This is a genomic window from Tranquillimonas rosea (assembly GCF_900111315.1).
Classification (GTDB): domain Bacteria; phylum Pseudomonadota; class Alphaproteobacteria; order Rhodobacterales; family Rhodobacteraceae; genus Tranquillimonas; species Tranquillimonas rosea.
Genome location: NZ_FOGU01000015.1, coordinates 1 through 57,671 on the forward strand (window position 1 = coordinate 1; position 57,671 = coordinate 57,671).

The 57,671-nt window shown below is 71.6% G+C and carries 34 protein-coding genes (1 of these 34 running past the window's edge); 13 read left to right on the forward strand and 21 right to left on the reverse strand.

Annotation, left to right across the window (positions count from 1 at the left end; translation table 11 throughout):
* From BMZ25_RS18260 to BMZ25_RS18280, 5 genes are all read right to left on the reverse strand, one after another.
* On the reverse strand, positions 1 to 2,144 hold a 2,144-nt coding region (locus BMZ25_RS18260), incomplete at its 3' end, for a calcium-binding protein (protein ID WP_092696094.1).
* Positions 2,145 to 2,394: 250 nt separating this feature from the next.
* On the reverse strand, positions 2,395 to 3,780 hold the full coding sequence (locus tag BMZ25_RS18265; protein WP_092696095.1) for an HlyD family type I secretion periplasmic adaptor subunit: 1,386 nt from the start codon (positions 3,778 to 3,780) through the stop codon (positions 2,395 to 2,397).
* On the reverse strand, positions 3,777 to 5,528 hold the full coding sequence (locus BMZ25_RS18270; protein ID WP_092696096.1) for a type I secretion system permease/ATPase: 1,752 nt from the start codon (positions 5,526 to 5,528) through the stop codon (positions 3,777 to 3,779). Before BMZ25_RS18270 ends, BMZ25_RS18265 begins: the two co-directional genes overlap by 4 nt.
* Positions 5,529 to 5,587: 59 nt before the next feature.
* Positions 5,588 to 6,118: a hypothetical protein gene (locus tag BMZ25_RS18275; RefSeq protein WP_143071560.1), complete on the reverse strand. Its 531-nt coding sequence runs from the start codon at positions 6,116 to 6,118 to the stop codon at positions 5,588 to 5,590.
* Positions 6,115 to 7,140, reverse strand: a complete 1,026-nt coding sequence (locus BMZ25_RS18280) for a helix-turn-helix transcriptional regulator (RefSeq protein ID WP_092696098.1) — start codon at positions 7,138 to 7,140, stop codon at positions 6,115 to 6,117. Before BMZ25_RS18280 ends, BMZ25_RS18275 begins: the two co-directional genes overlap by 4 nt.
* 501 nt (positions 7,141 to 7,641) lie before the next feature.
* Between BMZ25_RS18280 and BMZ25_RS20555 the strand changes: the two genes are divergently transcribed.
* Entirely contained in the window at positions 7,642 to 8,307 is a 666-nt protein-coding gene (locus BMZ25_RS20555; protein ID WP_143071561.1) for a helix-turn-helix transcriptional regulator, read from the forward strand.
* Positions 8,308 to 8,317: 10 nt separating this feature from the next.
* On the opposite strand, the gene BMZ25_RS18290 is transcribed toward BMZ25_RS20555, so the two are convergent.
* Both BMZ25_RS18290 and BMZ25_RS18295 read right to left on the reverse strand, forming a co-directional pair.
* Positions 8,318 to 8,971, reverse strand: a complete 654-nt coding sequence (locus tag BMZ25_RS18290) for an ABC transporter ATP-binding protein (protein ID WP_092696099.1) — start codon at positions 8,969 to 8,971, stop codon at positions 8,318 to 8,320.
* A 15-nt stretch (positions 8,972 to 8,986) separates the two neighbouring features.
* Positions 8,987 to 10,435, reverse strand: a complete 1,449-nt coding sequence (locus tag BMZ25_RS18295; protein WP_092696100.1) for a KpsE/RkpR family capsule polysaccharide export protein — start codon at positions 10,433 to 10,435, stop codon at positions 8,987 to 8,989.
* Positions 10,436 to 10,524: 89 nt separating this feature from the next.
* On the opposite strand from BMZ25_RS18295, the gene BMZ25_RS18300 reads away from it, so the two are divergent.
* The gene (locus BMZ25_RS18300) at positions 10,525 to 11,340 is read left to right on the forward strand and encodes an ABC transporter permease (protein WP_235859936.1); all 816 of its coding nucleotides are present in this window, start codon (positions 10,525 to 10,527) and stop codon (positions 11,338 to 11,340) included.
* Here the strand turns inward: BMZ25_RS18300 and BMZ25_RS18305 are convergent.
* The gene (locus BMZ25_RS18305; protein ID WP_092696102.1) at positions 11,330 to 12,331 is read right to left on the reverse strand and encodes a glycosyltransferase; all 1,002 of its coding nucleotides are present in this window, start codon (positions 12,329 to 12,331) and stop codon (positions 11,330 to 11,332) included. The genes BMZ25_RS18300 and BMZ25_RS18305 overlap by 11 nt on opposite strands.
* Before the next feature lie 403 nt (positions 12,332 to 12,734).
* Between BMZ25_RS18305 and rfbD the strand changes: the two genes are divergently transcribed.
* Positions 12,735 to 13,586: a dTDP-4-dehydrorhamnose reductase gene (rfbD, locus tag BMZ25_RS18310; RefSeq protein WP_092696103.1), complete on the forward strand. Its 852-nt coding sequence runs from the start codon at positions 12,735 to 12,737 to the stop codon at positions 13,584 to 13,586.
* A gap of 152 nt (positions 13,587 to 13,738) precedes the next feature.
* Here rfbD and BMZ25_RS18315 read toward each other — a convergent pair whose 3' ends face one another.
* Both BMZ25_RS18315 and BMZ25_RS18320 read right to left on the reverse strand, forming a co-directional pair.
* Complete coding sequence (locus BMZ25_RS18315; protein WP_092696104.1) at positions 13,739 to 14,758, reverse strand: ParB N-terminal domain-containing protein; 1,020 nt, start codon at positions 14,756 to 14,758, stop codon at positions 13,739 to 13,741.
* A 141-nt stretch (positions 14,759 to 14,899) separates the two neighbouring features.
* A complete protein-coding gene (locus tag BMZ25_RS18320) occupies positions 14,900 to 16,294 on the reverse strand; it encodes an AAA family ATPase (protein ID WP_177190529.1) in 1,395 nt (464 codons plus the stop codon).
* A gap of 396 nt (positions 16,295 to 16,690) precedes the next feature.
* Between BMZ25_RS18320 and BMZ25_RS18325 the strand changes: the two genes are divergently transcribed.
* On the forward strand, positions 16,691 to 17,701 hold the full coding sequence (locus tag BMZ25_RS18325; RefSeq protein ID WP_235859937.1) for a replication initiator protein A: 1,011 nt from the start codon (positions 16,691 to 16,693) through the stop codon (positions 17,699 to 17,701).
* On the opposite strand, the gene BMZ25_RS18330 is transcribed toward BMZ25_RS18325, so the two are convergent.
* Positions 17,698 to 18,738 (reverse strand): DUF2793 domain-containing protein, encoded by a 1,041-nt coding sequence (locus BMZ25_RS18330; protein WP_177190530.1) that lies wholly within the window; start codon positions 18,736 to 18,738, stop codon positions 17,698 to 17,700. The two genes, BMZ25_RS18325 and BMZ25_RS18330, sit on opposite strands and share 4 nt — an antisense overlap.
* 307 nt (positions 18,739 to 19,045) lie before the next feature.
* Here BMZ25_RS18330 and BMZ25_RS21320 point away from each other — a divergent pair, with 307 nt between their 5' ends.
* Together BMZ25_RS21320 and BMZ25_RS21325 are read left to right on the forward strand one after the other, a co-directional pair.
* Positions 19,046 to 20,773: a M10 family metallopeptidase gene (locus BMZ25_RS21320; RefSeq protein WP_092696107.1), complete on the forward strand. Its 1,728-nt coding sequence runs from the start codon at positions 19,046 to 19,048 to the stop codon at positions 20,771 to 20,773.
* Positions 20,774 to 20,880: 107 nt separating this feature from the next.
* A complete protein-coding gene (locus BMZ25_RS21325; protein WP_092696108.1) occupies positions 20,881 to 22,740 on the forward strand; it encodes a calcium-binding protein in 1,860 nt (619 codons plus the stop codon).
* 51 nt (positions 22,741 to 22,791) lie between these two features.
* On the opposite strand, the gene BMZ25_RS18345 is transcribed toward BMZ25_RS21325, so the two are convergent.
* Together BMZ25_RS18345 and BMZ25_RS21330 are read right to left on the reverse strand one after the other, a co-directional pair.
* The gene (locus BMZ25_RS18345; RefSeq protein WP_092696109.1) at positions 22,792 to 24,051 is read right to left on the reverse strand and encodes a calcium-binding protein; all 1,260 of its coding nucleotides are present in this window, start codon (positions 24,049 to 24,051) and stop codon (positions 22,792 to 22,794) included.
* 135 nt (positions 24,052 to 24,186) lie between these two features.
* Positions 24,187 to 26,667: a calcium-binding protein gene (locus tag BMZ25_RS21330; RefSeq protein WP_092696110.1), complete on the reverse strand. Its 2,481-nt coding sequence runs from the start codon at positions 26,665 to 26,667 to the stop codon at positions 24,187 to 24,189.
* A 203-nt stretch (positions 26,668 to 26,870) separates the two neighbouring features.
* Between BMZ25_RS21330 and BMZ25_RS18355 the strand changes: the two genes are divergently transcribed.
* From BMZ25_RS18355 to BMZ25_RS18375, 5 genes are all read left to right on the forward strand, one after another.
* The gene (locus BMZ25_RS18355) at positions 26,871 to 28,004 is read left to right on the forward strand and encodes a UDP-galactopyranose/dTDP-fucopyranose mutase family protein (protein ID WP_328586873.1); all 1,134 of its coding nucleotides are present in this window, start codon (positions 26,871 to 26,873) and stop codon (positions 28,002 to 28,004) included.
* A gap of 145 nt (positions 28,005 to 28,149) precedes the next feature.
* Positions 28,150 to 29,586 (forward strand): DUF6212 domain-containing protein, encoded by a 1,437-nt coding sequence (locus tag BMZ25_RS18360; RefSeq protein WP_092696111.1) that lies wholly within the window; start codon positions 28,150 to 28,152, stop codon positions 29,584 to 29,586.
* Between the two features lies 1 nt (position 29,587).
* Positions 29,588 to 32,221 carry a glycosyltransferase gene (locus tag BMZ25_RS18365; protein WP_092696112.1) on the forward strand — a complete coding sequence of 878 codons (2,634 nt, stop codon included), beginning with the start codon at positions 29,588 to 29,590 and terminating at the stop codon, positions 32,219 to 32,221.
* A 66-nt stretch (positions 32,222 to 32,287) separates the two neighbouring features.
* Positions 32,288 to 33,286 (forward strand): hypothetical protein, encoded by a 999-nt coding sequence (locus BMZ25_RS18370; RefSeq protein WP_092696113.1) that lies wholly within the window; start codon positions 32,288 to 32,290, stop codon positions 33,284 to 33,286.
* A 58-nt stretch (positions 33,287 to 33,344) separates the two neighbouring features.
* The gene (locus BMZ25_RS18375; protein WP_092696114.1) at positions 33,345 to 34,241 is read left to right on the forward strand and encodes a sulfotransferase; all 897 of its coding nucleotides are present in this window, start codon (positions 33,345 to 33,347) and stop codon (positions 34,239 to 34,241) included.
* Positions 34,242 to 34,244: 3 nt separating this feature from the next.
* Here the strand turns inward: BMZ25_RS18375 and BMZ25_RS18380 are convergent, their stop codons facing one another.
* Both BMZ25_RS18380 and BMZ25_RS18385 read right to left on the reverse strand, forming a co-directional pair.
* Entirely contained in the window at positions 34,245 to 34,901 is a 657-nt protein-coding gene (locus BMZ25_RS18380) for a sulfotransferase family 2 domain-containing protein (RefSeq protein ID WP_092696115.1), read from the reverse strand.
* An 18-nt stretch (positions 34,902 to 34,919) separates the two neighbouring features.
* Positions 34,920 to 35,642 (reverse strand): sulfotransferase, encoded by a 723-nt coding sequence (locus BMZ25_RS18385; RefSeq protein ID WP_092696116.1) that lies wholly within the window; start codon positions 35,640 to 35,642, stop codon positions 34,920 to 34,922.
* Positions 35,643 to 35,749: 107 nt separating this feature from the next.
* Between BMZ25_RS18385 and BMZ25_RS18390 the strand changes: the two genes are divergently transcribed.
* Together BMZ25_RS18390 and BMZ25_RS18395 are read left to right on the forward strand one after the other, a co-directional pair.
* Complete coding sequence (locus BMZ25_RS18390) at positions 35,750 to 37,636, forward strand: glycosyltransferase (protein WP_092696117.1); 1,887 nt, start codon at positions 35,750 to 35,752, stop codon at positions 37,634 to 37,636.
* A gap of 44 nt (positions 37,637 to 37,680) precedes the next feature.
* Entirely contained in the window at positions 37,681 to 41,763 is a 4,083-nt protein-coding gene (locus BMZ25_RS18395; RefSeq protein ID WP_092696118.1) for a glycosyltransferase family 2 protein, read from the forward strand.
* Here BMZ25_RS18395 and BMZ25_RS18400 read toward each other — a convergent pair.
* The 6 genes from BMZ25_RS18400 to BMZ25_RS18425 form a co-directional block, all read right to left on the reverse strand.
* Positions 41,673 to 43,229: a glycosyltransferase gene (locus tag BMZ25_RS18400; RefSeq protein ID WP_092696119.1), complete on the reverse strand. Its 1,557-nt coding sequence runs from the start codon at positions 43,227 to 43,229 to the stop codon at positions 41,673 to 41,675. The genes BMZ25_RS18395 and BMZ25_RS18400 overlap by 91 nt on opposite strands.
* Positions 43,230 to 43,258: 29 nt before the next feature.
* The gene (locus BMZ25_RS18405; protein ID WP_092696120.1) at positions 43,259 to 44,011 is read right to left on the reverse strand and encodes a sulfotransferase family protein; all 753 of its coding nucleotides are present in this window, start codon (positions 44,009 to 44,011) and stop codon (positions 43,259 to 43,261) included.
* A gap of 287 nt (positions 44,012 to 44,298) precedes the next feature.
* On the reverse strand, positions 44,299 to 44,895 hold the full coding sequence (locus BMZ25_RS18410; protein WP_092696121.1) for a hypothetical protein: 597 nt from the start codon (positions 44,893 to 44,895) through the stop codon (positions 44,299 to 44,301).
* Between the two features lie 22 nt (positions 44,896 to 44,917).
* A complete protein-coding gene (locus tag BMZ25_RS18415; protein ID WP_092696122.1) occupies positions 44,918 to 46,222 on the reverse strand; it encodes an HlyD family type I secretion periplasmic adaptor subunit in 1,305 nt (434 codons plus the stop codon).
* Positions 46,212 to 47,939, reverse strand: coding sequence for a type I secretion system permease/ATPase (locus BMZ25_RS18420; RefSeq protein ID WP_218142572.1), 1,728 nt, complete (start codon positions 47,937 to 47,939; stop codon positions 46,212 to 46,214). Before BMZ25_RS18420 ends, BMZ25_RS18415 begins: the two co-directional genes overlap by 11 nt.
* Before the next feature lie 66 nt (positions 47,940 to 48,005).
* Positions 48,006 to 57,671: the 3' portion of a carbohydrate-binding protein gene (locus BMZ25_RS18425; protein WP_092696124.1), read on the reverse strand. 4,653 nt of this gene lie beyond the right edge of the window; 9,666 of the gene's 14,319 nt are visible here — the last part of the coding sequence; its start codon lies off the right edge, out of view; its stop codon occupies positions 48,006 to 48,008.

Genomic DNA, 57,671 nt, shown 5'->3' on the forward strand with positions numbered 1-57,671 from the left:
CCGTCGACCGTCACCCGGAAGCCCAGCACGTCCTGGTCCTGGTTGAAGTCGAAGTCGCGGATCACGTCGCTGCCATCCGTCGAGCTGAACGAGAACCCGCCCTGCCCGTCCGAGCTCAGCGTCAGGTCGTAGAAGAACACGTCCTTGCCGACACCGCCGGTCAGGTCGTCGTTCCCCTCGCCGCCGAGGATGTAGTCGTCCCCCGCCTGGCCATCGAGCGTGTCGTCGCCGGTCCCGCCGGACAGGAAGTCGTCTCCCTTGCCGCCGTAGACCCGGTCATCGCCGAACTCGCCGAACAGGATGTCGTTCCCGACATTGCCGTCGATCTTGTCGTTCTGCGTCCCGCCGAACGCGACGTCATCGCCGGACCCGCCGTCGATCTTGTCCCAGCCCTGCTGGCCGAAGATCGTGTCGTTGCCGCCGTTGCCGAACAGCCAGTCGCCGCTGTCCGACTGGGCAGCGCCGCCCACGTCGGGACCGTCGTCGCAATCGTACGGGGTCTCCAGCTCGGGCAGCGGGCTGTAATCCTCGCACTCGCCATCCATGTTCAGGTCGAGGTCGAACCCGTCGCCGCCGAAGATCAGGTCATCCCCGCCTTCGCCCTTCACCACGTCGGTATTGCCGTTGCCCTGGAGCGTGTCGTCGTCGGCACCACCGAAGATCTTGTCGCGCTGGTTGCCGCCTTCGGCCCAGTCCTCGCCGGTCCCGCCCTTGAGCTTGTCGTACCCGTCGTTGCCTTTCAGCACGTCGTCGCCGCTGCCGCCATAGGCGGCATCGTTGCCGGTCCCGCCATAGATGACGTCGTCATCGGCGCCGCCGGCAAGCTTGTCGTTGCCGCTGTCGCCGACAAGGAAATCGTCGCCGTTGTTGCCGCGGACGACGTCGTTGCCCGACCCGCCGGAGGCGAAGTCATCGCCCCACTGACCGGCGATCGTGTCCGCGGCGCCTTCGCCGAAGATCGTGTCGTGGCCGCCGCCACCGGTCAGAAGGTCGCAATTGTCCTCGCCGGTGTCACCCTCGCCGCCCGGCGCCTCGGGGCAGACCTCGCCGTGCTTGGTCGATTGCGGGCCGAACGAAATCGGGTCGCACGCCCAGTCCTCGTCGCAATCGTAGCCGTCGAGACCCTCGATGTTGCCGTTGTCGCCGAAGATGATGTCATGGCCCGCGGCGCCGTCGACGATGTCCGCCTCGCCGCCGCCGCGCATCACGTCGCGGCCCGCGTCGCCGTTCATCGTGTCCTTGTCGCCGCCGCCGCTCATCGTGTCCCAGCCACGGCCGCCGAACATCAGGTCGCGGTCGTCGCCGCCGAACATGGTGTCGTGGCCGCCCTGACCGTCCATCTCGTCGTTGCCGGACCCGCCGTACATGCAGTCGTCACCGTCCTTGGTGGTGTCGGTGCCGTAGTTCAGGTTCGGGCCGAGACCGCCGCGCACGTCGCCGTACATCTCGTCGTCGTCCGCGCCGCCCAGCATCAGGTCGTCGCCCAGGCCGCCCGCCATCTTGTCGGCGCCGCTCTGGCCGCCCATGCGGTCGTTGCCGGTCCCGCCGTACATCAGGTCCTTGCCGGTCCCGCCCCACATGCAGTCGTCGCCGCCTTCGCCGTCCATGCAGTCGTTGCCGGCGCCGCCGTCCATGTAGTCGTTGCCGTCACGCGGGTTGTCGACGTCGATCGTCGCGTCGTCGCCCGACATGATGTCGTTGCCGTCGCCGCCCCACATCGCATCGTCGTCGAAGCCGCCGATCATGCTGTCGTTGCCGTACTCGCCCCACAGGCAGTCGTCGCCGGTCTCGCCGTTGAGGTAGTCGTCGTCGCTCGAGAGCGGCGGATAGGGCAGGTAATTGTAATCCCCGTCGTAGCCGTAGAGGTAATCGTCGCCGGACCCGCCGTAGAGGCTGTCCTCGCCCTCGAGGCCCCAGAGCTTGTCCTGGCCGCCCTCGCCGTTCATGTAGTTGCCGTTCTCGTTGCCGAAGAACGTGTCGTTGCCCTTGCCGGTCTCGACGTGATCGGCATCGACGTCCGAGGTCAGCGAACCGATGTCGTCATCGTTTTTGAGCTGCAGGACGCTGGGATAGGGATCCGGGAACGGCTGGTTGGGATCGCATTCGCCCCAGGTATCGTAGGGAACGGGATTCTTACCGGACATCTCTCAATCTCCTTGGCACAGACGGGTCCCCGGACCTTTCCCGGACCGGCCACCGTCAGGTTTTACGAAAAGCGACCGGGGAAACCGGTCTTCAAATAATGGACAATGCTGTCATCCACGCGGCCATTAGAGACCGCTTCCCGTCCCCGCGCTGCCCCCATACGGGGATACAAATAGGGATCCGGGCGGCCCCGGAACGCCACGGCCCCCGCCCGGGCGGGCGGGGGCCGGCACACCCGCGCAAGGGGTGTCAGTTGTTGCTTTCCTTCATCGCCGTCGACATCCCGCCCAGGACCGGGCTCAGGATGTAATCGGCGACGGTCTGCTCGCCGGTGGCGATCATCACCTGCGCCGGCATGCCCGGCTGCACCTCGACATCCGGCACGGCCTCCAGCGCCGCCTCGGGGACCCGCACCTTGACCAGGAAATACCCCCGGCCCGTCGCCTCGTCGACGAGGCTGTCGGCCGAGACATGCACCACCTCGCCCTCGACGGGGGGCGTGGTGCGGAAGTTGTAGGCGGTCAGCCGCACCCGCGACGCGGCGCCCTCGGCGACCTGGTCGACATCCTCGGGGCGGACCTGCGCCTCGACCACGTAGCGCGCGCCGTCGGGCACGATGCGCAGGATCTCCTCGCCGTCCTGGATCACCTCGCCCGGCGCGGTGAAGCGCAGGCCCAGCACCTTGCCGGTGCGCGGCGCGCGCACCAGCAGGCGCTCCTTGACGTCCTCGTTGGCGACGATGCGCTGGCGGATCTCGAAGATCCGCTCCTTCACCGCCTGGCGCTCCTCGGTGATCTGCCGGGCGCGGTCGCGGCGCACCTGCAGGATGCGTTCCTCGGTCTCAGAGATCCGCTGGCGCACCGACTGCACCTGGCTGTCGAGGATGTTGAGATCCCCCAGCAGGGACACCTCGGCCTCGCGCCGCGACAGGTAGCGCGTCTTGGTCACCAGCCCCTTGTCGTGCAGCACCTTCAGGTCGCCCAGCTCGTCCTGCACCAGGCCCAGCTGCTCGGTCAGCGCCGCCTGCCGCGCCGCCAGGCCGACCAGCTGCTCGTTCAGCTCCTCGACCCGCTTGCGCAGGATCTCCACCTGGCCGCGCCACATCTCGCGGTTGGTCTCGAACAGCTCCCGCTGGGCCTGCACCATGCCCCCGAAGGACGCGTCGCGGGCCGTCAGCGCCACCAGCTCGTCCGACAGCGTCATCCCGGCGGCGTCGCGGAACTCGGCCGCGAGCCGTTCGTCGTTGGCCAGCGCGTTCACCAGCTGGCTCAGCAGGATGTTGTCCTGCGCCCCGGTCATCGTGCCGTCGAGCACGGCCAGCACCTGGCCCTCGGTGACGCGCTCGCCCTCGGTGACGCGGACCTCGCGCAAGAGGCCGCCCTCGAGATGCTGCACCACCGGCAGGTCGCCCTCGACCCGGAAGTTGCCCGTGGCCACCACCGCGCTGTGCAGCGGCGCGCGGGCCGCCCAGGTGCCGAGCCCGCCCCAGAACCCGGCGATCATCAGCACCAGAAGGAAGATCAGCCCGCGGATCCGGGTGGGCGGCCGGGCGCCGCCGGGGGTATGGGGCGGCAGCGCGTCGCGCAGGGTCAGGTCGCCCGCGGCGCGGGCCGTCGGCAGGGTGTCGGTGCTCATTGGGCCACTCCTTCGGCAAGCTGCGCCTCGACCGCGGGCCGGCGGCGCAGGATCTCGATCTTGGCGTCGCGCGGCCCCTCGGAGACCTGCGCGCCCATCGGCCGGACCTCGGCCCCCAGCACCGCGGTGGCGCGGCCGAAGCGGACCATCCGCCCGGCCTCCATCACCGCGGCGTGGCTGACCGATTTCAGCACGCTCATCCGGTGGGTCACGACGATCACCACCGCCCCGCGGGCGGTCGCCCCGGCGATCGCCGCCGACAGCGCCTCCTCGCCCGCGGGGTCGAGATTGGCATTGGGCTCGTCCAGGACGATCAGGCGCTTGTCGCCGAAGAACGCCCGCGCCAGGCCGATGCGCTGACGCTGACCGGCCGACAGGAACCGTCCCTGGGGCCCGACATCGGCGTTGTAGCCGCCGGGCAGGGACAGGATCAGCTCGTGCACCTGGGCGCGCTTGGCGGCCTCGACGATGGCCGAGGGCCGGGCGTCGGGATCCATCAGCGCGATGTTCTCGGCCACCGAGCCACGGAACAACTCGACCTGCTGCGGCAGAAAGCCGGTATAGCGGCCGATCTGCTCGGGCGGCCAGTCGGTCAGGGCCGCGTCGTCGATCCGCACGTAGCCGCGGGTCAGCGGCTGCAGCCCGACCAGCGCCCGCGCGAGCGTGGTCTTGCCCGCCCCCGAGGGGCCGATCAGGCCCAGCGAGTCGCCGGGCTCGAGCTGGAAGCTCACGTCGAAGATCAGCGGCTCCTGCCGGGCGGGGGTGACCACCGCGGCGGTCTCGACCGACAGCCGGCCCTGCGGCTCGGGCATCTCCATCAGCGCGCGCTCCTCGCCCGCCTCCGACATGAGCGCGTTCAGCCGCTGCAGCGCGAGCCGGGCCTGCAGCAAAAGCCGCCAGCCCGAGATCGACTGTTCCACCGGCGCGGCGGCGCGGCCCAGCAGGATCGAGGCGGCGATCATCATCCCCGGCCCCATCTGCCCCTGGAGCACCAGGATCACCCCGGTGCCCATGATCGCGATCTGCAGGAACATCCGCACCATCTTGGCCAGCGACGTCATCGAGGCGATGCGGTCGTTGGCGCGGGTGCCGAAGCGCATCGCGGCGAAGGATTCGCTCTCCCACCGGCCCACCAGGGTCGGCGTGCGGCCCATGGCGCGGACGATGTCGGCGTTGCGCAGGATCTCGTCGGCGGTGGCGTTCGAATCCCGCGCCGCCGACGAGGCCGCCTTGGCGGGGTCGCGGCCGGTGAGCTCGCTGATCACCCCCAGCGTGAACAGGATCACGATGCCCACCGTCGCCACCGCGCCGAGCAGCGGGTGGAAGAGGTAGATCAGCGCCACGAACAGGATCGACCAGGGCGCGTCGAGCAGCGCGGTGAAGACCGGCGAGACGACGAAGCCGCGGACCTCGTGCAGGTCGCGCACCGGCTGGGTGTCCTGCACGCCGCCGGTTCCGCGCACCACCGCGCCCAGGATCTGCGGCCCGAGCCCGGCCTCGAGCCGGTTGCCCAGCCGCGAGATCAGCCGCTGGCGCAGGGCGTCGAACAGCATGAAGAAGACCAGCGCGATGCCCGCGCCGACGGTGAGCGCCACGAGCGTGGCGATGCTGCCCGAGGACAGCACGCGCGAGAACAGCTGCAGCATGTAGAGCGGGGCGGTCAGCACCAGCAGGTTAAGACACAGGCTGGTGACGAAGATGGCGACGATCAGGCCGCGCTGGCCGTCGAAGACACGCGGGGAACGCATGGCAGATCTCCTTGCGGAAAGGCGAAGGGCGGTGCGGCGGCCCGGGGGCCGCCGCGCTGTCAGAAACCGATGAGCGCGCGCGCCTCGGCGGCGCCGAGGGCGATCCGCTCGGGCATCGCGCTGCCGAGCGCCACCCCGAGGGCGAGCGCGGCCAGCACCGTCAGCGCGGCGCCCAGGCGGCGGCGGGCCGGGCGGCGCTCGGCGGCGAGCGCCTCGGCCACCGCGTCGCGGACCATCGGGCCGAGCTCGATGCGCACCGCGCCCTCCAGCCCGTTCACCGCGCCCTCCATCGCCTCGAGCCGCGCCGCGGCCGCGGCCTCGCGGGCCTCCAGCGTCTCGCCCATCCGGGCCGGCAGGCGGTCGAACATCTCGCCCACGCGCTTGTGCAGCTCGACGATGTCGCCCTGCCGCGCGAAGCCCGACAGGCCCTTGCCCAGCGATCCGCGCAGCGCGGTCAGGTCGGCCTCGCTCAGCCGGCGCTCGCCCGCGGCCACGGCCCCCTCCTCGGGGTGCGCCGCCGTGTCGATCCCGGTCTCGTCCTCGTCCGTCTGGGAGGGGACAGCGGTTTCCTGTGCCATTGCGATAGTCATAGCGAACGCTCCATGGATGCCTGCCAGGTCAGCAGCTGCGCCATCTCGGCCCGGCAGCTGACATTCATCTTGGACAGGACGCGCTTGGCGTAGGTGTTGAAGGTCTCGACCTTGAGGCCGGCGATCTCGGCGGCCGTGCGGTTGGAATGGCCCGCCCGCATCAGCGCGGCGACCCGCGCCTCGGTCGGGGTCAGACCCATCCGCCGGGCCAGGAGCTCGATCCGCTTCTGCTCGGGCGGCATCGGCAGCATCGCCAGCACCAGCGGCGCCGTCGCGCCGTCGGGCGCGTAGAGCGACAGCGACAGCGGGACATGCGCCGTCTTCCCGGCGCCGCGCAGGATCAGGACGAACTCGGTCTTGGCGGGGTCGGACGCGCCGGCGGTCTCGGCCAGGGCGGCGCGCAGGGCGCGGGTCTCGGGCTCGCGCGCGGCGCAGATGCCCTGGGGCCCGGCGCGCAGCAGCGTGCCCTCGGCCAGAAGCTCGCGCGCCGCGGTGTTGGCCTTGAGCACATGCCCCGCCGCATCCAGCACCAGCACCGCGGCGTTCACCCGGCGGCTGATCATCCACAGCATCGCGTCGTCGGAGAGATCCGACAGCGCGCCGCCCACCTGGGCGACGATCATCCGCCGCAGGCCGCTCCAGACGGTGCGCAGCAACTCGGCCGCCGCGGTCGCGGCGGCGTCGGTGTGCAGGGCGACGTGATCCTCGATCCCGCTGTCGAAGCGGCAGCGCAGGATCACCCAGCGGGCCGCGGGACCGCCGGCGGGATCCACCGCCAGCCCCATCAGCGCGCCGGGATCGCCGGCGATCTGCGCCACCTCGACCAGCCGGCCGGGCTCCCCCGCCGGGGCCGCGGCGCGGGCCGTCGGCGCCCCGGTGGCACAGGAGGTGACCGTCAGGCCGCCCCCCGCGACATCGAGGCACGCCACGGACATCCTCGAGAGACTCCCGAGGATGTCGTGCAGCGCGTCCGAGCGAACCATCTCGCTCGTATTGAAAAGGCTTCTCTCAATGATACTCATGAATCCCCCCCCGGAAACTCATTTCGAAAGATAGAAAGGTGATTAAATGACTTTCCGACCCATCCGAGTTTAAATGCTATCGGCTGAAATTCGCCGCTCCGATCTATAGCACGAATCGGCGGAAAATAAGCTGCGCGAAAGGACTAAGTATCCGGATTGAGCTTTGCGCCCGAGGGAGTAGATCGAATTGTCAGCGGCGCGGAGACTGGCAATGCGGATACAAGTATTTGCCGGCGTGGCCTCTTGGCGAATCGTATTACAACCATGGCGTGCAGGCGGGTGCAATTCCACCCAAAGGCGAAGACGTCCGGGGGGACATTCCGTATCGCGATATGTGACGCAATAAGATTTCAAGTATTTTCAGTTATTTAAAGAAATATGGTGATTTAATGGCAGAGATGTGCAACTTTACGCCCTAAGGGGAAGGGTCTGGGGCGGAGCCCCCGTACTCTCGATATTGGAATAATTTTTTTACTGTAAATCCTTTGAAAGGGTTTACCGATGGGTCTTTATATTGTCTCCCGGCAATCGCTCTCCCGGGAATTGATCGTCTCGTTCCTGACCTCCGAGGGATTTCAGCCCGACGGGGTCGTGGAATCGCTCCACAACCTCCCGCCAGAGGAAACGGAACCGACGATCCTCCTCCATGTCGGCGCCGGGGACTGTCCCGAGAGCGGGCAATTGGCGGCCTTCCGCGGCCGCTGTCCCGAGGCGCGGATCGTGCTTCTGGCGACCGAGCAGATCTGCGGCGCGCTCGAACAGGCGGTGCTCTCGAACGTCGAGGCGGTGGTCTCGGACCGCACCTCGATGCGGACCCTGGCGGGAATCCTGACGGTGGTGCACCAGGGCTTCCGGGTGGCGCCGCCGCTGGCCCCCGCGGGGGCCGAGCCCCCGGCCTCGCTGGCCGCCCTGCGCCCTGCGGCGGAGCCCGCCGCACCGACCCGTCCCGCGGCGACCGACCTCGCCGCGCGGGGCATCCGCCTGTCCGAGCGCGAGCTCTGCGTCATCAAGAAGCTGCGCGACGGGGTGTCGAACAAGGACATCGCCAAGGACCTGCAGATCGTCGAGAGCACGGTGAAGGTTCACCTGCGCGCCTGCTATCGGAAGATCGGCGTGCGCAACCGCACCCAGGCGGCGATCTGGGCGGCGCAGAACCTGCCGGGGTAATCCGCCCGGCTCAGGCCATCAGCTCCTTGTGGTAGGAAATCGCGGCGTCGAGGTCGTCGAAATAGTGCAGCTTGCCGGCCTCCAGCACGATGCCGGCGTCGCAGAATTCCTTCACCTGGCCCATGTCGTGGGTCACCAGGATCGCGCCCGACCGCTTCATCCGCTCGCGGAACACCGCGCGGCTCTTGCGCTTGAACGCCGCGTCGCCCACCGCCGTCACCTCGTCCACCAGGTAGGTGTCGAAGCGGATTCCCATCGACGCGCCGAAGGTCAGCCGCGAGCGCATCCCCGAGGAATAGGTGTTCACCGGCATGTGGAAATGGCGCCCCAGCTCGGCGAAATGCTCCACGAAGGTCACCAGCTCGTCGGTGTCCACGCCGTAGATCCGGGCGATGAAGCGGACGTTCTGCGCCCCGGTCAGATCGCGGTGGAACGACCCCGAGAACCCCACCGGCCACGAGATCGTGCCGCCATGCACCACCCGCCCCCGCGAGGGGCGCATGGTGCCGGCGATGATCTGCAGAAGCGTCGACTTGCCCGCCCCGTTGCGCCCCAGAAGCGCCAGCGACTCGCCGGTGGGCAGGGTCGCCGTGAGATCGTCGATGACGGTCTTGTAGCGCCCCTTCAGCCAGAAGCCCTTGCTGAGATGATCGAACCGGATCACGGCCTGCGCCCTGCCCTATTGCCGGTCCCGGATGCTGTAATAGACCAGCGCGAGGATCGCCCAGCCCATCGCCAGGAACAGCGCCGCCAGCCCCGTCAGCATGAAGCGGCGGGGATATTCCGCGGTCTCGGCCAGCGTCGGGCGGATGAAGGTGGCGAGATACAGCGTCTGCCGTGCCGCCCGCTCGCGCGCGGCGTCCAGCGCGGCCAGCGCCGCGCGATAGGATTCCTCGGCGAACTCGCGGTCCACCGTCAGCCCCTCGTATTCCTCGATCAGCGTCGGGTAGTCGGTGCCGATGCCGGCGACCTCGTCCTGGGCGAAGGACTGGCGCTCCGAGGCCAGCCGCCCGCGGATCACCTCGATCCGGCGGCGCGCCTGCGCCACCCGCGGGTCCGAGCTGTTGGTGTCCTCGCGCAGCAGGTCGAGCTCGATCAGCGCCGAGGCCAGCTGTTCCTGCAGGTTGTTGACCACCCCCATCTGGCCCTGGATCTCGGCCTCGGGGTCGACGATCTGGGTGCGCGAGCGGAACGCGGTCAGCGCCTGCCGCGCCTCGCGCAGGCGGGTCTCGGCCTCGGCGAGGTCCTCCTCGGCGTAGCGTAGGGAATCCTCGCGCTCCTCGGCGTTCAGCGCGTTCACCTTGCTCTGGCTCTCGGCGACGATGGCCTGGGCGATGCGCTGCGCGGTATCGGCGGAAAAGGCCAGCACCCGCAGCTCGATCAGCCCGGTGGACTGATCGTACGAGATCCGCACCATGCGCTGCCAGTACCACAGCAGCTCCTCGATGCTGGCCGAGGGCCAGAGCGAGAAGATCGGGTCGTTCGGCCAGGGGCCGGAATAGGCCTCGATCAGGTTCACGTCCTCGTTCACCGCGGTGATGATGTCCTGGCTCTGGATGAACTCGTAGAGGATGTCGGGGTTGGACTGCCCGCCGCCGCCGCCGGTGAACTGCGACAGCCCGCCCAGAAGCTCGCTGGCCGTGCCGCCCTCTTCCTGGCGCACGGTGAAGCCGGTGCGCGAGGCGTACTGGTCGACGCTGACGCCCCAGAGATAGATCGACACCAGCGCCAGCGGCAGCAGCACCGCCAGCACGAAGCTGGTCACCAGGCCCCAGTGGCGCTTCTGCATCCGCGCCGGAGAGGCCACGGGCGCGACCTCGACCACCTCGGCCGCCGGCGCGGCCTGCTGCTGCTGCGGACCCTTCTTGGGCCCGCCCTTGTTCGGGCCCTGGCCCTTGTTCGGACCCTGCCCGCCCTGCGGACCGCCCTTGGCCGGACCCTGGCCCTTCGCCGCGCCGCCCTGGCCGCCGGCGCCCGCCTTGCGCGGCAGCGGCGTCACCTGGCCGCCGCCCTGCTCCGCCGGCGTGCCGGAGTCGGGCGACGAAGTGCCGTCCTCTCCGGGCGGCGCGTCGGGCGCCGTCTCGTCGTCCTTGGGCGGCGCCTTGCGCGCCTTGTCGTCGTTCTGCATCACGGCCGCCGTTCGTCGAACCCGTTTGAAGTCGTCGGGGGCTTTCTACATACTCGGGCGCGCAACGTCACACCATGACGGATTTTCCCGTGACGACATCCACCGATCCCCAGTCTCCCGTGCCGGAGGCGCAGACCCCGCGCCGCACGGGCGCGATGCGGACCATCGCCGCGCTGATCCTGCGCGAGATGTCCACCCGCTACGGCCGCACGCCGGGCGGCTATGCCTGGGCCCTTCTGGAGCCGCTGGGGATGATCGTCATCCTGTCGTTCGGCTTCTCGCTCCTGCTGCGCTCGCCGTCGCTCGGGACCAGCTTCCTTCTGTTCTACGCCACCGGTTTCCTGCCGTTCAACCTCTACCAGGGGGTGTCGCTCAACACCTCGCGGGCGCTGACCTATTCGCGCCCCCTGCTCGCCTACCCGGCGGTGACCTGGATCGACGCGGTGCTGGCGCGCTTCCTGCTGACCGTGCTGACGGCGGTCACCGTGGCCGCGGTGCTGATGGTGGGGATCCTCAGCATCATCGACGCGCGGGTGGTGATCCAGCTCGGGCCGATCCTGGGCGCGATGGGCCTGGGCGCGGTGTTCGGGCTGGGCGTGGGCGTGCTGAACTGCCTGCTGACGGGGCTGTTCCCGACCTGGGCGATCGTCTGGTCGATCATCACCCGGCCGCTCTTCATCGTCTCCGGTGTGATCTACATCTACGAGGACCTTCCCCGCGCGGCGCAGAACGTGATCTGGTACAACCCGCTGATCCACATCACCGCGATGATGCGCAGCGGCTTCTACCCGATGTACGAACCCGACTGGGTGAGCCCCGAATTCGTGGTCTTCTCGGCGCTGATCCCGATGGCGGCGGGGCTGCTTCTGCTGCGGCGGCATTACAAGGACATCCTCAACGCCTGACCTCGGCCAGCGCCACGACTTCGTCATGGGACAGGTCCAGCCGCCGGGTCACCGCATCGCGGACCGCGCGGCGCATCAGCCGCAGGTAGACCGGCCGGTCGGCGCCGTAGCGTGCCGCCGCCAGCCGCCATTTCGGCCAGAGCACCAAGAGCAGCGGCCAGAACAGCGGCCCCGCGGCGCGGCGGTACATCAGCAGGCCGTTGCGGTAGGTGTAATAGACCTTCCACAGGGGCCGGAACGCCCGGCGGTAGTCGCTCTGGAAGGTCGAGCAATCGTGCTCGAACCGGATCCGCGGATCGAACAGGATGGAGAAGCCGCGCTTTCGCAGCCCCAGCGTATAGATCACGTCGTCGCCGTAGAGGAACAGCCGTCCGTCGGGATAGCCCGCCGCGCGGATCATCCCGGCGGGCAGGAACAGCCCGACGAAGGAGGTCAGGTCGATCGGCCGGGGCGCGGCGCCGTCATAGGCGCCGTAGGGAATGTGGTAGCCGTCGCGCCCGCGTCCCATCGCGGTGCGCAGGAACACCCGGAGCGACCAGAACGGGTTCACCGAGGGGCGGTTCATCTCGCAGATCCGGCCGTCGGGGAAATAGACCGCGGCGGCCAGCGCGGCGGCGGCGCCGCCGGCCTCTCCGGCGATGGCGTGGAATGTGGCGAACGCGTCCCCTGCGGGGCGGGCGTCGTCGTCCATCACCACCACCCAGTCGGGGGCGCAGCGTTCCATCGCCAGCCGCAGGCCGGTCTCGAACCCCCCTGCCCCGCCGATATTCGCCTCGCTGCGATGCACGACCAGCCGGCCGGATTCCTGCGCGGCGAGCCAGTCGGGCGTGGCGTCGGTCGAGGCGCAATCCACCACGACCACCGCCGCCAGCTGGTCGTCCGGCGTCTCCAGGAGGCAGGCCAGGGTCCGCTTGAGCTGGTCCAGCCGGTTGTGGGTCACCACCACCGCCACCAGGCGCCCCGCGCCCGCCGTCCGAGCCTTGTCCGTCATGGTCCGACCCCTGTCCCGTCGCGGCTGCTGTGCCCCGCCCCGGCCCCGGTGTCAAACGGCGGCGCGGTGTTTCGCGCGCGAAACATCAGGAGTCGCTAATGTTTCGCGCGCGAAACATCCCCCTCTCTGGACAAGCCCGCCCCCGGCGGGATTTGCTGGCCGCCGGGATGACGGGCGACACCGGGCCGCGGAAGAGGCCTGCGGACCGGGACCGAGGGCGTGCCGCCCCCCGCGCCCCCGCGCCACGGCGACGCCCGTGGCGGATCCGTGGCGAACCCGGCCGGCCTCCCGGCGTTTCGCTGCGGGAGGGCCCCGAGCGCGCGCTGCGCCGGCATCACGACACCGAGCCCCGGTGGCGGGCCCTGCAGGACCGCCGGGGCGTGGGACAACGATTGGGAACGGTATGAAAAGCCTGGTTTTAGGCCATGACGGACAGCTCGCCACCGCGCTGCGGCGGCTGGGAGGCGACACGGTGATCGCGCTGGACCGGGGCGCGGCGGATCTCTCGGACCCCGAGGCCTGCGCCGCTCTGGTGCGCGACACCCGCGCCGACGCGGTGATCAACGCCGCCGCCTGGACCGACGTGGACGGCGCCGAGGCCGACGAGGCGGCGGCGCGGGTCGTCAACGCCGAGGCGCCCGCGGCGATGGCGCGGGCGGCGGCCGAACGCGACCTGCCGTTCCTGCAGGTCTCGACCGAGTACGTCTTCGACGGATCCGGCACCGCGCCCTGGCGGCCCGACGACACGCCCGCGCCGCTCAACGCCTATGGCCGCACCAAGCTGGCGGGCGAGGAGGGCGTGCGCGCCGCCGGCGGCCGGCACGGGATCCTGCGCACCTCGTGGGTGATCTCGGGGACCGGGCGCAACTTCCTCACCACGATGCTGCACATGGGCGCGACCCATGCGGGGCTGCGGGTGGTCGACGACCAGGTCGGCGGGCCGACCCCGGCGGGCGGGCTGGCCACGGCGCTGCTGACCCTGGCGCGGGCGCTGGCGGACGGGCACGACAGCGGCACCTGGCACTATGCCGGGACGCCGGATGTCAGCTGGGCGCAGCTCGCGCACGCGATCTTCGGCGTCTCGGGGCAGGGGGTGCGGGTGCAGCCCATCCCGACCGAAGAACAGCCCCGGCCCGCGCCGCGACCGCTGAACTCGCGGCTCGATTGCGGCACGCTGGAGCGCGACCTGGGGATCGCGCGCCCCGACTGGCAGGCGGCGCTGCCCGATCTCGTCCGCGGCGGGGACGGGGCATGAGGGGCATCAGGACGGGCCTCGTGCCGGCGACGTGTTTCGCGCGCGAAACATTAGCGACTTCTGATGTTTCGCGCGCGAAACACCGCCTTCAGGCATGCCATAGAGACTGTGTAAGACCCTGACAGGCCCGTTTCAGGGCCTGTTGCGAGGGATCAGCGCCGCTGCACGTCGTCCTTCAGCCAGCGTTCGAGCCGCAGGCGGAACGCCCGGTCCACCCGGTCGCCCTCGATCGAGACGCTGCCGTCGGCATGGGACAGAAGCGCGATCCCCGGCGCCGGCTCGGACCGGGTGGGGGCGGGGCGGCGCGGCTTGGGCGGCGACACCGCGGCGGCCAGCCGGGCCTGTTCCTCGTCGGGGCTGGCGGCGGGCTGGGCGGTGAGTTCGGACCGCACCGCGGGGCCGAAGCCCGGCTCGTCCTCGATCGCCTTGGCCAGTTTCAGGCCCGCCCGCTCGCCCATCGCCTCGGGAAAGCACAGCACCCCGTCGAGCGCATGGACGATCGACAGGAACGAGCCGATCTTCGAGCGGCGCGACCGCGAGGCGGCGGCGAAGAGATCGCGCAGGGCCGTGGCCTCGTCGGGGAAGACGCCGTGCTCCACCGCCTTCACCACGATCCGGGCCCGCTCGTAGTAGCTCAGCCCGACGCGGATCTCGTTCTCCTCGACCATGGCGAGATAGGCGTCGGCGGCCTGGTCGGGACGGCGCAGCAGGGCCAGCACCGTACCGAACCGCGCCTCGCCGGTCTCGTCGCGGAGCCGGCGCAGGGCCGTCAGGCGGCGCCAGCCCGAGATCAGGCCATAGCGCCCGCTGTCCAGCCGCGTGACCTCGATCGGGGTCTGCTGGCCGCGGGCGCGGAGCGAGTCCATCAGCGCCGCCATCTCGTCCTCGTCCGAGGCGAGCCGGTCGCGCACCAGGTAGCCCGCGTCGATCTCGTCGAGGGGCAGGGGCAGGACCATGCGGCCCTCTTCGCGCGCCGCGCGCAGGGCCTCGGCCATCTCGTCGGCGGCCGAGGCGGCGGCGGCCTCGCCGGCGACATCGGCGATCGGCGCGGCCCGGCGGGGGCCCTGGCCCAGAACGCCGGCGGCCATGCCGGGGGCGCGGGCGGCCGCGTCCGGCCCCTCCTGCGGGGCCCGCGTGGCGGGGGTGGGGGACAGACGCTTACGCTTGGCCATCGGCGGCACTCCTCGGCAGGGCAGGGCGCAAGGCTCTCATGCCCGGATTGTCACGGGGTGACACCACCGCGCGGTGGTCCCCGGCGCGTTTCGCGCGCGAAACATTAGCGACTCCTGATGTTTCGCGCGCGAAACACCCGCTCATTCCGCCGCCTCCCGCGCGGCCAGCTCGTCGCGGCGCCAGGCACCGATCAGAAGCCGTTTCACCGCGGCATAGGTGGCGTCGAAGGTCTCGCGCCCGCGGACATAGGTCTCGCGGTTGAAGTCGCGGTAATCGGCCTCGTAGATGCCCTGCACCTGCTCGCCCGCCTGGCCGATCAGCGCGGTATAGCCCTGGCGGTGGGGCGAGAGGGTGCGGCCCAGATAGGCCTGCATCAGCGAGGCCATCTCGGATTGCTGGGCGCCGTCGTAGCGGGTCACCACCGCGCGCACCGCGTCCCATTCGAAGGCCAGCTCTTCGCGGCCCAGGGCGCGGGCGGCCATGTTCTCGCCCTCCTCGATCGAGGAGAAGGTGGTGTGCAGCATGTCGAAGAACCGCCCCGTGGAGTCGAATTCCAGGAACGACGCGCCCAGGGGCACCAGCAGGATGTCCGCGGCCGCCAGCCCGTTGATCGTCAGGTAGCCCAGGGCGGGGGGCGTATCGAGCAGCACCACGTCGTAGGCGTCGAGCGCGCCGCTTTCCTGCAGCATCTCGCCGAGGGCGTCCCACAGCTTCCAGCCGCGGGCCTGCATCCGCCAGACGGGGATCTGGAACTCGGCCCAGTAGAGGTTCAGCTGCGCGCCGATCAGGTCGATGTTGGGCCAGTGGGTCTTCTGGATCAGCGTGTCGACGCCGGTCTCCAGCGCCTCGCCCAGGGTGTCGTCCAGCGGGATCGGCGCCTCGCCCCGGTCGGCGCGGCGCTGGTTCTCGGACCGCAGGTAGGTGGCGTAGTGCCGCGCCAGGAGGGGGAACACCGTCTGCCATTCGTCCGCGACGCTGCCGCCGAAGATCGAGGTCATCGAGCCCTGGCTGTCGAGATCGACCACCAGCACCCGGTAGCCGTCGAGCGCCGCCGACATCGCCAGGTGCGCCGCGGTCGAGGTCTTGCCCACGCCGCCCTTGAAGTTCGCCACCGCCACCATCTTGGCCGGCAGCCCCTTGGGACGGTAGGGCAGGTATTCCTTCGCCTTCGATCCCTCGGCGCCGAAATGAGAGCGCAGGCGCAGCACCTCGTCGAGGGTGAACCACTTGGCACCGCCCTCGGTCTCGGACCGGCCCTGAGGCAGGGAGGGATTGGCCTTGAGCACCCGGCGGAAATGGGCCTGGGCGACGGGGATCAGGTAGCGGGTGATCTCCCAGGTCGAGAACATCCTGAGCCGCCGGGCGCCGCCCTGCTCCTCGAGCCCCCGGCCCGAGAGGTCGGCGCGGCCGTCGGCGCAGGCGCGGGCGATGGCGCCGAACCCCTCGGTCGAGGTTTCGGGGCCCAGGTCGCGCAGCGCGGAATCGGGGTCGATGTTGAAATAGGGGGGCGGGGTATTGCCCTGGTCCGATCGCATCTGTCCTGCCTCATGTGCGCCGTTTTTGCCAGTATACGCGCAAACGGCGCACATGGAAGAAAAGACCTCACATATTTTGGATTTCCCCAGTATATCAGGGGGTTGCCACCAAGCGCCCACGGGTCGGGGCAGGGGACCCAAATCGGCGGCCCAGTTATTTTATGGTTAGATAGTACGTTACGGGGCCGGGGCCGATCCGCCAAGGCCCCGTGAAACAAGGGGTTTCGGTGGATCGCGCGGGGCGTCTCCGACTCCGAACCCCCGATCGTGTGATTCCGAACCCCCGCCCCTCCGACTCCGATCCGCCGAAGCCCGGCTGGACGCGGGCCCCCTCGGGCCGTACTCTGGGTGTCACTGAAACCCCGAAGCAAAAACGGGGGCACGAGCAGGGCGCGGATGACAGGACAGGATCACGGCAGCGGCGGGCTGATGCCGCGGCGTCACCCGACGCCGGACTTCTTCGTCTGCGATCTCTTCGACGCGGCGCCGAAGGACGACCTGGGGACGATGGAGCATCCGATCTTCTCGCTCTCGACCCGGCCCGACCGGCGCATCCTGTCCTATGCCCACAACGGCACCAGCGTCGAGGTCACGCCCTCGGTCCGGGGGCGGGCGACGATCCACGACAAGGACATCCTGATCTACTGCGTGAGCCAGCTGATGGCCGCGCTGAACGCCGGGCGCGAGGTGTCGCGCACCCTGCGGCTGACCGCCCACGACCTGCTGGTCGCCACCAACCGCGACACCAGCGGCGACGCCTACCAGCGCCTGCGCGAGGCGTTCGAGCGTCTCGCCGGCACCCGGATCACCACCAACATCGCCACCGGCGGGATCGAGACCACCCAGGGCTTCGGCCTGATCGAGAGCTGGGAGATCGTCCGCCGCTCGAAGGGCGGGCGGATGATCTCGGTCGCGGTGACGCTGTCGGACTGGCTCTACCGCGCGGTGCTGGCGAAATCGGTGCTGACCCTGTCGCGCGACTATTTCCGCCTGCGCAAGCCGCTGGAGCGGCGGATCTACGAGCTGGCGCGCAAGCATTGCGGCCGCCAGCGTGAATGGCGCGTCTCGGTCGAGGTGCTGCACAAGAAGTCGGGTTCGACCGCGCCGCGGCGGGTGTTCCGCGCCGCGCTGCGCCGGATGATCGCCGAGGCGCGGCTGCCCGACTACCACCTCGCCGAGGAAGAGGGCGACATCCTCCGCGTCAGCCGCGCCGGTCTGGCCGAGCGCGACAGCGGGCCGCTCTTGTCGGCGGACGCGCTGGAGGCGGGCCGGGCGATGGCGCCGGGCTGGGACATCCACGCACTCGCCGCCGAATGGCAGAGCTGGTGGGAAGAGACCGGCCGCCCCCGGCTGAACGCCCCCGACCGCGCCTTCCTGGGCTGGCTCCGGGGACGGCTGGGCCGCTAGGCCACCTTCCACAGCGCCAGGTGCGTCCGCCCCGCGTCGTAGCGCAGCAGCGTGGTGCCGGGGCCGGTCCGCAGCCCCACCGCGTCGCCGGGGGCCAGCGCCAGGAGCGCCGTCAGCGCCACCGGCGCCGCGCCCCGCAGCTCGACCGCGTGGGATGTCGCGGCGCCGTTCACCGACAGCGCGAGCGCCGCCTCGGTGGCGGCGTCCGCCACGCCCGAGACCGCGGCGGCATAGAGCCCCCCCGCCGGCACGGTCAGCGCCCCGCCCGCAAGCGGCATCGCCCCCGCGTCGCGCGCCGTCAGGGGCAGGGGGATGTCCGGCGCGGCGATGTCGGTCCAGCCGCCGGCGCCGCGGGCCGAGGCGGCGGTGTCGTGGGACAGGTGCAGCGCCCCGGTCGCGGCCTCGACCCGCAGCGCCTCGCGCCAGGCGGTGCCGTCGGCGCTGACCTTGAGGGTGAGGTCGTCGTGCCCCGGCAGACCGATCTCGGCCCGCCCCGCCCAGCCGGACTGGAACAGCAGGCTTGCCGTCTCGGCCGGGGCGGCCTTGTTCACGATCAGCCGGTGGCCCGCGCCGTCATGGCTGAGCCGGGTGGCCTGGGCCGCCACGGCGAGGCGGGTGGCGGAATCCGCCCCCGCGTTCAGCCCCAGCGTGCCCGCGGCGGCGAGGTCCTCGGTCACCGCCGGACGCCAGGCGCCGTCGCGGTGCACCACCAGCCGGCCCGCCGCCCGGTCCCAGCCCAGCCAGCCCTCGCCGGGATCGGCGAAGACCCAGCCGCCGCCGGCGGCCAGCGCCAGCCGCCCGCCCTGTCCCGCCCAGGCGGCGCCGGGCGCGGGGCCCAGCCCGTGGACCGTGCCCTCGGGCGCGGCGGCGGGCGGGGTTTCGGCGCCGGTCGTCTCGAGCACCAGCTGCACCAGCCCGTCGAGCCGCGCCAGCGCCTCGTTGTGGGTGACGTGCTTCTGCGCCTGGGCGGGGCGCAGGCGGGGCAGGGCGAGACGGCGGGTGGCGTCGGGGCTGTCGAGAAGGGGGGCGGCGGGCATCGGCACTCTCCATCGGGGAACGGCCCGCTCTATAGGCGCGGGGTGGTTAACCGCCGGCTGGAGCACCGCGCGGCGGCAACGCCCCGCCCATGCGCGGATCCGCCCGTTGCCCCCGGCGCCGCTGCCGTGCTCTGCAACCCCCGCGAAAGTCGCGGCGGGCCGGATGCGCGGCTGAAGATGCCCATGTTTCGCCGCTTCTTTACCAAAACTTCGCCCGCCCGATCCACGAGACAGCAGCCGAACCCCCCTTGTGCAGACGCGCGCCGCCTCTCCCCCGCGGTGCGAGGAGACTTCAGCGGAGACGGTCATGAGTGCCTCTTACGAGACGATTGCGGACTATATCACCACGGGCAACTGGGAGGACCAGAACGCCCAGCCCCACAGCTTCGACACCTCGGGCAGCAACGTGCTGACGGTGGATGTCTCGGGGCTCGATGCCGGCGCGCAGGCGCTCGCGCGGCGCGCGCTCGACGCGTGGGAGACGGTGGCCGACATCCGCTTCAGCGAGTCCGGCGACGCCCAGATCACCTTCACCGACACCGAGACCGGCGCGATCACCTACAGCTCGTGGACCGTGCCGGGCGGCGACGTGGCCTTCGCCGAGGTCAACGTGCCGGGCTCGTGGGTCGACCGCTACGGCAGCGGGCAGGACAGCTACGCCCAGCAGGTCTACATCCACGAGATCGGCCACGCCCTCGGGCTCGGCCATGTGGGCCTTTACGACACCAGCGCCACCCATGCCGAGGACGCCCGCTTCGAGAACGACAGCTGGCACGTCTCGGTGATGTCGTATTTCTCGCAGACCGACTCGCCCCTCGCCGACGGCGACAAGGCCTACGCGATGACGCCGATGATGGCCGACATCCTCGCGATCCAGGATCTCTACGGCGCCAGCACCGTCAGCGCGGGCGACACCGTCTACGGCACCGACGGCACGACGGGCTATCTCAACGGCGTGTTCCGCGCGATGGCCGCGGACAACACCAACCCGATGACGCTGACCCTGCACGACACCGGCGGCACCGACACGCTGGACCTGAGCTTCTCGGGCGCGGGCGACCGGATCGACCTGGGCAGCGGCAGCTTCTCGACGGTGGGCGGCGTCAACGGCGCGCTCGGCATCGCCGGCGACACCGTGATCGAGAACGCGATCGGCGGCGAGGGCGGCGACGCGATCACCGGCAACGCCGTCGGCAACCTGATCCTGAGCCGGGGCGGCGACGACACGCTGCGCGGCGGCGCGGGGGACGACACGCTCTATGGCGGCACCGGCGAGGACCAGGTCTATGGCGGCGCGGGCGACGACGAGCTGGGCGGCGCGGCGGGCCACGACATCGTCTATGGCGGCACCGGCAACGACACGATCTATGCGGGCACCGGCGACGACGTGATCGGCGGCGCCGAGGGGGCCGACGACCACTGGGCCGGGGCGGGCCACGACACCGTCTACGCCGCCTCCGGCGACGACCGGGTCGGCGGGGGCCTCGGCGACGACGAGCTCTGGGCCGGCACCGGCGCCGACAGCGTCTACGGCGCGGACGGTGCCGACCGCGCGGGCGGCGGCAGCGGGGCCGACGCGCTCTATGGCGGGGCGGGCGAGGATTCGCTCTACGGCGTCGACGGCGACGACCTGCTGGGCGCGGGAGACGGCAACGACGAAGCCTGGGGCGGCGACGGGGCCGACACGCTGAATGGCGGCGACGGGGCCGATTCGATCTATGGCGGCGACGGCTCGGACGTGCTGGACGGCGGCGCGGGCAACGACATCCTGTCCGGCGGCAGCGACGGGGCGGCGGACGTCTTCGTCTTCGCGGCGGGCGGCGGGTCCGACACGATCACCGATTTCGGCATCGGCGACGCGCTGCGGCTCGACGCCGACCTGTGGTCCGGCGGGCTCGACGCGGACGCGGTGGTGGGGCGGTTCGCCTCGGTCCAGGACGGCGACGTGGTCTTCGCCTTCGACGGCGGCGAGCGGCTGGAGCTGCGCGGCGTCGGCGGCACCGACGGGCTGGCCGACGACCTGCTGTTCACCTGACCCCGAGAGGGGGCCGCGCGTGACGCGGCCCCTTGCGCGAACACGGTTTTTCGGGACACTGCGGACAGTGTTAATTGTCTGTTAATTTTCCCGAAAGGCCGTCCGGCATGGTACAGGTAAATCTTTCTTCCGAGCTTCTCGACCGCATCGAGTTCGATCCCGTCCTCAACGATCTTCTCTCCGGCGAGGGGCCGGACATCGCGCTGGATTACGAGGACGCGCTGGCCGATCTGGATTATCTCGACGACATCGAGCTGGTCGGCTTCTCGTCCTCGGGGCTGACCGTCACCGGGACCTCGTACCGCACCGGCACCGACTTCCTGCTCGAGCTCGACGCCACCGGCCTGTCGCCCACCAGCAGCCCCGAGGCGCTGGGGCGGGCGATCGAGGCGGGCACCGCCGACGGCACCCTGACGGGGCTGACGGTCACCGCCGACGGCACCGAGATCCTGTCGCTCGACATCGACGACGACGGCTACACCCTGACTTCGGGCACCCAGCGGATCGTGCTGGAGGGCGCGCTGCCCGCCGACCTCTCCGAGTTCGGCGACCTGGTCGACGCGGCCAACGCGCCCAACGGCGAGGCGGCGCTGCTGGCGGCGCTCGAGGATTATTCCCTGACCACGATCGTGTTCGAGGATGCCGGCCGCGAGATCGCCGCCGTCCGCTCGTCGTCCGACGGCGTGTCGGTGGCGCTCGAGGGCTATCGCCTGACGCTCGACGCCGACCAACCGCTGACGCTGGGCGCGCTGGCCGATCTCGAGGACGCGGCCGACGGCGACAGCCCCTTCGCGCTGTTCGACGACCTCGGCGCCGAGGGGCTGCGGCTGACCGCGCCCGACGGCACGGTGCTGATCTCGAGCACCGGCACCGGGCCCGGCACCACCTACCGGCTCGACGGCAAGGAGATCTCCGAGCCGGGCTTCGCGATCGGCCGCTATGACGGCGGCTCGGGCGACGAGACGATCTTCTCGGTGGACGGCGGCGACGCGGTCTTCGCCGGCGGCGGGGCCGACATGGTGTACGGCCGCTGGGGCGACGACACGCTGACCGGCGGCTGGGGCGACGACACCCTGCGCGGCGGCTGGGGCCGCGACCGGATCTGGGGCGACGACGGCGACGACCAGGCCTATGGCGACGGCGGCGACGACACCCTGCGCGGCGGCGACGGCGACGACACGCTCTATGGCGGCACCCAGGACGACCAGGTCTACGGCGATGCCGGCAACGACGTGCTGGGCGGCGCGGCCGGCAACGACACGGTGTTCGGCGGCGCGGGCGACGACACGATCTATGCCGGCACCGGCAACGACGTGATCGGCGGCGCCGAGGGCGACGACGAGCATTGGGGCGGCGTGGGCCACGACACCGTCTACGGCGCCGACGGCGCCGACGAGATCGGCGGCGGCCTGGGCGACGACGAACTGTGGGGCGGCACCGGCGCCGACAGCATCTACGGCGCGGACGGCGACGACCGCGTGGGCGGCGGCACCGGGGCCGACGAATTGTGGGGCGGGTCGGGCAACGACACGATCTACGGCGTCGACAGCTTCGACCGGATCGGCGGCGGCGCGGGCGACGACGAACTGTGGGGCGGCGACGGCGCCGACACCCTGAACGGGGCCGAGGGCGACGACGCGCTCTATGGCGGCGCCGGGGTGGACGTGCTGAACGGCGGGGCGGGGAACGACACCCTGACCGGCGGTCAGGGCACGGGCGCCGACACCTTCGTCTTCTCCGCCGGCGGCGGCGAAGACCGCGTCACCGATTTCGACGCGGGCGAGGGCGACGCGCTGCGCCTCGATGCCGGGCTGTGGGCGGGAGATCTCGACGCGGATGCGGTGGTGACGCAGTTCGCCTCGGTCCAGGACGGCGCGGTGGTCTTCGCCTTCGACGGCGGCGAACGGCTGGAGATCGCCGGCCTGGACAGCACCGACGGGCTGGCCGACGACATCTTCCTGGTCTGACCCCGCGCGGGGCAGGGGGCGCGGCGGCGGACCGCCGCGCCCGGTCCGACCTCAGACGAAGTCGAAATCGTCCGCCGAGAGATCGGTGCTGAGCACGCCCGCCAGCTCGATCGTGCCGGCCCCCGTGGTCACCAGCGTGCCGCCGGCCTGGGCGGTCAGGCCGAGATCGTCGAAGCCGGTATTGGCCAGGCCGATCTCGATCGTGTCCACGCCCAGCTCGAAATCGGCGATCCGGTCGTTGCCGTGGCCGGCACCGAAGACGAAGGTGTCCGCCCCGTCGCCGCCGAGCAGCGTGTCGTTGCCGAACCCGCCGGTCAGCACGTCCGATCCGTCGCCGCCGCCCAGGCGGTCGTCGCCGTCGATGCCGTTCAGGGTGTCGGCGCCGTTGCCGCCCCAGGCGGTGTCGTTGCCCCACCCGGCCATGATCAGGTCGTCGCCGTCGCCGCCGAGCACCGAATCCGCGCCGGTCCCGGCCCAGATCTCGTCGTCGCCGTCGCCGCCGCCGATGTCGTTGTCGCCGGCCACGCCGTAGACGGTGTCGTTGCCGCCACCGGCCCAGATCTCGTCGGTGCCGGTGCCCGCGCCGATCCGCTCGGCGCCGCCGCCGGCATAGACCGTGTCGTTGCCCGCACCGGCCCAGATCTCGTCGTCGCCCGCGGCGCCGCCGATCAGGTCGTCGCCCGCGCCGGCATAGACGGTGTCGTCGCCCGCGCCCATCCAGATCGTGTCGTCGCCGGTGCCGCCGCCGGCCTCGTCGTCGCCCGCGCCGCCATAGATCGTGTCGGCGCCGTCGCGCGCATACAGATCGTCGTTGCCGGTGCCGCCGCGCAGCACGTCATCCGCGCTGCCGCCGGCGAGGAAGTCGGCGAAATCCGAGCCGATATGCGTGATCGGGATCGGCAGGCCCGAGAGCGGGTCGTCCATCGCCTCGACCGACTGGCTGGCGTCGAAGGTCAGCTCGGTCTCGTTGCCGAACAGCAGGTTTATGGCCTGGGGATTGTTGTCCTCGAGATCGCCGATCAGGAAGGCGGCGAAATCTTCGAAGCTGACCTCGAAGTCCGAGAACGCGACCAGGGTGCGACCCGCGGCGTCCTCGGTCTCGATCCCGGTGATCGTGCCGGTCAGCGCCTCGTCGGGGTCCGACAGGCCGGTGCCGCTCAGCGTGGTGACGTAGCCGCTGTCCTCGTTGCGGCCGACGATGCGGGTCGGGCTGACGCTGAGGAAGTCGAGATCGACCTCGTCGTCCTCGCTGTCGAAGAAGGCGTCGCGGAAGAAGTCCTCGCCGGTGGGGCCGTAGTATTTTATGAGCATGAAAAATACGCCTTTTGTTGTAGGGGCAGTATTCTTTTAGGCAGTCCTGCCGGGGGCGGCAGCGGATTTTACCCCCTCCGGTCCGGCGCGGGCGGAGTGTGGCCGCCCGGACACGCGGGGCCCGCGCGTCGCCCCTCAGCCCAGAAGCAGCGCCTCGCCGATCCAGGGCGTGTGCACCCCGTCGAGCACCAGGACATCGCCGTCGCCCATGTCCAGCACCGCCGTCCCCTCCGCCCCGAGGCGGGCATGGTCGCGGAGCACCTCCGCCGCCGGGGGCGGGGGGGTGTCCCAGAAGCCCGCCTCCAGCACCAGCCGGTCGCCCGCCGCGATGTCGAGATCGGCGATCGTGTCGCGGCCGTCGCCGGGGGCGAAGACGAACAGGTCCGCGCCGTCGCCCCCCGCCAGCAGGTCCGCCCCCGTGCCCCCCGACAGGCGGTCGTCGCCGGGCCCCGCGCGCAGCGCGTCGGCCCCGGCCCCGCCCGAGAGGGTGTCGGCGCCGGTCCCGGCCCACATCGTGTCGTCGCCGCCGCCGCCGCCCACGAAATCGTCGCCGTCGACGCCGTAGAGCAGGTCGGCGTCGCGCGCGCCCCAGATCACGTCGTGGCCCGGCCCGCCGCCGATCCGCGCCGCCCCGGCCGTGCCGTAGAGCCTGTCGTCGCCGGTGCCGCCCCAGATCTCGTCGGTGCCCCAGCCCGCCGCCACGGTGTCGTTGCCGGCGGCGGCATAGACGGTGTCGTCGCCCGGCCCGGCCCAGAGCCGGTCGTTGCCGGCGACCCCGCCCAGCACGTCGTCGCCGTCGTTGCCGATCGCGGTGTCGTCGCCGTCCCCCGCCCAGAGCGCGTCGTCGCCCGCGCCGCCGCCCAGGATGTCGTCGCCCCCGTCGCCGTAGAGCCGGTCGGCGCCGTCCTCGCCCCAGAGCGAATCCGTCCCCGCGCCGCCGCGCAGGGTGTCGGCCCCGGTGCCGCCCAGCACCCGGTCGTCGCCGTCTCCGCCGGTGACGGAATCCGCGCCCTCTCCGCCCTTCAGGCGGTCGTCGCCGCCGCCGCCCTCCAGGGTGTCGGTCCCGCCGCCGCCGGCCAGCGTGTCGCCCTCGTCCGCGCCGCGCAGCCGCTCGGGCTCGGGCGTTCCCTCCAGCCACAGGCCGGTGGCATAGCCCAGCACCAACACCCGGTCCGGCGCGCCGAAGCCGGGGCCGGGGCCGAACAGGTCCGCCGCCCCGAGCGTGTCGCCGTCGGCGGCGCGCACCGTCACCACCCGCGCGCCGTGGCGCAGCCGCGCCCCGTCGTCGAGCGGCATCACGTCGATCTGGCCGGGATTGCGCAGCATCGGCAGGTCGGTGGGGTCGATCCGGTCGGTCCCCGGCTCGAAATCCTCGATCCAGGTGCGCGTGGCCGCGCCCGACAGCACGAAGACATCCGCCCCCGCGCCCCCGGTCAGCGCGGTGCGGCCCGGCCCGGCGACCAGGACGTCGTCGCCCGCGCCCCCCGACAGGACGTCGTCGCCGTCCCCGGCCACCAGGAGATCGTCGCGCGCCGTCCCCTCGAGCCGCGCCCGCCCGTCCGCCTCCGAGAGGCTGCGCCGCACCGCGCCGATCCGGTCGGCGGGCAGCGACAGCTGCGCCAGGCCCGGCGCGCCCTCGGCGGCGGCAAAGACCTCGTGCCCGCCGGCCGTGGCGATTGCCGCGATCGCGGTGATGTCGTCGAGCCCCTCGGCCGCGCCGTTCGGGATCGCCTGTAGGTGCACCAGCCGGCCGTCGGGCAGCAGGGTGAACAGGCTCAGCCCGTCGTCGGCGCCCCCCGCGACCACCAGGACGGGGCCGCCGGTCTCGATCACCTCCAGCGCCTGCACGCCGCCGAACCGGGTCGCGCCGGTGTCGATCACGTGGTCGGTGGGCGTCAGCCGTCCCGCGCCGTCGAGCCGCATCACGCTGATCGAGTCGCTGCCCGCCGCCGCCAGCAGCACGAAGGTCGCGCCATGGACCGTCACCGTCGCGAGCGCGGCGGGATGGCTCACCCCCAGCCCGTCCGCCGCGCCCATCGTGCCGGTCAGCGTCGCCGCCGTGCCGTCGTCCGACAGCCGCAGGGCGAGCACGCCGTGATGCGCGGGATCGGCCGCCAGCACGAACCCGGCGCCGCCGCGCGTGGCCGTCTCCAGCGCCACCGCCTCTGCCGCGCGGTGGGCGTCCCCGCCTAGGGGCCGCCCGGTCCCGCCCCCCGGCAGGACCGGGGCCAGCCCCGCAGTGCCGGCGGCCAGCAGGCGCGGCCCGGCCTCGGTGTCGAGCACCGCCAGCGCCGTCACCGCGCCCCCCGCGCCGTGCCCCCCGCCGACCGCCCCGCCGGCCCCGAGCGCATGGACGGCGGCACCGCCGGGACCGCCCACCCCCAGCCGGTCGCCCGCCACCGCCAGCGCCCCCTGCGCCGCGCCCCCCGGCGCGTCATGGGGGCGGGTGCCGTCCATGCGCGTGGCCCCCTCCGCGTCGACCGACAGCGCGGTCACCCCACCGCTGCGGCCGGTCGCCGCGTAGAGCCGTCCCTCGCCGCCCGCCGCCAGCGCGCGCACGTCGTTGTCGAACGCCGGATCCCCCGATCCCGCGCGCCCGCGCCAGCCGAGCTGCATCCGCTCACCCCCGATGTCCCACCGCGGTCGTTCTGCCGGGGCGGTGCGGCGCAGGGCGGGGCGCGATCCGGGCGGAAACCGGGCGATCGCCTCGAATGCGACCGATCCTGGCGGCGAGGGCCTGCCGGGGCGGCCCCATCGCGTTGCACGGCCGCGGGCGCTCGCCTAGAACCGCGCGGAACGGGACGCGCAGGAGGGACTCCGTGAAGCTTCTCATGGTCGGGGCAGGGCTGTCCGGAGCGGTCATCGCCCGCCGCCTGGCCGAGGCGGGTCACCGCGCCACGGTGATCGACGCCCGGCCGCACATCGCCGGCAACTGCCACACCGAGCGGGATCCCGAGACCGGGGTGCTGGTGCATGTCTACGGGCCGCACATCTTCCACACCGACGATGCCGAGGTCTGGGACTACGTCACCCGGTTCGAGACGTTCCGGCCCTACAAGAACCGGGTGAAGACCACGGCGCGGGGCGAGGTGTTCTCGCTGCCGATCAACCTGCACACGATCAACCAGTTCTACCGCAAGACCCTGCGCCCCGACGAGGCGCGCGCCTTCATCGCCGCCCAGGCCGACACCTCGATCACCGATCCGCAGAGCTTCGAGGAGCAGGCCCTGCGCTTCGTCGGGCCCGATCTCTACGAGGCGTTCTTCAAGGGCTACACGGAAAAGCAGTGGGGCTGTCACCCCAGCGCGCTGCCGGCGAGCATCCTCAAGCGGCTGCCGGTGCGGTTCAACTACGACGACAACTACTTCTTTCACCGCTTCCAGGGCATGCCCGAGACCGGCTATACCGCGATGGTGGCGCGCATCCTCGACCATCCCAACATCGACGTACATCTCGACACGCCCTACGCCCCCGGCATGGCCGACCGGTACGGCCACGTCTTCTGGTCGGGGCCGCTCGACGGGTATTTCGGCTACGATCTGGGCCGGCTGGGCTACCGCACGCTGGATTTCGAGCGCTTCACCGAGACCGGCGACTGGCAGGGCTGCGCGGTGATGAACTACGGCGATCCCGAGGTGCCCTATACCCGGATCACCGAGCACAAGCACTTCGCCCCCTGGGAGGATCACGCGGGCACCGTCTGCTACCGCGAGTTCTCGCGCGCCTGCGGGCCCGACGACATCCCCTACTACCCGATCCGCCTGGTCGAGGAGAAGGCGCTCCTGTCCGACTACGCCGCCCGTGCCGCCGGCGAAGAGGGCGTCACCTTCGTCGGCCGCCTCGGCACCTACCGCTATCTCGACATGGACGTCACCATCCGCGAGGCGCTGGATACCGCGCGGGCGTTCCTGTCGGGCGGCGTCGAGCGCGGCGTGGCCGGGGTTCCGGGGTGAGCCCGCGCCCGGCCCGGGGAACGAGGGTTTTTATGCGCCGGGGGCTTTGCTATCCCCGTTCCACCGCCGGACGGGGCCGCTCCTGCCCGGCGCGTCCGGACGGCTCTTTCGTCCCGTTTCCCGCAGCGCCGCCGAGGTGACCCAGATGCAGCACGCCCCGCTGACCCAAGCCGACCGGGATCTCGTCCGGATCGCCGCCGCCGAGGCCGACATCCCGGCCCTGGGGGCGCTGACGCTGCCCGCCGAGATCGTCCCCGTCGCGGTGGAGGACGACCGCTGCGTCTTCCCGCGCGAGGGCGGCACGCTGCCCCCCGAGGAGGCCTATCGCGACATCGCCGGTTTCGTCGCCCTCTCGCCCGCCGGGCGCGAGACGATCGGCCGGGCCCGCACCGCCTGGGCCGGGATGTTCGGGACCGAGGCGCCGGAGCTCTTGGATCTGGGCGGCGGCCCGTCGGGGGCCGAGGCGCAGCGGGGCGCCGTCCTGGACTGGCTGGTGACGCAGCTGGCGCGGACCCGGACGCACCTGGCCCGGCGCAACGTGACGCTGACGCGGGCGCTGTCCCGCCTGCGCGAGACCCACGAACAGACCCAGACGGCGTTCCAGAAGCTCGACAAGCTGTTCCTGGACACCGCGCGGGGCACGCGGCTGCCCGCCGGCACGCTGCCCGCCGATTCCCGCAACGGGATCGGCGTCCTGCAGGACGGCGACATGGTCGAACAGCGCCTGCCCTGCAGCTCGGAGGGCCTGAGCGACGTGGCCGTCCACCTGTGGTTCGGCGGCCCGGCCGAGGGCACGCTGCACGCGGCGCTGGAACTGGTCGAGAGCGGCGAGACGGTGGCGGACTGGCGCCTGCGGGCCGCGGATCTGCGCTCGGGCTGGACGCGCCTGTCGCTGCCCGTGGCGCTGGGGCCCGACCCCCAGACCGTGCGCCTCAAGCTGGTCTGGCAGGGGCGGGGGGACATCACCCTGACCGGCTCGGTCCGCCCGGCGGATCCGCAGTTCCGGGGGCAGCTGAACTCCGTGCCCCAGGCCTCGGCCATGGCGATGAAGACCTGGAAGTACATCCCCCTGGCCAGCACGGTGATGCCCGCCGACGGGCATCCCTCGAGCGGCGCACCGGAGTCGCGGAAGTGGGTGATCGGGCGCGGCTTCCTGGAGGCGGCGACGCCGATCGCCACCGACCCCGGCAATGTCGAGTTCGTGCGCGACGTCGGCGGGCTGGCCGTGCGCCCCGCCTCGACCGCCATCAGCGCCGCCCGGCTGTCGCGGGCCTGTCGCGTCGGCACCCGGCGGATCACCGGCAGCGCCGAGACCAAGCAGGCGGCGGGACCGAACGTGGAATACGCCATCGCCGTCGCCCCGGCCGCGGCGGAGGGCGACGAGACCCTGCCGCCCTTCGCCGAGGGCTGGATCTCGGACTGGACGCCGCTGGCGCCGTCGCAATGGTCGGAGCTCGTGCTGTTCCTGCCCGCGCCGCTGGAGGCGGCCTCGGATCTCTACCTGCTGACCCGGATCGCGCGCCGCGGCAAGACCGACACCCCGCCCGAGGCGTGCTTCTTCCGGCTGGTGAGCACGACCTGAGATGACCGAAACCGCGCCGCCGACCGCCCCCGCCGAGACCGCCGCCGCGCCGCGGGTCGCGGTGGTCGTTCCGATCTTCCGCCACTCGGTCCTGGTGGGCGAGGCGGTGGAGAGCGTGCTGGCCCAGACCGCCGGCTTCGGCATCCGCATCGTGCTGGTCAACGACGGCTGTCCCCACCGCGAGACCGACGACATCTGTCGCGACTACGCGCTCGCCCATCCCGACCGCGTCACCTACCTGCGCAAGCCCAATGGCGGGCTGAGCGACGCCCGCAACTTCGGCATCCGCCACGTGCTCGATCGGCTGCCCTCGGTCGAGGCGATCTACATGCTCGACGCCGACAACCGGCTGCGGCCGCCGGCGCTCGAGCGGGCGATGGCCGTACTCGATGCCGATCCCGACGCGGCCTGGATCTATCCCAACATCGACATGTTCGGGAACGGCCAGCAGGTCGACTTCTCGGGGCCCTATTCGCTGCTGGTGCATACCGCGCTGAACGTCTGCGAGGCCGGCAGCCTGATCCGCCGCGAGGTGTTCGAGGCGGGGATCCTGTTCGACACCGGCTTCCGGCTGGGCTTCGAGGACTGGGATTTCTTCCTCTCGGCCGCCCAGGCCGGGTTCCGCGGCCGCAACCTGCCCGAGTTCGGCTTCCTCTACCGCAAGCGCCCCGAGAGCATGCTGGCGGAATCCGAGCGCGAGGCCTCGGAGATCCGCAGCAGCCTGCGCAAGAAGCACCGGTCGCTGTTCACCCCGCGCCGCCGGCTCGAGCTGGAACAGGAGGAGACGCCGCGCTACGCGATCCTGCTGTCCGACCGGTCCGAGGTGCTCCTGACGGTCGATCCCGACAGCGCTCCCCGGCGGATGTCGCTGGAGGAGTATACCGCGCTCTACCGGCTGGCGCGCAACAACCCCTCGCGGGCCCATGTCCCGCCCTATCTCGTGGTGACCACCTCGGGCATGCTCGAGGTGGTGCGGCGGGCGCAGTGCCTGCACTGGCTGTTCTGGCATCTCGAGCAGCTCTCCGAGACCCGCGGTCTCGCGGCAGTGACCGTAAGGCACGATCCCGAGGGCCGCTACCGGGCGGTGCAGCGCCCGGTCGAGGCCGGCGCCCAGGCCGCGGCGGGCCTGCTGATGCTGGAGGGGCGGATCCTGGATGAAATCCTCGAAGACGAGAGTATGGACTGGATCAACACCATCATCAGCGAGACCTGCGCGCCGCCCGTGGCGCTGGTGGAGCTGGCGCTGCCGGCGCATGTGGATCTCTCGGGCCTGTCCGACACCGCCGCCTTCGACTTCCTGATCGCCCTGCGCCGGATGCGGGCCGAGACCGATCCCACCGCCGCGCAGCCGCGGGAATGGCGCAAGCCGGGCATCCCCTGGCGCGAGAAGGCGCACAAGATCGTCCGCGACAGCTTCGACGGCGCGCCGGTCTATCCGCGGCTGGCCGACGGCGCCCGCCACGTGGGCTTCGTCCTGCCGCTGGTGGAGTTCGGCGGGGTCGAGAAGGTCGCGCTCAACATGGCGGCGGGGCTGAAGGCCCATGGCTGGGTGCCGCATCTCTTCGTGGTGGGCCAAGACGACGGCGCGATCTCGCGCGAATGGACCGAGGTCTTCGCCTCGGTGAACTTCCTCTCGGATGCCGATTTCTCCGCCTGGGGCGGCGACGGGCGGGGCAGCTATGTCGGCACCACCATCCCGGACTGGGCGGCGAAGGGCCGGCACAACCGGGCGCTCGGCCTGATGTACTGGCTCGACGCGGTGGTGAACGCCCATGGCGGCGCCTTCGCCGGCGTGATGGGACAGCTGCGCGGGCTGGGGATCACCACGGTGAACTCGCTGCATCTCAACGACCTGTCGGCCTCGGGCCGGCCGGTGGGGAACACCTATCTGGGGCTGGCCTACGAACACGCCTTCACCGTCGTCGCGCCGTGCTCGTACCAGCTGGCCGACTGGTGCCACGCCCTGGGCGTGCCCGAGGACAAGATCGTGCCGGTGCCCAACGCGCCCAGCTTCGCCGTGCCGCGGGCGCGGCTCGAACGGGACCAGGAGGTCCGCCTGGCGCGCGGGCCGGAGACCCCGCTGCGGGTGATGTATCTCGGCCGCCTGGACCGCCAGAAGGGGATCCACCGGCTGGAAGAGACGATGCGGCAGACCCAGGCCGAGGGGCTGGAGGTCGAATGGCGGATCATCGGCAAGGCCGTGGTGCCGGAAGAGGGCGGCGCGGTCCCGTCGGCGACGCTGGCCCGGGCCCTGGAGCCGCCGCTCGAGACCGTCGGCGGACTGACCGACGCCTTCGCCTGGGCCGACGCGATCCTGCTGCCATCGAGCTACGAGGGCCTGCCGCTGACGATCCTCGAGGCGATGCGCAGCGGGGTGGTGCCGATCGCCACCGACGTGGGCGCGGTCTCCGAGGTGGTCCGCCCCGGCCGCAACGGCGTGCTGCTGCCACTCGAGACGGCGGTCCCCGCGGCAATGGCGGCCCTGCGCGAGCTGAGCGGCGACCGGGGGCGGCTGGCCGAACTGTCCCGCCAGGCCTACGCCGACCTGCGCGACCGGGACTGGACCGCCGCGACCGAGGCGCTGAACGCGCGGCTGACAACCACCCGCATGGCTGCGAAATCCCAGACTTCGTAGTGTCACACCTCCCGCAGGCAGCGGAGATGACGGCGGGGAGATAGCGGGGCATTCCAGGGAGAGAGAATGAGACTGATCCTTCACATCGGGATGGGAAAGACGGGGTCGAGCTCGATCCAGAGCGCCCTGAACAACGCCACCGAGCAGCTCGCGGCGCAGCGCGCGCGGTATCTGGGCATGTGGTTCGACATGATCGATCCGGGCTTCCGCGGCGTCGCCAACCAGCCGAAGTTCTTCCGCCAGTCGCCCGAGGAGCTGCGGGAGGCCGGCGCGCGGTTCGCCGAGGTCGTGCGGCAGCAGGCCGCCGAGACGGGGACCGAGACCTTCATCCTGTCGAACGAGGCGATCTCGGGCGCGGCGGGGGCGATGGAACCCTTCATCGACGTGCTGCGCGAGACGATGGAGGTGCAGGCCATCGGCTATGTCCGGCGCCCCGAGAGCTGGCTGCCCTCGGCCTATGTCCAGTGGGGCATCCGCGACAAGACCGACACCGGGCCGGTGCCGTCCTACGGCACCAAGGCGCGCACGCTGGTGAACTGGTACAACGGCCTGCTCGACTGGGCCGAGCGGATGCCCGAGCTGCTCGAGGTGCGCTCCTACGACGCCGCCGAGGACGTGGTGCAGGATTTCGCCGCCGCCTGCGGCCTGGCGCTCGACAGCCCGCCGAAGAGGGCGCTGGAACGGGGCGACGACACCGAGATCGTGCTGCGGGCGCTGTTCAACGCGCGCTTCGAGGAGACCGTGCTGCCGCAGGTCTTCGAGCGCATGGTCCTGCGCGGCACGCGCGGCCCCACCGATCTCGAGACCGCGGTGCGGCGCTATCTCGACTATTCCGAGACCGGGGAGATCGTCGCCGAGAACCGCGCCCTGTTCGAGCGCTACAACAGCGCCTTCGGGCTCGACCTCGTGGACACCGACGCCGCCCCGCCGCCGCCGCCTGACCCCGAGACCCTGCGCCGCCGGATGCTCGACCACGTGGTCGAGCTGACCCTCGAGCAATCCCGCCGCATCTCGCGGCTGGAACAGCGGCTGCGCAAGATCGAGACGACGCTGGCGGACGATTGACATGCCGGCCCATCCACAGGAGGCAGACGCCGTCCGAGGCCGGGCGGAAGGTGGAGTGATGGACAGGACGTTTCTTCTCGGGGTCGGCGCGCAGAAGGCCGGGACCACCTGGCTTTACCAGTACCTGCGCCGGCTTCCCGAGTGCAACATGGGGACGATCAAGGAATACGCGGTGTTCGACACCCTGTTCCGCCCCGACCTGTTCCCCCGGCGGCCGGTGAACCGGCTGCGGCAGCTCTCGAAGCTCGTCGAGACCCATCTCGAGCAGGCCCGGAGCGGGGAGGGGGACGCGCCCCCCGTCCAGCCCCTACTCGACGCGATGGACAGCGTCGCCCTTGGGCTGGACCTCGACCGCTACGTGCCGCATTTCGACCGGCTCGCCGCCGCGCGGCCCGGCATCCGGATGGTGGGCGACATCACGCCCGAATACTCTGCGCTGGATGCCGCCCACTTTCAGCGCATCCGCGAGATGCTCGATTCAGGCGGCTATCGGGTGAAGGTGGTCTTCCTGATGCGCGATCCGCTCGAGCGGTGCTACTCGGCGATCCGCATGTCCGACCGCAACCGGCGCACCGAGACCGGCACCGCGAAGACGCGACCGGCGCACGCGCGCTTCGAGCGCGAGGCGCAGGCGCGTTGGTGCGAGGTGCGCAGCCGCTACGACCGGACGATCCCAGCGCTGGAGGCCGCCTTTCCGCCCGAGAGCCTGTTCTACGGGTTCTACGAGACGCTGTTCTCGGAAGAGCGCATCCGCGAGCTGACCGATTTCCTCGGCGTGTCGTTCCGCCCCCCCGATTTCGGGCACCGGGCGAACGCCTCCCCCCGCGAGGACGAGCCCGACGCCGCGGCGCTGGACCGGGTCAGGGCGTTCTACGAGCCGACCTACGCGTTCTGCCGCGAGAGGTTCGGGCAGGCGTTCATCGACGGCATCTGGCGGCACGCGGCACGCGGCTGAGCACTAGGAGCCGCTTTCCTGGCGGCGGGACTCGAGCCGGGCGAAGCCCTTGGCGTTGATCTCGTCGATCCGGTCGAACAGGGCGTAGTCGTCGGCGTAGAAGGCGCGCATCTCGGCGCGCAGGTCGGGGTCGATCTCCTCGCCGATCTCGTCCAGCCGGCTGACGTTGCGGCGGGGCAGGCGGCAGGGCAGGCCGAGCCCCTCGCAGAGCCGCGCGAAGCCGGTCTCGAGATCGTGGTAGGGCAGGATGACATCCGCCATCACGCCGCCCTTGGGGCCGAGGAAGCGCTCGCCCTGCAGGTGCTTGCTGCCGTCGGGGCGGCGGATGTTCCAGTCGGCGCGCTGCCAGAACTCGGCGAAGGTCATGCCCGCGGGCAGCGGCTGGTCGACCTTGTTGCCCTTGCGGTAGCGGAACCACGAGCCGATCCAGTCGATCGGGTCGCGCATCACCCCGAACTTGAGGAAGTGCCGCGGGCGGTGCTCCTCCTGGCCGAACAGGAAGCGGTACTCGCGCAGCGCCTCGCGCAGCGAGATGTGCTTGCGCGCGGGGCTGCCGCCGCGGTGGATCTCGGCCTGGTCGATCAGCGCCGCCTCGATCGAGGTGGAGGCGGCCTTGGTGTTCGCCACGAAGACGAAGCGCTTCTTCACGCCTATCAGCATCGGCGGCGGGCTCCTTGCTCAGCGGGTGCCGGTATGGGTCAGCCGGCGGTTCATCACGGCGTCGACGGCGGCGGGGTCGTAGTCCTCTCCGAGGAAGTCGAAGAGCGGGCGCAGCGCCTCGGGGCGGCCGGCGTAATCGTCGTAGTGCAGCGCCAGCGCCTGGTTGCCCAGCCGTGCGCGCATCCGCGCGAAGGCCTCCTCGGCGGTCTCCAGCTCGCGCCGGACGGCGGCGGGGTCCATCGAGGCCCACCAGCCCGAGCGGGCGGTGGCGGCGTGGTCGCGGGTGTTGAAGATGAAGCGGGCGGGCGCGAAGAAGCGCAGCAGGAAGTCGATGTAGCTTTCCATGTGCGCCCCGCCCAGGTGAAAGCGGATCTCCTTGAAGCCGGCGACGCGGACCCCCGGTGGCGGCATCAGCACGTCGCGCACGAAGGCGTCGGCCAGCCCCCGGCCGATCCGGTCGGGATCGGTGGCCTCGGCGCCGTACCAGGGATGGTCGGGGCCGGTGGCCACGCCCGAGCGGCGCGCGCCCTCCATCGGCTCGGACATCTTCACCGCGTTCCAGGCGCGGGCGACGTGGTAGAGCGCGTTGTTGTTCTCGCCCCGGATGCAGTAGCCGTCGATGTGGTTCAGCACGTTCTGCAGCAGCGTCGAGCCCGAGCGGCCGTAGGTGACGATGAAAACGTAGCCCTCGCGGGGGGCATCGAGATGCGAAACCGGGGAGTCGGGCTGGGCGGCGCTCACGCTGCTCTCCTTGGCGGGGAAACCGGGGTCTGACTACTATCCGCGCCCCGCCGCCTCAATCGCGAAATCCGCTTTACCGGGGGCGCGGCGCGGCCCAGAAGACCGCCATGACGCCGCCCGCCCCCCTGATCTCGGTCATCGTCCCGGTGCATGACGTGGCCGGCCATGTCGGCCCCTGCATCGCCAGCCTGCGGGCCCAGAGCCTGGGGGATTTCGAGGCGATCGTGGTCGACGACGGCTCGACCGACGGCAGCGGCGCGGCGGCGCGGGCGGCGATCGGGGGGGATCCGCGGTTCCGGCTGGTCGCCCAGGAGAACCGCGGGCTGTCGGGGGCGCGCAACACCGGGCTGGACCTGGCGCGGGGGGCCTTCGTGGCCTTTCTCGACGGCGACGACCGGCTGGCGCCGGACTACCTGGCGCGGCTCCATGCCGCGCTGGACCAGAGCGGCGCCGACTGGGCGGCCTGCGGCGTGCGCGACTGCCATCCCGACGGCGGCACCGCCGACCATCCCGCGATCCACGGCGGCGCCGCGCCCGCGGGCCCGCAGCTCTGCGATATCGGCGACTGGCGCGCGGTGATCCGGCACTATCCCTCGGCCTGGAACAAGCTCTACCGGCGCCGCCTGATCGAGGGGCTGCGCTTCGACGAGGGCACCTGGTACGAGGATCATGCCTTCTTCTGGCAGGCGGCGGCGCGCACCGGGCGGCTGATGCACCTGCCCGACCCGCTCTACTGGCAGAGCCAGGGCCGGCCGGGCCAGATCACCGCCACCGAGAGCGACCGCGTCTTCGAACAGATCGACGTGCTCGAGCGGCTGGCGGAGATCGCCGCCGCCTCGGACAAGCCAGGCGGGCCCGAGGCGCTGGCGCGCAGCGCCGCGCGGCTCAGCTTCGAGCGCAGCCTGGTGCTGCGCGACCCCGACCGCCGGGCGCGCTTCGCCGCCGCGACCCGCGCCTTCCTCGACCGGCACGGCCTGTCCTTCAGCGCCGCCTGGGACCCCGAGATCTCGCCGGCCTGGGGGCTGACGGTGGCCGGGACGCTGCCGCTCAGCGTGGTGATCCCCTCTGACGGGCAGGGCGCGCCCCTGGGCCGCACGCTGGACAGCCTCGGCCAGGCGGGGATGCCGGAGGCCGAGATCCTGGTGGTCACCGACGGCGCGCCCGCCCCCGCCCTCGGCGCCGTGGCCGCGGCGGCGGGCGCGCGCTGCCTGGCGCAGACGGGGCAGGGGGCGGGGCCGGCACGCGACCACGGCGCGGCGGCGGCGCGGGGGCGGATCCTCCTGTGCCTCGACGCGGGCGACCTGGTGCGCCCCCACGCGCTGCGCCACTGGGTCGACGCGATGCTGCGCGAGGAGGCCGATCTCGGCCTGTCGGCCTTCCGCGTCGGCACCGGGCCCGGCGATGTGGTCCATTCCGGGCTGCACGATGCCGCCGGCGGGCCGGAACTGCCGGCGCGGGCCGGCCCGGTGACGCTGGATCCCGGCGCGGCGGTGCGGCTCCATGCCCATCCCTCGGCCAAGCTCTTCCGCCGCGGCTTCTGGCAGGAGGCGGGGCTGGCCTTCGGCGACGGCCCCCTGGGCGACTGGAGCGTGACGCTGGCCGCCACGCTCGCGGCGGGGCGGGCGGTCTACCAGCCCGACCCGGCGATCGAGGTGTCGGAACGCCCCGAGGAGCGGCGTCTCTGGCACCGCCCGGTGCCGGCGGCGGCGCTGGCGCGGGGGGTGCGGGACCTGGCGGCGCTGCACGGCGCGGCGCGGCTGCCCGAGGGCTGGCGCCGGCGGCTCTATGCCCGCGCGGTCTGGGAGAAGCTGCACTTCGCCCCGCCGCCCGGCCCCGCGGCGCGGACGCGCTTCGTGCTGGCCGCCGCGCTGGCCGGCCGGCGGGCGGGGCTCGCCGCCGGGCAGGGCCCGCTCGACCCCTATGTCGAGCCGAGTCTCGGCCGCTGGCTCTTCGCCGGGCCGACGAGTTGCATCGCCCGCCCGCGCCGCCCATAAGGACCGGCAATTCCGCGCCCCTCTTGCAAGGAGACCCTCTGCAGATGCTGGCCTTCCACGTCCGGGACGGTGCCACCTTCCGCTACCGCGCCCGGTTCGGAACCTACCGTTACGCCAACATCTCGTTCTACGATTCCGAGGGCGAAGAGATCCTGTTCCACCTGTCGCTGCGCCCCGACGAGGGCCTCGCGGTGTGCAACCGGCGCGGCCCGGACCCCGGCGCCTGGGCGCGCGAGATCCCACGCCGCGCGGCACTGTCCGGGGAGGGCGCCGAGGTCGAGATCCGCTTCGCCCCGCCGAAGGTCACGGTCTGGATCGACGGCACCGAGATCTTCCGCTTCGGCGGCATGCGGCGGCGGTTTCCCGGCCTCGAGCGGATCGCCCAGGCCGATTACCAGGGCGGCATCGCCACCGGTGCGATCGAGATCCGGCTGCCCGGCGCCACGCCCGAGCTGACCGCCGACGGGCTGGCGCTGAGCGACCGGATGGTGCTGCACGGCCGCCATACCGGGCCCGACCGCGACGCCGCCTTCGCGCTCGAGGTGCCGGGGCTGGACAGCCCGCCCGAGGTGATCGCCCGGCCGGTGCCGCGGGGCGGCGGCTGGCGGATCACGCTCGAGGCGATGCTGCCGGGCCGGGCCTGGCAGGCGGTGGCCGGGGACGCGCCGCTAGTGGTGCGCGTCCGCCGCCACGACGGCGGCGCCTGGAGCGACGAGATCCGCCTGACCCGGAGCGAGGCGGCCGAGCGGATCGGCGCGCTGCTGACGCGGGCGGACCTGCGGGCCGATCCCGGTGCCGCGATGCAGGCGCTGGAGCATGTCCGCTTCGGCGGTCTCGGGCCGCTCCTGCCCGCGCCGGCCCGCGCCGCGCTGGCCGAGCTGGCGCAGTTCTACCGGCTCGAGGGTTTCCTGCCCGAGGCCGCGGCCGGCGCGGCGGTGCCGCCGCCCGGCGGCAGCGGGACCGACCGCCGGCGGGTGGCGATCGCCGGGGCGCAGGCGCGGGTCTCGGAGGCGCTGCGCGAGGATCCGGGCGTCGACGCGGTGGCGCTGATCCGGCAGCAGGATCTCGACCGGGCGGACCAGCGCGAGCTGCTGCTGGCGCTCAGCGAGACGCTCTGCGCCCGGGGCGAGATCGGCCGCGCCCATGCCTGGGCCGAGGCCGAGGGCCTGCCCGACATCGCCCCGGTGGGAGATCTGTGGCGCGATTCCGCGATGCTGCCCTTCCTGTGCCTGTCGCGGCGCTTCGACACGCTGACCGGGACCCTGCGCGAGCTGGTCGCGCTGCGCGAGGGCTGGCTGGTCACCCCGGCGCTGGCCTGGACCCTGCGCCACGTGCTCGAGGAGACCGGGCTCGACGAGGCCGACCGCGAGCGGGTCTTCCGCGCCTATGCCGCGCTGGTGAGCTCGCGCACCGACAGCTACTGGGAGCGCAGCCCCTGCCAGGCGCTGGTCGCCGCCTCGGTCGAGCTGGTGGTGCGGCGCGACCGGCTGCCGGATGCCGCGCAGGAGCGGGTGATCCGCTTCGTGCTGCAGACCCACGGCCTGTCGCGGGCCTTCTGGGACGGCATCGCCGCCGCGATCGAGGCCGGCCGGCTGGCGCTGCCGGCCGAGCTGAGACGCGCCCGCGCCGCCTTCGGCGAGCTGCTCGGGGCCGGCGATCCCGAGGCGCTGTCCGGGGCGCTGGCGCTGTTCGAGCGGGCCGGCAACCCCGAGGCGCCGCGCTGGCGGCACGAGCTTTTGGGCCCGGGGGGCCTGGACGGTCCGGAGCACGCTCCCGATCCCGAGGCGCTGGTCGCCGCCGGGCTGGACCCCGGCGAGGCGGCGCTGCGTCACCTGGCCCATCCCGGCGCCGCGCCGGGCGGGCCGGCGCTGGCCGCCGCGGCGGCCGAGGCGCTGCCGGCGCGCTACGAGAATGTGCCGCGGGCGCCCTATTACGGGCTGCAGCTGCGCGCCAGCCGCCGCACGGCGGGGCTGTTCGCGCGGCTCGCCGCCGGCGGCACGCCCCCCGGCACCCCCGAGATCGACGCGCTGGCCGGCGACCTGATGATCCTGGCCGGGCGGCGCAGCCGCTACCTGGGCTTCGGCCTGGCGGTGGCGCTGCTGCACGGGCTTTTGCGGCTGGACGAGCTGGACGCCGCCGAGCGGCTCTACGGCCATGTCGCCCAGCGGCAGGCGGCGCTCTCCGAGGACGAGCGCGGTCGGCTGGCCGAGGCCCCGGCGCTGACCATGGCGCTGCACGCCCTGCGCGCCACCGAGACCGCCGGCGGCCACGCCCTGGCCCGGCGGGTGATGGCGCTCTTCGCCGAGGCCGCCGCCGCGCTGCCGTCCCCCGTCGCGCCGCCGCCCTGGCCCGACCCGTTCGTCTCGCCGATCTTCGACACGGTGGTCTGCGTGTTCTCGTGCCGGGCCAATCTCGACAGCCGGATCCCGGCGATGCGCGAGGGCTGGCTGGGGCTCCTGCGCCAGGTGGGGGTACCCTACGTGGTGATCGTCGGCGACGGCGACGGCCGCCACGAGGACGACGTGGTGCATCTCGACGCGCCGGACGATTACGAGGGCCTGCCGCAGAAGACCCTCGCCGCGATCCGCTGGGTGCACGACCGCACCGCCTTCACCCACATGGTGAAGGTCGACGACGACTGCTTCATCGACCCGGCCGAGTTCTTCCACAGCCAGAGCTACCGCAAGTTCGACTATTACGGCCGCCCGCTGACCCGGCGGCCGGGCCAGATGGACCGCGCCTGGCATTGCGGCAAGTCCGGCTCGGCCCGCGGCCGGCTGGAGCTCGACAAGTCGCCCGAACCCTCGACCTATGCCGACGGCGGCTCGGGCTACGCGCTCAGCCGCACCGCCATGGCCGCCGCGCTCGAGGCCGCCGACAGCCCCGAGGGGCGGCAGCTGATCCAGGTGTCCTTCATGGAGGACAAGCTTCTGGGCGACCTCCTGGCGCTGCGCGACATCCGCGTCGCCGACGAGGATTACCGGATCTCGATCCGCCGCCGGACCGGCGGCGCGGCGCAGCCCGTGTCGCTGTGGGTCAACGGCTTCGACGCCTCGCGCGCCGCGCCGGTCAAGCTGGTGCATCTCGACGGCGGCGGCGACCAGGCCGCCGCGCGGGACGCGCTGGAGCGCGAGACGCTGACGCCCAAGAAGATCTGGCCCTCGTTCCAGCGGGTCACCCTGGGCTACCAGAGCAACGCGATGGAACTGGTGAGCCCGCCCGACAGGCTCGAGGCGGCCCGCGCGGCCGAGGTCGCGGTGGTGGCCTGCCTGCGCAACGAGATGTTCATGCTGCCGCATTTCCTGGCGCATTACCGGCGGCTGGGGGTCGGGGCCTTCCTGATCGCCGACAATTGCTCGGACGACGGCACGCTCGACTATCTCGCCGCCCAGCCCGACGTGGCGCTGTTCTCGGTCGATACCGATTACGCCCGCTCCAGCTACGGGGTCGCCTGGCAGCAGGCGCTGTTGTCGAATTTCCGGCGCGACCGCTGGTCTCTGGTGGCCGATGCCGACGAACTGATGGTGTGGGATCCCGCGCTCGGAGCGACCCTGCCCGACCTGGTCGCCGGGCCCGATTTCGCCGGCGCCGAGGCGGCGCGGGTGTTCATGCTGGACATGTATCCCGGCGGCCCGCTGGAGGCCGCGGATTTCTCCGGCGGCGACCCCTTCGCCGAGGCGGGTTATGTCGACCGCGCGCCGTTCCTGACGAACTGGGCGGGGCGGGGGCCCTATTCCAACATGCCCACCTGGACCTCGGCGCTGCGCCACCGGCTGATCCCCGGCTCGCGCGCCGACCTGTTCGTGGCGCAGAAGATCGCGCTGTTGCGCTACCAGCCGTGGATGCGGCTCTCGGCGGGGATGCATTTCGTGGCCGACGTGACGCTGGCCCGACGCGAGCTTCTGTTCGCGCATTTCAAGTACAACGCCGATTTCCGCCGCAAGGCGCGCGAGGAGGTCGCCCGCCGCCAGCACTTCAACGACGCCGAGGAATACCGCAAGTACCTGGCCCTGGTGTCCGAGGGGCGCGACGCGATCTACGACCCGGCGGTCTCGGTGCCCTGGCGCGACAGCCCGTTCGTCGCCGCGCGGCTGTCGCCGGAGACGGCCGGGGAGGGCGCGGCGTAGCTGTCGAGCAGCGCGTCGAGATGCGCCTCCATCGCCACCGGGGCCATCGCCCCGCGCCAGTAGTCGCCCGGCGTCACCCGCCCGGCCAGCACGTCCTCGATCCGCGCCGCGAAATCGCCCGCGTCGCCGGCGCGGAACACCAGGCCCGGACAACGGCCGAGCTCCTGCGCGCCGCCCATGTCGCTGGTCAGGATCGGGATGTGGCGGGCATGCATCTCGATGGCGACCTGGGGCAGGTTGTCGTGCCACAGCACCGGCACCACCCCCAGGCCCGCCTCGGCCAGGAGCGCGTCGAGCCCCTCGTGGCTGTAGCCGTCCACGTGGGTCAGCTCGGCCAGCCGCCCCCGCAGCCGGTCGAACCGCGCCAGGGTGGCGCGGTCGGCGCCGCGGGCGGCCACGATCAGCCGCAGCCGGGCGGCGGTGGCGTCGGGCAGCGCCTCGAGCGCGTCGAGCAGGAAGAAGAACCCCTTGTCCCGCCGCATGTAGCCCAGGAAGGCCAGCGTCAGCGTGCCGTCGTCGTTCAGAAGGGCCGGGCGCGGCTCGGTGGCGGCGAACTTGTCGGCATGGGCGGTGCCGATATACGAGGTCTGCAGCAGGTCGGTGCGCAGGCCATAGCCCGCGGCCACCGCGCCCACCGCGTCCGAGACGCAGAGCACCCGGTGGCAATGGCGGTTGATCAGTCGCACGAAGGTCTCGCGCCGCCGGGCGAAGCGCGCCGCCTCGGCGCTGCGGGCGGCGGCCCCGGGCGCCCCGCCGGAGCGCGGCCGCACCAGCCGGGCCAGCCGCGCGCCGCCGCGGGCCAGCCGGGCGGCGATCCGGATGCCGGGCCAGAACAGCCCGTCGAAGACCATCGTTCCCGGCCGGATCCCGGCGGTCTTGAGCCGGAAGGCCACCGCGTCGGCCTGCCGGATCAGCTGCCCGTTGGGCCGCTGCTCGAGGCAGTCGATGCAGGCCCGCCCGGCGTCGAAGTCGCGGCAGGTCTCGCGCTCCTGGTGCCACAGGTTCACCTGCGGGCAGACCGGGTAGTAGTTGTGCAGCGTCAGCACCACCTTCATCCCGGGAAAGCGCCCGGCGACCTCCAGCGCGGTGGCGGGCAGCCCCTCGAGGTTGTTGAAGTGCAGCACGTCGTAGGGCCCGGTCGCGGCGATGAAATCCGCCAGCGCCTCGACCGTGGCGGGGTGGTCGATCTGCGCGGGATCGCCGAAGGAATGGTGCGCCGGCGAGGTAACGCCGGAATTGACGATCTCGTAGCGCCGCGCGCGGTCGGTGCGGGCGCCGTGGCGCACCCGCGTCCAGCGCGGCCGGCGGCTGAACAGGTCGTAGGACAGCCCCGAGGACAGGAACGTCGCCTCGACCCCCTCGCGCCGGTCGATCGCCTGCAGCAGGTTGCGCTGATAGATCGACACCCCGCCGCCGCGGCCCTCGTCGTCGAGATAGTCGACCCAGTTGTAGTAGAGGATCCGCATGGGGCCGCGTCCTGCCTCTCGGGGGGCGGTCAAATCTCGTCGTCCAGCCAGCGCCCCAGTCCCAGCGAGCGGAAGTACCTCTCGATCGCCGCGGGGTCCTCGAAGCGGTCGAGGATGGTGTTGCTGCCCTGCTTGACCAGCGGGCTCTTCATCTTCCGGTCGTGGCGGACGCCGAGGAAGTCGCAGATCCGCTCCTCGAAGCCGTCGGCGAACATGTCGCGGTATTCCAGCGCCAGCTTGTGATGGGGCAGCCCCTCGAACCAGGACGAGAACAGGTGATCGAAGGTCTCGTATTCGTGCCAGCGGTGGCTGATCTGGCGCGGCCCGGCCTTGATCTTCTCGTCGACGCGGGAATCGGGCTTCACCTGGGCCCAGTTGCGGCTGCCCGCCGCCTTGATCAGCGACGAGACCTGGGCGAGCTTGTTCTCGCGGTGGACGTAGATCAGCGCGAGATCCTCGTCCTCGGCCAGCGCCTTGAGCACGCGGATGTTGTGGCCGATCATGAACTTGAAGCCGACCCGCGCATGGCCCTCGTCCTCGTGCGTCTCGAAGAAGCGGCGCATGAACCAGACCGGCCCCTTGTCGCGGCCCCAGACCGCGTTGGGATTGGTGTCCTTGCCGTGCACGCCGACGATGGCATGGGGATTGAACTGCTCGCCGCTGCAGAGAATGTCGCGATGGGCGTTCAGCAGCGTCATCAGGTAGGTGGTGCCGCTGCGGGGCAATCCGATGATGACGAAACGGCGGCCCTTGAACCGCTGAGCGGCAGTCTGGTCGGTCATGGTGGGGCGGTGTCTTTCCAAGCGTCGGATCCCGGCGGCCCGCCAGGGGCGGGCACGGACGCCCTGCGCCCGCGACGGCGCTCTTACCGCAGCCCGCCCAAGGGCACAATCGCGGCGCGGGGCGCGGGCGAAAGCATGTATGTTACATAACGCTTATTATGCGTCACAGTGTTGTAGCGCGGCGCGCGCTATCCCACACACACAGGCGCGCACACCGCACAGGCCGCCTCCGGTCCGAAGGCCGGAGGCACCGTGTCCGTGCTCCGGGGCGGCGAACGTCGCCGCGGTTACAGGACCCGGGCGGTGAGCGTGTTGGCGACGCGCAGGCCGGTCTCTCCCCACTCGGCCAGCTGCGCGGCCGTGATCGAGAGCGCGGTCCCGGCCCCGGCGACTGCCTGCCCGTAGAGCGGGCCCAGGGCGCCGGTCTCGAGCTCGACGACGAGCGCGGCGGCGAGGGCCGCGGCGGCCAGGACGGCCCGTCCCGCGCGGCGCTTCTGCCGGTCGTGGGCGGCGTGCCAGCGCTCGGCCGCGCCCACTTCGCTGCGCAGCACCTCGCCCATCCGCTCGGCGAGCCCGATCGTCAGGTAGGCCTCGGTGAACTGCACCGAGGCGTGCAACCCGGCGGTCTCGTCCGACAGCCGGCCGAGCGTGGCGTTCTGCTCTCCGAGCGCGCTCTCGATCCCGGCGAGATCGCCCTGCCGGAGCGCGTCCGCGGGGGGCGTGTCGGCCGTCTCGCGGGGGCCGCCGGCCCGGACCGCCCGCACCTTGCGGGGGGACTTGGCCGACCGGAGCGCGCTGCCCGCGGTGACGGGCGGCTCGGCGAGGTTGCGGGCGGCCGGGGTGTCGGAGACCGGCGTCTCGGCGGCGGTGGCGGAATGGGTCATCTCGTCTCTCCCTTGGGGCGCGTCAGCTTTCGCGCATGGCGTGCTGGATCTGATCCGTGACCGGCTTGATCAGGTAGGACAGGATCGTCCGCATCCGGGTTTCGATGAACACCTCGACCGGCATGCCGGGGCGCAGTTCGGCGTCGCCCAGCCGGGCGAGTTCGTCGGGCGCGATCCGGAGCCGGGCGAGGTAGTAGGTCGTGCCGGTCTGCTCGTCGGTGGTCGAATCCGGCGAGACGTCGAGCACCGTCCCGGTCAGCTGCGGCGTGGTGCGCTGGTCGAGCCCGGTGAAGCGCAGCCGCGCCGTCTGGCCGGGATAGACCTGGTCCACGTCCTGCGGCGACAGCCGGGTCTCGACGATCAGGCGGTCGTCGCCGGGCACGATCGTCACCAGCGTCTCGCCGGCGGTGAGCACCTGCCCCAGCGTGTTGACGTCGAGCTCGTGGACATAGCCGGAAATCGGCGCGCGGATCTCCAGCCGGCGCTGCCGGTCCTGCGCGGCGATGCGTTCCTCGCGCCGGCGGGCCAGTTCGCCGCGCTTCTCGTCGAGCACGGTCAGCACCTCCTCGCGGAAGGTCTCGTCGATGCGCGCGCGCTCCAGCTCGCGGCCGAGGATCTGGTCGCGGGTCTCGACGATCTGCGCCTCGAGCCCGGCCACCTGGGCGGCAAGCTCGGCCTGCATCCGCTGCGCGGCCCGCAGATCGCTGGAGCGCAGGAGGCCCCGGTCCGAGAGATGCACGGCGTCGGCCACCTCGGCCTCGGCGAGCGCGAGGTTCCGCCGGGTCGCATCGCCCTGCGCCTCGAGGGCCGTGACCTTCTCGCCCAGCTGGTCGATCTGCGCCGAAAGTTGCGCGTGCCGGCCCTGCCGGGCGCTGGCACGGGCCGCCATCAGTTCTTCCTGGCCGGCCCGCAGCATCGCGGTGTCGGCGGTGTCGGCCAGGGCCTCGGGAAAGCGGATCCGGCCGGTCCCGGCGAGTTCCGCCTCGAGCCGGGCGGTCTGCGCCAGAAGGCTCTCGATCTGCCCGGTGACGATGCCGAGATTGGCTTCCACCACGGTCGGGTCGAGCCGGAACAGGGTCTCTCCGGCCTCGACCTCCTCGCCCTCGCGCACCAGGATCTCGCTGACGGTGCCGCCGTCGAGATGCTGCACGTGTTTCGGGCGGCCCTCGACGATGATCTTGCCGGCGCCCACGACGGCGCCGCTGACCTCGGCCAGCGCGGCGACGCTGCCCGCGCCCCCCACCAGAAGCGCCACCATCGCCAGCGCCAGGCCCAGCTGACGGACCAGCGAGCTGCCGATACTCCTGTCGATCTGTTCATACCGCATCGAACTGCATCTCCCTGGATCCGCTTGCCTTGGTCACGGGGACCACCTTGTCGAGGACCTCGTCCCGGTCGCCGAACTGTACCTGCTGGCCGTCCTGGATCATCAGCACCTTGTTGAGCGCCGTCAGGGCGCTGGGACGGTGGGCGATGACCACGACGATGCCGCCGCGCGCCCGCACCTCGCCGATGGCGGTGGTCAGCGCCCGCTCGCCGACCATGTCGAGATTCGAGTTGGGCTCGTCGAGCATCACCAGGAACGGGTCGCCGAACAGGGCCCGCGCCAGGCCGATGCGCTGGCGCTGCCCGGCCGAGAGCCGTGCGCCGTTCTCGCCGATCACCGTCTCGTAGCCCTCGGGCAGCGCGGTGACCATCTGGTGGATCCCGGCCAGCTTGGCGGCCTTCAGGATCGCCATGATGTCCGGCTCGGCGGCGAAGCGGCAGATGTTCTCGGCCACGGTGCCGTCGAACAGCTCGACGTCCTGGGGCAGGTAGCCGACGAAGCGGCCCCGCTCGGCCTCGGGCCACTGGTCGAGCGTCGCCCCGTCGAGCCGCACCGATCCGTGCAGCGCCGGCCAGATCCCCATCAGCGCGCGGGCGAAGCTGGTCTTGCCCGCCCCCGAGGGGCCGACAACGCCCAGCCCGTCCCCGGCCCGGAGTTCGAACCCGACCCCCTGGAGGAGCGGCGCCTGCTCGCCCGGGGCCGCGGTGGCGAGCCCCTCGACGCGCAGGGTCTCCGTCGGCGCCGGCAGGCCCTCGGTCGCGGCGGGATCGCCGCAGGCCTGCACCGCCTCGTCGAACCGGCCGGCGGCCTGGCGGGCGGCCACGAAACTCGGCCAGTGCGACACCGCCTGCTCGATCGGGGCCAGCGCGCGGGCCATGATGATCGACGCGGCGATCATCACCCCCGCGGTGATCTCCTGCTGGATCACCAGGAAGGCGCCCAGACCCAGCATCGCCGATTGCAGCATCAGCCGCAGCATCTTGATGACCGACGAGAAGAAGTTGCTGTGGTCGGTCATCGCCTGCTGCCGCAGGTAATGCTCCTCGACCGCGCCGGAATAGCGCCGGGAGAGGCTGTCGAACATGCCCATCGAGGTCAGCACCTCGGCGTTGCGCCGCGCCGCCCCCATAAGCCGGCTCTGCGCCCCCGACGTGCCCGACAGCTCGCGCGAGGGACCGCGCGAGAGATACTCGTTGGTGATCACCAGGCAGGCGATCACCACCCCGCCGACCACCGCCAGCGTGCCCAGCCAGGCATGGAACAGGAAGATCAGCAGGAAGTAGAAGGGCATGAACGGCATGTCGAAGATTGCCGCCGGCCCCGGCGAGCCGAGGAACCGGCGGATCGCCTCGAGGTCGCGGTGCGGGGCCATCCCCGCCGCGCGGCGGCCCATCAGCACCGGCATCCGCATGTTGGCGCGGAAGGCCGGACCCGAGAGGCGGGCATAGACCCGCATGGCGATGCGGTTCAGCGCCCGCAGGCGCAGGATGTCGAGCATCCCGCCCATCAGGTAGAGCCCGATGGCGATCCCCGCGAGCACGACCAGGGTGGGCACGCTGCTGCTCGCCAGGACCCGGTCGTAGATCTGCAGCATGAACAGCGGCCCGGTGAGCATCAGCACGTTGACCACGGCGCTGACGAGGAAGATCGCCAGCATGGCCCCGCTGCAGGCGCGGAGCGCGTGATGCACGGGTTTCTGAGACTTGGACTGTAACACCTTGAACATCCTCCCACGGATGGAACGGGGCCCGCCGCGCCGGAACTCCGGCGCGGCGGGTGCGGATCAGGTCGCCAGGTCGTGGCCGAAGAGCGACTGGGTCTGGCTCGACAGGCCGTCCGCCGGATCCGGCGCATCGGCATCCTCCGGCTCGGGGGGCAGGTCGTCCCCCGGCCCGTCCGAGCCCTCCGCGAGGAACGGGGACATCATGCTCCCCGCCGCCGACAGGATGGCCGCCGCGGGCTGGCCGCCGAAGTCGAACAACGCCGCGAACGGTTCCGGCGCCGCCGGGGTGAGGGTCACCGAGGCGAGGTCCTGCGAGCCGCCGGAGAAGGCGACGCGCATCACCTGGGTGCCGGCCTCGAGCTCGACCTGGGCGGGCGCGGTGGAGTCGAAGGTCCACCAGTTCGCCGTCCGTCCGACCTCGACCTCGCCGCTCGAGGTGTAGACCTCGCCGTCCTTGGCGAAGCTCGCCTCGACGCTGCGCTGCTCCGTGCCGGAGCTGGCCATCGCGGAGAGGAAGCTGATGTCGTAGAGACCGGCCTCCTCGACCTCGATGGTGTACTCCACCCACTCGCCGTCGGCGATCCAGCCGACCGCGTCGCCCTCGCCGACGATGTCCACCCCGGTGTCGGGCCGGAAGGTGTCGTTGCCCTCCTGCCCCGCCGAGCTGTCGTTGTAGGCGACGTCCTGGCCGCCCTCGTCGAACAGCGCGGCGTCGAGCACCAGCCCGTCCGTCGCATCGACCGACCGCGCGGTCCCGCCATAGGGCGCCTGCCCGTCTCCCGGCACCGGCGCCAGGTCGAACGAGCGCAGGTCGAACGAACCGCCCGAGAAGGCGAGCCGCAGCACCTGCTGCCCGGCCGCGAGGTCCAGCTCCACCGTGTCGCCGGTGACGTAGCTGGAATAGGCGCCGGTGTTCGGCACCGCGGCGGTGCCCTCGGCATAGACCGCGCCGCCCTGCGCCGCGCTGACGGTGATGCTGCGGCCGTCCGCCGGCGTGGCGGTGGTGAAGCTCAGCGCATAGGTGCCGGCCTCGGCCACGTCGACGGTGTATTCCAGCCACTCGTCCTCGGCGATCCAGCCCACGTCGCCGCTACTGGTCTGCTCCACGTCGCTGCCGGTACGGCCGCCCGCATTGCCGCCCTGCAGGCCGGACTGGTCGTTGTAGGCGACCCCCTGCCCGCCGTTGTCGTAGTCCGAGGCGTCGATCGTGACCGGCGCATTGTCCACCAGGAAGGGCTGGCCGAGGAACGGCGTCTGGCTGTCCTCCGGCGGCTCCGACGTCTCGACCTGGTCGAGCGCGAAGGACCGGAAGTCGAGCAGGTAGCCGTTGCTCGCCGTCTGCCCCCCGAAGGTGAAGCGCAGGGTCTGCAGGCCCGCGGCGAGCTCGACATTCGTCGCCGGGGTCTGGCCGAAGCTGGTCCCCCCGAAGCCGGTCCCCGCCCCGTTGCTGTCGGGCAGCGCGAAGGTGGCGATCGGCGCCCCGTCCTCGACCGAGACGGCGATGGTGTTGCCGCCGATCGGGGTCTTGGCGTTCAGGCTGAGGGCGTAGGTGCCGGCCTCGGCCACGTTCACCGTGTACTCCACCCATTCGCCCGGCAGCACGTGGCCGATGTCCTGGGGGCCGCCCACGAGCTCGACGTCGGTGTCGCCGCGCTCGGCCTGGCCACCGTTGTCGCGGCCGGGATTGTCGTTCCACGACACGCCCTGCCCGCCCTGGTCGAAGTTCGAGGCATCGACCGTGAGGCTGTCTTCCAGCAGCGGCGCGTCGGGCCCCGGGAAGGGCGCCTGGCCGCCGCCGGTGTCCGGCTCCTCGTAGGTGAACACCGTCACGGCGTTGAGCGGCGCGTTGTCGATGTCGGCGCTCAGGCCGATGTCGATGCTGCCGTCCGTCACGGTGACCACGGCCTCGACCGCGATCGGCGTGTCGCCGCCCGACTCCGCGAAGGGATCGAGGTCGACGATCACCGGCTCGCCGTTGATCGTGGCGTCGAACTGCCGCTGGCCGGCGGCGTCCCAGTAGGTCTCCTGGGTGTAGAGCGTCACCAGGTAGGTGCCGTTCGCCACCGCAAGCGAGGCCGTCCAGTCCGCGCCGTCCTCGTAGGTGACGAAGGCCGAGCCCGGCGTGGCGTTCGCCCCGTTGGGGTTGCCGGCATTGTCGGTCCCCGCCCCCGGGTTGACGCTGCCCGACACGGTGACGCGGCTGTCGTCCTGGCCGACGAGCGCGAGCCCGAGGACCGGATCGCTGGCGATCGCGCCGCCGCCGAAGTTCACCCCGTAGACGTAGCCCTCGGGGCCCGGTTCCGGATCCGGCGTGTGGTCGGGATCGAAGAAGTCCACGGTGCCGTCGCCGTCGACGTCGGCCTGCAGCGCGTCGTTGATCCCGTCGCCGTCCGCGTCGGCGTCGCCGAGCGCGTGGGGCGCCACGTTCTTGATGACGAACATGTGGTCGTTGTAGTCGTAGTTCCCCGCGCCCGGATAATCCTGGATCGCGATGTAGGTCCCCTCGATCACCTCGCCCTCGGCGTCGAGCGCCTGGAAGAAGCGGATCAGGTGGCCCTCGTCATCCCCCACCAGCTGGCCGAAATCGGGGTCGATCCGGTTCGCTTCCGGGTCCGTCCACGAGGCGTAGGTCGGCCGGCCGTCCACCGAGACGAAGAGCCCGAAGGGATCGTCGCCGCTGATCGTGGCCCGCGCCACCCCGCCGGTGGAGCCGTCGCCCGGCACCAGTCCCTCGGGGAGGATGGTCTGGTACTGCTGGTCGTCCTGGGCGAAGAGCTCGGTCGTGGCCGAGGAGCCCAGCCCGTGGACGCCGAGGCGCGCCACGTTGTTCTGCTGCAGGAACGCCGCGATCTGGATGACCTCGACATCCCGGCTCGGATCGAGAGCCTGCATGTAGGGCATCAGCACCTCGTCGCCGACGGTCTCGACCGCGCCGCCATTGGCGAGGCTGCCCTGCGCCATGTCGGTGGAATAGCCGAAGGCCTCGACGATCTGCGCCACCGTGGGCTCGGACCCGTTCTCGGAGAATTCCTGCGCGATGCCGGCGAGCTGCACGGTCATCTGCGGGGCCGAGACATCGTCGGACAGCACCGTCAGGGTCGAGTTGTGGATCTGCGCCCCCGCCGAGCCGCCGTCATGGGTGCCGGTGAACTGCACCGTCACCTGGGCGCTGCCGCCCGCCGGGATCTCGGTCGGGACCGTGCCCACGATCTCGAAGGCCGAGGGATCGCCCACCTCGATGCCGCTGATCGACAGCGTCGAGAAACCCTCGTTGGTCAGCGTCACCACGGCGGTGTCGCGGACCTCCTGCGCGCCGTTGGCGGGCTGGTCGATCGAGGTGAAGACCAGGCGGTCGTCGGCCGCCGCGTCGTCCAGCCCCTCGAGGCCGAGCTTCTGGCCGAAGCCCAGCGGCGCGACCCCTTCGATGACGAAGGTGTTGTCGTTGTAGTCGTAGTTGATCCCCGTGTAGTCCATGATCCCCAGGTAGACGTTGGGGATCGCGTTCCCCTCGGCGTCCAGCGCCTGGAAGATCTTCACCGTGTGGCCCTGCTGTTCGCCCTCGACGGTCACCCCGCCGGTCGGGTTCAGCGTGGGATCGGTGGACAGGTTCGCCACCTCGATCCCGAAGGCCCCGTCGCCGATCCAGCCGCCCGGAATGTCACCGCTGGTGAAGGTCTGGGTGGCAAAGCCCGAGTCGGTGTTGGCGTTGGGCAGGATGCGCTGGTTGTCGGTCCCCTGGTGGTTCCAGAAGATGTCGTCCTGGCCCTTGTTGCCCGGGTTGTGGATGCCGATCGTCGCCCCGCCCGGCCCGTGATAGGCGGTGAGCTGGGTGATCTTGGCCTCGCTGTAGCCGTCGGCGATCCGCCAGTAGGGCGACAGCACCTCGGTCTCGTCCGTCTGGGCGAAGACGTCGTTGGTGCTGAGCACGCTGTTCTCGCCGCCGCCGTTCAGGGAGAGCCCCTCGATGCGGTTGCCGAAGCCGAAGATCTCCCAGATCTCGTTGACGTTCGGCTCCTGTCCGCCTTCCCAGCGGGACTGCCAGAACCCGGCCAGGTCGATGTCGGTGATCGGGTCGTCCGCGTCGTTGGTCTGCAGCCGCAGCCGGCCCTCGAAGATGGTCGAGGTGCCGTCGACGTTGCTGGTGGGCGGCGTGTAGGCGCTTCGGTCGAACAGCACCTCCACGTCGAGCACCTCGCCCGGCGCGAGCGTCAGCCCCTCCAGGGCGTCGGGATCGGCCAGGACGAACGGTCCCGTCAGGTCGACGTCCAGCACCTCGAGCGCCTCGGTCCCGCTGTTGCCGATCCGGACCGTGCCGCTGTCCTTGAAGTCGCGGTCGGCATCGCCGTCGCCCATCTCCGCGTTCTCAAGATACGAGTAGTGCAGCCGGTTTTCCAGGAAGGCCGGGTCGAGGCTCTGCACCTCGATGTCGGCGTTGGCGTTGCCCTGCGAGGGCGAGATGTCGAGATAGTCGAGATCGCTCGCGCCCGGGGCGTCCGAGATGATCCGCAGCTGGTACTCGGTGCCCGCCTGCAGGTCGAGGAAGACGGATTCCTCCCCGTTCTCCCCGGTTCCCGGGAAGGCCGAGTCGTCCAGCTCGGTGCCGTTGAGGAACCAGGTCAGGCCGAGCCCGTCGCTGGCGCCCGCATTGGCGGCCGTGTCGATCTGGTAGACGCCGTCACTGTCCACGGTGAAGTAGAAGTCCACGGTGCTGCCGTTGATCGTGTTGGCGCTGCCGTCGGTGTCCTCCAGCTCGATCCGGCCGCTGCCGCTGATGTCGGCATGGACCGGCTCGAAGAGGCTGACCGGCTCCTGGGTGAGGCGCAGGTAGTCCACGTTCGGGCCGTTCGCGCCGGGGGCGGTCACGGTGATCGTGTTGGTGCCGGCCACCAGGTCGACGGTCGCCGATTGCGGCCCCCAGAGGGTCTCGCCCTCGTTGGAGTTCGGCGCGAAGGCCAGCTCGCCCGCCTCGGTGCCGTTGACGGACAGCGCCATCGGCCGCGCCGCCTTGGTCGAGGCCAGCGCGTAGAGGATGTCGAACGAATAGGTGCCCGCGGCCCCGGCGGTCACCGTCCAGGTGATCGACTGGTCGGTGGTGCCGTCGAAATCCACGAAATCGCCGGACTGGGTGCGCTCCTCGGTGACCACGACGGGTCCGTCGAGCGTGGCGGTCTCGGCCTCGTAGACGTCGTAGGCCACGCCGTTGATCACCTCGGTGCCGTCGCCCGGAGTGCCCTCGGTGGCGGTCGAGACCAGCACCTCCAGCTGGTCGATGTTCGGGCCGGTATCGGAGACCGAGCGCAGGGTCACGGTATTGGTGCCGTCCACCAGCGTGGCGGGCACCTCGACCACCTGCCAGGTGCTCCAGGCCTCTTCCTCGGCGGGCGTGCCCGGCGTGGGGAGGAAGGATGCCACCGTGACGATGGAGCCGTTGACCTCGACCTGCAGCGGACGGTCCCCATCGCCGCCGTTGGCGTAGCGGAACTGCAGCAGCGCGCTGCCGGCATTCTCCGCGGGCACGTCGAAGGTGAAGGTCAGGAAATCGGCGTTGGTCGAGCCGTAATCGGCATAGCCGCCCAGCGTGCCGTCGGTGTTGTCGGTGTTGCCGTCGGTGCCGAAGGCGCCGGGCCGCAGGCCGTTCTCCAGCCCCTCGGTGTCCTCGGGGTTCTGGGCGTCGCGGATCTCGATCTCGGCATCGGGCGAGGTCGGCACCGCGACGGCGGTGCCGTCACTGGGGGTCCGGTCCTCGGCCTGGATGGTGACCAGCGAGACGAACTCGGGCTGCGCGCCGGGCGTGAAGGTCACGCTGGCGCTGGCCGTGTTGAGATCGTCGTCGGTGACCTCGAGCGTGGCCACCGTCTCGCCCTCGAGGGTCCCGAGGTCGATGACGAAGCGGTTGTCCGCGTCCAGCGTCACCGTGGTCCCGGGGCCGCCGTCGAAGGACACCCGCAGCGCGGTGATGTCGTCGTCCAGACCCGAGACCTCGAAGAGGGCCGCCTCGGTGTCGCTGACATCCACCGCCAGCAGGGTCAGGTCACCCCCCTGGTCGGCCGACAGGTCCTGGGTCACGCCGCCCGGGGCGGGGGTGAGCAGGATCAGCTGGCTCGCCCCGGTGCCGCGGTTCAGCGTCATCAGGTAGAGCTGCCCGGTCAGCGGGTTCTCGACGATGTCGAGCGGGTCGATGTAGTTGTCGATCACCGAGCCGTCCGGCCGCCGCAGCACGTCGTCGCCGGTGATCGCGCCGGTCTCGTCCACCTGGATGACCCGCACGTTGTCCCCGGTCGAGAACTGGGCGAACAGCACCGCCCCCTTGAGGTTCGAGCCGAAGGCGTTGCCGGTGTATTCCGTCGCGCCGTTGGGCGAGCGGTTGTAGCCCAGGTTGTAGACGCCGTCGTAGTCGTAGTTCCCGTCGACCTGCACGCCGGTGGGATAGCCGTCGGTGTTGGGGTTGCCGTCGTTGCCGCCGACCACCTCGTTGGGGTCGAGCCCCGAGGTCGGGTTGCCGCCGTTCAGGACGTACTCGTCCCGCAGCACGTTGGGATGGCCGTAATAGCCGTCCTCGTCGACCGTGAAGAAGTAGTCGTACTGCTTCGGCGAGTTGTCGATCGTGGTGTCGAACTCGGTCTGGGTCGGGTCCTGGGGCGTCTTGGCGCCGGCGGCCGTGCCGTTGGTGGGCACGTAGAGGTTGCCGTTGGAGTGCCAGACGAGGTCATAGGCGTTGCGCACGCCGGTGGCGAAGATCTTGACCACCGCGTCCTCGGCGAAGGGGTCGTACATCCCCGGATAGGTGCCGTTCTCGTCGAACGCGCTCTCGTCGAAGCTGGTCTCGGGGTCGTCGCCGAGCGTGATCGGCTCGGTGCGGACGTCGAACCCGCTTTCGGGCGCGTCACGGGTGGGGTCGATCTCGAGCACGGCGGCGTTCAGCAGCCGCTCGGGCCGGTTGCCCCAGGCATTGTCCGGTGCGCCGCCGGCGGAGTTCGAGCCCTGCACGAGGTAGAGCAGGTATTCCGGCTCGCCCTCCTGGCCGAAATCGGGATTGGCCCTGAACTCGAGACTGTTGGTGACGTGGTCGCCGCCCGAGCGCGGGAAGCCCGTGGCGTAGGTCTCGGCCGTCACGCCCTCGAAGCTGCCGCCCTCGCCCAGGTTGATCTTGCTGACCCGGCCGGAGAATTCGGGCGTGTCGAACGCCTTGGATTCCCGCGGGATCGGCCAGTTGTCACTGATCCAGATGGTCTCGGGATCGTTGGGATCGAAGGTGAAGCCGACGATGCCGCGGCGTCCCGCCGCCCCCTCGGAGAGATAGTCGAGCGACAGCGTCTCCTGCGAGCCCTTGTCGATCGAGCCGTCCTCGAGCACGTCCCAGCGGTGGATCTCGCCGGTGATGGTGCCGACATAGAGCTTTCCGTCGGGGCCGAACTCCACGACGGTGTAGCCCCCCGCCCCGTCGGTGAAGCCGTCCAGCATCACGTCGGTCGAGAACGCCACCTCGCGCGGGACGTCCTCGGGCGCCTCGCCGGTGACGAAGCTGGTGGTCAGATCCTGGATCTGGCGCAGCGGCGCCTCGGCGTCGCTGACCGCGCCCAGGTCCATCACGTCCTGCACCTTCAGGGTGTAGCTGGTATTCTCGTCGAGATCCTCCAGCGGCCGGATCGTGAGCGAGTCCGCCCCGCCCGAGACCTGGACGTCGATCGCGACCTCCTCGCCGGTGAGGGTGTTCACCAGCGTGACGCCGTCGACATAGGCCACGTTCGGGCCGCGCTGGCCCGGCGCCTGCAGGTTGACCCCCACCACGAAGGACGAGGTCGGGTCGATGCCGGTGGGCAGTTCGCCGTCAGGTCCGAGCGCGATCGAGGTCTGGCCGTCGATCGAGGCGGCCACCGGCGCGTCGAAGAAGGAATAGTCCTGATCCGCGCTGCGGTCGTCCTCCGGCGTCAGGTCCTCGATCCGCTCGATCTCGAGATGCTGGATCTCGGTGTTCTCGCCGCCGATGGAGTCGATCGTCAGCCGGCCGTCCTCGACGGTGACCACCCCCGACACCAGGGTCGAGCGGAAGCCGCCGCCACCGGTCGAGCCGTCGATTGGGTTCGCCGGCACCCAGTCGGGCATGAAGCTCTGGCCCTCGACGTTCAGCACGTAGTTGCTGTCGAAGGCGCCGGCGGTGTCGCCCACCGAGACGGTGAGCTGGTAGGTGCCGTTCGCCAGCCCCATCTCCCAGGCCCGCGAGGCGTCCGCCCCCGCGCCGGGATACTCGAAATGGGCGTAGGTCTTCTGCAGGTCCGAGGCGCCGTCGACGACGTCCTTGTACCAGTGCGCGTTGTCGGGCTGGTCCTGCGGCGTGGTGCCGTCGGCGGTGCCGTCGGCGACGCTGTCCTCGCTCACCCAGCCATAGCTCAGCCCGTTGCCGCGGTCGCCGTAGGCGGCGCCGGTATCGGCCAGGTAGCCCTCGGGCGTCTCGTAGCCCGCCGGCAGGCCCTGCGCGGTCTGATCCTCGGGCGGCTGGAAGTTGATCCGGGCGACCTCCTCGAAGGTGATCAGCTCGCGGGTCTCGCCGCCGGGATCGACGCCCTCGCGGCTGACGGTGACGCGGTCGATGTTCGGCCCGTTCGCGACGGTGTTGGTGAACGAGATCTCGTTCACCCCCGCCGACAGTTCGACATCGACCGTGACCTCGGTCCAGTTCTGCCAGTGGTCGTCGCTGTCGCCCCCCGTCACCAGGGTCGGCGCGAAGGCGACGGTCTGCTCGGCGCCGTCCACGCTCAGCGCCATCGGACGGTCGTCCGTGCTGCCGTTCACGTAGCGCACGGTCAGCTGGTAGGTGCCGGCCTCGGGCGCGTCGACCGTGAAGGCCGCGCTGTCGCCCACGTCGTTGCCCATATCGAGATAGCCATCGCCCTCGTAGCCGGGGCGCAGGCCGTCGGCGTCGAAGGGCAGGCCGGGCCCGCTGTTGGCGTCGGTGGCGTTGCCCTCGGGATTCTGGGCGGTGCGGTACACCGTGTCGGGCTCGGCCTCGCTGTCGGTGATCGAGAAGGTCTCGCCCTCGACCGTGACCGAGAAGGCCTCGACCGCGTCCCCGTCCTGGTAGGCGAAGGTCGCCTCGTCGATGTTGGGCCCGTTGGTGCCCCCCGCGGGGATCTCGAGACGGATCTGGTTCGCGCCCGCCGCGAGATCGAGTTCCACGGTCTGGGTCACCCAGGATTCCCAGCCGGTCATCTCGTCGCCCACGTCGACCACCGGGCCGGGGACGAAGTCCACCGTGGTGGCCGAGCCGCCGTTCAGGCTGAGATCAAGCGGCCGGTTCTCGTCGCCGCCATTGGCATAGCGGAAGGTGACCGCGTAGGTGCCCGCCGCCGGGGCGTCGACGTTGAACACGATCCCGTCGCCCGGATCGGAGCCGAAATCAATATAGGCGCCCCCCGTCGCCCCGGCGCGGTAATTGCCGAAGGCGTCGACGTTGTCGGCGTCGACCACGCGGGTGAAATCGCCGTTGGCCGGATCGCCGCTGTCCTCCACCGTGACGCTGCCGGCATCTTCGGCCTGGATGGTGAAGGGATCGACGGTGACGTCCTCGCCGGCCACCACGATCGGCATCGTGACCTGCGCCTCGTTGCCGGCCGCGTCGGTGACGATCGCGATGACGGTGTAGTCGCCCGGCGCCAGCGCCGAGCCGTCGATGGTGAAATCGCCGTCCGCGTCGGGCAGCACCTCGGTGCGGGTGGCGCCGCCGTCGAA

What these genes read in the sequence shown, in the direction of transcription:
- BMZ25_RS18265 (WP_092696095.1), bottom strand. Translation starts at nt 3,780, where the DNA reads ATGAGCACCGACACCCTGCCGACGGCCCGCGCCGCGGGCGACCTGACC.
- BMZ25_RS18270 (WP_092696096.1), bottom strand. Translation starts at nt 5,528, where the DNA reads ATGCGTTCCCCGCGTGTCTTCGACGGCCAGCGCGGCCTGATCGTCGCC.
- BMZ25_RS18275 (WP_143071560.1), bottom strand. Translation starts at nt 6,118, where the DNA reads ATGACTATCGCAATGGCACAGGAAACCGCTGTCCCCTCCCAGACGGAC.
- BMZ25_RS18280 (WP_092696098.1), bottom strand. Translation starts at nt 7,140, where the DNA reads ATGAGTATCATTGAGAGAAGCCTTTTCAATACGAGCGAGATGGTTCGC.
- BMZ25_RS20555 (WP_143071561.1), top strand. Translation starts at nt 7,642, where the DNA reads ATGGGTCTTTATATTGTCTCCCGGCAATCGCTCTCCCGGGAATTGATC.
- BMZ25_RS18295 (WP_092696100.1), bottom strand. Translation starts at nt 10,435, where the DNA reads ATGCAGAACGACGACAAGGCGCGCAAGGCGCCGCCCAAGGACGACGAG.
- BMZ25_RS18305 (WP_092696102.1), bottom strand. Translation starts at nt 12,331, where the DNA reads ATGACGGACAAGGCTCGGACGGCGGGCGCGGGGCGCCTGGTGGCGGTG.
- rfbD (WP_092696103.1), top strand. Translation starts at nt 12,735, where the DNA reads ATGAAAAGCCTGGTTTTAGGCCATGACGGACAGCTCGCCACCGCGCTG.
- BMZ25_RS18315 (WP_092696104.1), bottom strand. Translation starts at nt 14,758, where the DNA reads ATGGCCAAGCGTAAGCGTCTGTCCCCCACCCCCGCCACGCGGGCCCCG.
- BMZ25_RS18320 (WP_177190529.1), bottom strand. Translation starts at nt 16,294, where the DNA reads ATGCGATCGGACCAGGGCAATACCCCGCCCCCCTATTTCAACATCGAC.
- BMZ25_RS18325 (WP_235859937.1), top strand. Translation starts at nt 16,691, where the DNA reads ATGACAGGACAGGATCACGGCAGCGGCGGGCTGATGCCGCGGCGTCAC.
- BMZ25_RS18330 (WP_177190530.1), bottom strand. Translation starts at nt 18,738, where the DNA reads ATGCCCGCCGCCCCCCTTCTCGACAGCCCCGACGCCACCCGCCGTCTC.
- BMZ25_RS21320 (WP_092696107.1), top strand. Translation starts at nt 19,046, where the DNA reads ATGAGTGCCTCTTACGAGACGATTGCGGACTATATCACCACGGGCAAC.
- BMZ25_RS21325 (WP_092696108.1), top strand. Translation starts at nt 20,881, where the DNA reads ATGGTACAGGTAAATCTTTCTTCCGAGCTTCTCGACCGCATCGAGTTC.
- BMZ25_RS18345 (WP_092696109.1), bottom strand. Translation starts at nt 24,051, where the DNA reads ATGCTCATAAAATACTACGGCCCCACCGGCGAGGACTTCTTCCGCGAC.
- BMZ25_RS21330 (WP_092696110.1), bottom strand. Translation starts at nt 26,667, where the DNA reads ATGCAGCTCGGCTGGCGCGGGCGCGCGGGATCGGGGGATCCGGCGTTC.
- BMZ25_RS18360 (WP_092696111.1), top strand. Translation starts at nt 28,150, where the DNA reads ATGCAGCACGCCCCGCTGACCCAAGCCGACCGGGATCTCGTCCGGATC.
- BMZ25_RS18365 (WP_092696112.1), top strand. Translation starts at nt 29,588, where the DNA reads ATGACCGAAACCGCGCCGCCGACCGCCCCCGCCGAGACCGCCGCCGCG.
- BMZ25_RS18370 (WP_092696113.1), top strand. Translation starts at nt 32,288, where the DNA reads ATGAGACTGATCCTTCACATCGGGATGGGAAAGACGGGGTCGAGCTCG.
- BMZ25_RS18375 (WP_092696114.1), top strand. Translation starts at nt 33,345, where the DNA reads ATGGACAGGACGTTTCTTCTCGGGGTCGGCGCGCAGAAGGCCGGGACC.
- BMZ25_RS18380 (WP_092696115.1), bottom strand. Translation starts at nt 34,901, where the DNA reads ATGCTGATAGGCGTGAAGAAGCGCTTCGTCTTCGTGGCGAACACCAAG.
- BMZ25_RS18390 (WP_092696117.1), top strand. Translation starts at nt 35,750, where the DNA reads ATGACGCCGCCCGCCCCCCTGATCTCGGTCATCGTCCCGGTGCATGAC.
- BMZ25_RS18395 (WP_092696118.1), top strand. Translation starts at nt 37,681, where the DNA reads ATGCTGGCCTTCCACGTCCGGGACGGTGCCACCTTCCGCTACCGCGCC.
- BMZ25_RS18400 (WP_092696119.1), bottom strand. Translation starts at nt 43,229, where the DNA reads ATGCGGATCCTCTACTACAACTGGGTCGACTATCTCGACGACGAGGGC.
- BMZ25_RS18405 (WP_092696120.1), bottom strand. Translation starts at nt 44,011, where the DNA reads ATGACCGACCAGACTGCCGCTCAGCGGTTCAAGGGCCGCCGTTTCGTC.
- BMZ25_RS18410 (WP_092696121.1), bottom strand. Translation starts at nt 44,895, where the DNA reads ATGACCCATTCCGCCACCGCCGCCGAGACGCCGGTCTCCGACACCCCG.
- BMZ25_RS18415 (WP_092696122.1), bottom strand. Translation starts at nt 46,222, where the DNA reads ATGCGGTATGAACAGATCGACAGGAGTATCGGCAGCTCGCTGGTCCGT.